Origin of the sequence: Gottfriedia sp. NPDC057991, from assembly GCF_042886615.1 — a bacterium.
Classification (GTDB): domain Bacteria; phylum Bacillota; class Bacilli; order Bacillales; family Bacillaceae_G; genus Gottfriedia.
In genome coordinates this window covers 1-57,671 of the sequence record NZ_JBHVQN010000003.1, presented here as the reverse complement: position 1 = coordinate 57,671, position 57,671 = coordinate 1, and the positions used below count along the sequence as shown (strand labels likewise).

The window sequence follows — 57,671 nt, the reverse complement described above, 5'->3', positions numbered from 1 at the left end:
CCCATTAGTAAAAATAAAGTAGTGTAACTGATATAAGATATATTTCTTCTATTTTTTATCACTTTTTTCTTAGTCAGTAAGAATACCATTCTCATATATACATAGTCACGAAACCAAAATGATAAGCTCATATGCCAGCGATTCCAAAAGTCTTTTATATTCCGACTAATGAATGGCATATTAAAGTTTTCAGGTGTTTTAATACCTACTAAATAACTAACGCCGATTGCAAATGCACTATAACCAGCAAAATCAAAAAATAAGTACAGACTATATGCATACATATACGTTAGATTTGAGACGAAAGTATGCCCTACTACAAGTTGTGTTTCAAGTATATGAACGTTAATTAAATAACCAATTATATATTTATAGAGAAAACCAATAAAAATTTTATGAACACCAATTTGAAAATACTCCTGGTATTCAATAGCCGTTAGCTTTTTTTGACAATCCTGTTGAAATCTTCTAAAACGATCAATTGGTCCAGAAGAGATCGTTGGAAAAAATAATAAAAACTTCAAGAAATCAACAATGTTTATTTCCTTTATACTGTGGTCGCGAATTTCAATAATGACTTGTGTTGCTTTAAATGTTAAGTACGAAATTCCTAAAAACCCTACAAGTGTTGTGCTTTCAAAAATAGGTGAAACCTTTACAAATATTAAAGGTAAAATTGATAGAAAAACACTTAAGTAATAAACAGTTGAATGGTTCGCATTCTTCCGATAAACACTATAACCTTTTATTAAAATAACTACCCATATTATAAAAGCAACTAGATAGAAGGTTTGTATTTTAGAAGAGGAAAAGACTAATAATAAAAACACAAATGAAAGAAATGTTGTGTAGTTAGTTGATCTTTTTCCTAAAAAGCCTAAAATGACTGCTGGGATTAATAGAACAAATAAAATACCGAAAAACGTAAAACTTCCATATGGAATCATTGGTAAGTTTGCTCCAATAATTTTTTTCGATCAACTTTACCGTTCGTAGTCATTGGTAAACTTCGTAAATAACTAAATTTTCTTGGAATCATATAAGTTGGCATATATTTATTTAATTCTTGTTTTAAAAAACGTGTTAGATGATATTCCTTTTCGAAATCGTGTTCTTTAACGACTACTAAGCAATGTAAATCTATACACTTACCATCCTTCATCTCTGGTAATATAACTGCAGAATGGACTAATGGTAATCTTCTAATGTTATTTTCAATGTCCTCAATTTCAATCCGATACCCGTGTAGCTTTACTTGAAAATCGATCCTACCTTTATAGAACAATAGTCCGTGATCAAAGTAACCAGAATCACCTGTTTTATAGGCGCGCATACCATTTATTTGATAGTAGGCTGCAACAGTTTTTAATTGATTATTAAGATAACCTTTACCAACGCTTGGACCAGCTATAATAATTTCCCCTGTTTCTCCTTCTGGAAGTGGGTTCCCCAATTCATCCATAATGTAAATGATTGTATCGTCTTTCGGAGTTCCAATCGGTAATGGAGAATATTTGTTTATGACTTTCTCAGTAATCTGGACGAATGTTACAGCAACTGTTCCTTCTGTTGGACCGTAAGTATTATAAATCTCGGCATTAGGAAATCTAGATAAAAGCTGTTTAGCACTATTATTCGATAGTACTTCACCACAGAAAAGAAAAGTCTTTAAGTTTGGTAGTAAGAATTCGCTGAAATTTGGATTCATCATACACATCTCTATAAATGAAGGTGTAGAAGTCCAAACCTCAATATCACTTTCCTTTAAATAATCGAATAATGCTTTTGGTCGCTCAATCAAAGATTTTTCAACAGCAATGAGTGTGCCACCCGATAATAACGATGGATATAAATCCATTACTGATAAATCAAAAGAGAAAGGAGCTTGATTCAAATATCGTTGTCCATTGTGTATATTAAAATCCTTCAATATCCAATCGGTAAAACTACGTAAGTTTTTTTCAGTAATTTGCACACCTTTCGGATCTCCAGTGCTACCGGAAGTATAGATAATATAAAATGTATCATCGTCTTTAACATAAAAATCAGTTAAAGATTTGACTAGATTAGTAGAATCAATAATCTCCTTTAGTTCTCCGGAATTTATGATTTTAACGGATTCAACCTCTAAAGTAATTTCTTTTGGTGTAATTAGTAAAGTTGCTCCAGAATTTGCAATCATTTTTTTGAGTCTTTCAAAAGGAATAGACTCATCAACGGGAATATATGCACAACCTGCTTTTACACTTCCTAAGAAAATGGAAATCATTTCTGTCTGCATATGTCCATAAACAATAATGGGCTTATTCGTAAAATTATTTTTAATCATCCAGCTAGCAATCGCATCTGATTGTTGCTTTAAAGTTTTATATGTTAAAGAGTAATCACTATTTTGAAATGCGATAGTGTTTGGGGTATTAATTGCCCAGTAATCTATTTGCTCAATAATTGATTTCATCAGCTCACGTCCTAAAAATCGTTATATATAAAGGTCCCTGTAAATGAATCTTTAAATCCATATAAGTAGAGTAGTGCAAGTAAAATAGATAAATAAAACGCAGTATAAAATAAAAATCTTAAAGTCTTTGAACGGAAAATATGGATTTTACCCATTTTTTTTCACCTTTCTTAATTTTTAGCTAGACGTATTATAACACCGAAAAAAAGATGAAAAATTAACAAAACACCTTTTAAAATTAAAGACAGATAATAAATTATTAAAGGTTAAGTAAATTTTTTCTAATTCAATTTTAAAGATTAATGGACAAAATTGTTAATACAATTAGGATAAGTTATTTAAGTGAATCTTTTCTTAATCACGATCTAAAAGTTTTCGATACAGTAGCTATTAGATAGAAGGTGATTGGGACTAAAAGATTGCACAGCAAAAATAAGGGTAAGGTAAAAATAATGGGGAAAAGGGAATATGGGAAAATCCTCTTAGCCCTGCACAATGGGAGATCGGTATATGATAAAAAAAATTTATTTGTTCTTGATTCCTAGTTTCTTAACTGTTTTAATTATGTCTCCTTTTTGTAGTTTTATCTGGAATAAAAACTCTTCGAAAGTGACAGTTTCGAATCACTCTACGATAAATAAAGTTGATTTTACTAATGATCAAAATAAGAATACTGGAGAGATTGATCGCTATTTACAGCAAATTCATTTTAACGGAGTTGTTCTTGTAAGGAAGAATGAAGAAAATATCCTTAATAAAGGATACGGTTATCGAGATATCCCAAATCAGTTACCGAACACACCAAGTACCTATTACCCAGTTGGCTCAATTTCTAAATTTTTTGTTTCAACGTTGTTAATGCAATTAAAAGAAGAAGGCAAAATATCTTTTAACGATCCGATTTCAAAATATATACCCGACTTTCCAAATGGATCAAAATTAACATTATTTCATTTAATTTCACATACTTCAGGGATTAAAAGACAAAAAGAGTTATTTAATCCAATTTCATCATCAAATCTGATAAAGAAAGTAGTTAAATCAAATGTACATTATAAACCGTTAAACAAATGGGATTACAATGACACAAATTATATTTTACTTGGTTACGTTATTGAAAAAGTAACTGGAATTCCTTATGGAGAATATGTAAAAACACATATTTTCGATAAAGCGAATATGACTGAAATTGGACAAGGTAATGATTTTTATAAAAAAAGCAATCATGCCCTAGGTTATTTATTAATTCAATCAAAAAATGATCCGAAGCAATTAAGAATCCCAAATTTTAATTATTTATTAGGCTGCGGAGATATTTATTCAACGGTTTCAGGATTACAAAAAATGGACGAGGCACTTATTTCAAATAAACTTATTTTAAGTAAAAGTTTTACTCAATTTATTAAGCCGTATCAAAATCATTATGCATTCGGAATTTATAATAAAGGAAAGTATTTATACAATCATGGGGTAGTTCCAGGTATTAATTGTATGAATGTCTTCGATCCTGTTTCAAAAACATATGTTATTGTGTTTTCTAATAGTCAAAAGGTGAAACCAAACACTTTTGAAATAGCAATGAACTTATTTAAACTAGTTAACAAAATGACTTGAGAACAATCTGTTAATTGATTGTAAGAATCTAGACCCTCATAAAATATTTCATAAATAATTTAAAAGATACTCATACTATTTTTTGATAAAGAAAATAGGAGGAGTCTAGTGAAAAAGTTTCTATATTATTTCTTATTAATCATAATGACTAGCAGTATTAATTTGGGCTCTATTAAATTTGTTAATGCGGAAACTAAAGCTCGAATCAATGAAAACTCATTACCGCGACATATTAAAATTACTGAACAAAAACTAAATGATGCACCGATTAAGTATCCACAAATAAGTGGAGCATCGAATTCAACCGCACAAGAAAAGATCAATAGTATGTTAAAACAAGGTGCTGATTTAGCGAATAGTAATCGTTTGAAGCTATTAGAAGAAGAGAAAGAAGCAAAGTCAAAATGGGATGCTAGCCAAGGGCCGTGGAGACCTTATGAATATGTTTTTACTTATAAAATACTATACAATAATCTTGATAAATTAAGTGTTATTTATAATGAGTATTCATATACAGGTGGAGCACATGGAATGACAATGGGAACTACATTTAATTTTGACGTGAAAACAGGTGAAGTAGTTCCGCTATCTAAGTTAATAAACGAAAATACAAAATCCGTCCAAGAATATGCTTATCAGCAATTACAAAAGAAATATAAGGGGTATGTATTAATAAAATCTCCTAACGAGATTGATTTAAGTGACAAAAATAGATTATGGGCATTTGACCATGCGGGCATTAAATTAATCTTTAAAGAATATGAAGTAGCTGCATATGCTGCTGGTATGCCTGAAGCCTTTATACCAGTGCAGGTTTATCAATAAAAAATTCGTTTTTCTTCTGTTTAAATTTATACTTGAGCAAATATTTGAAAGATGAATAAATTCCTTTTACAAAAGCAGAAAGAACCTACAATATATAAAAGGTACTAGGAGTGTAGAGAAACCTCTAAAAATTTCTCTACACTCTTTTTTATGTCCAATTGAACTATTCATATTGGAAAATCCTATTGTTTTTCTATATAAATAATACAACTATACTGTACGTGCTAGATGCATTGTGATCTTTTTATATTTATTGAACTAAGGCTGTTTGAGAAAATTTTTTTCAGGAATTAATTCCTAAAGCATACAATTTCAACTTCATTTTGGTGTTCTATCGAATTCGTTAACAACAGATTTCCTCAGCTATTTAATGATTTAAAAATATCAAGAGATTTAATCGTTTGAAATGTGATATTAAAGTAGTCAATTTTTAAAAATATTGTTGGTTTAATAAGATTTAACAGTAATCTTTCGGTAATGATTGGAACGGAAGGTGCGAGACTCCTGTGGGAAAAGAGGGAAGGGTGAGACCTTAGCAGGCGCGCCGAGGAGGCTCACCTCTCTCCCCACGGAAAGGGAGCATCCTGAAGTGGAAATCGACGATGTACTTATTTTAGTAGAACAATGTTTACGGAAATAGACAAAATAAAATGCTGTCGACTTTTCGACAGCATTAGAATCTTCATTATTATAAAAAGTTCTTTTCTTTTTTATTTGATAATTTATTTAATGAAATTAAACATTTTCGTAAATAATGGTAAAGTCTGCATGAAAATATTTATTTGTTTTAACAAAATAAGAATAAGTTGAACAACTATATAAATATTGAATAATCTAAAATGAGTATGTACGAGTAATAAAGTGTGCGCTAAAGGTCGTTAAAAACTAAAAGCAAAGAAGTTTACTAAAACAACCTAATCTTCAATCTGTTCTTTTAATAATAAAGCGTAAAGATCTTCAACTCGTTCAGACATAAATCTTTGTGAGTCTTCAACTCCCTTATTGTAAAACATAGGTCCAAGTTTTTGTGAAATAAAGTCTAATAGCAACATTGAACTTAATTCACTTAATTCTTCATCTCTTTCTTGTAAGAAATATGTTTGTAGTTGATTAATCGCAAATTTTTGTTGATCTGGCGAAAGCTTAGTTGTTTTAGACATTAAATTCCCCTCTTTTTTAGTTGTGATATTAGATTTTTTATTTCCTATATATATAGTATCTCTATTTATTCTTTTTTTGTGAAAAAAAAGTTATACGTAATAAAACTTTTTTAGTAAAATAGTGCACGGCTTGAAAATACTTTTTAATTGCTTTAAGATTAGAATGAGAATAAAATGAGAATGAACTTAAAATAGCCATTTTCTATTTTATAGAATTTTTATGTAATATTATGGAGGGTGTAAAATGGGAGCTTCTACATTAAAAATAAAAGACCTTCAAGTAGCAATTGAAGGAAAGCAAATTTTAAAAGGTGTAAACCTTGAAGTAAAAGGTGGAGAAATTCACGCAATCATGGGACCGAATGGTACAGGTAAATCAACTTTATCTTCTGCTATTATGGGTCATCCTAAATATGAGGTAATTGGTGGTAGCATCGAGCTTGATGGCAACGATGTTTTAGAAATGGAAGTTGATGAGCGCGCTCAAGCTGGTCTTTTCCTTGCTATGCAATACCCAAGTGAAATTAGCGGTGTAACAAACGCAGATTTCTTACGTTCTGCAGTGAATGCACGTCGTGAAGAAGGCGATGAAATTTCATTAATGAAATTTATCCGTACATTAGATAAAAGCATGGAATTCTTAGAAATGGATCCAGAAATGGCTCAACGTTACTTAAATGAAGGCTTCTCAGGTGGAGAGAAAAAACGTAATGAGATTCTTCAAATGATGATGATCCAACCTAAAATTGCTATTCTTGACGAAATTGACTCAGGTTTAGATATCGATGCATTAAAAGTAGTTTCTAAAGGTGTTAACGAAATGCGTGGAGAAGAGTTTGGTTGCTTAATCATCACTCACTACCAACGCTTATTAAACTACATTACTCCTGACTTCGTTCACGTAATGATGCAAGGTCGTATTGTAAAATCAGGTGGTCCTGAATTAGCTGCACGTTTAGAAGCTGAAGGATATGACTGGATTAAACAAGAGTTAGGTATCGAAGACGAGACTGTTGGGCAAGAAGCTTAATCGGATAGGAGGGATTCTCATGACAACTGGTACTACAATTCCATTTAGTCAAGAAACAGTTAAGCAGCTTTCTGCACTGCTAAATGAACCTGCATATTTCACAGAGTTCCGTTTAAATGCACTAGCAAAAGCTGAATCACTTTCTCTTCCAAAGCCAGATAAAACAAATATCTCTAAATGGGATTTCTTTGGAAAAGAATTTAATGTTACAGCTGGAAATGTTCCTACAAAAGATCAATTACCAGAGTCAGTAACATCTTTAATGAATGAAGACACTGATCAATCAGTTTATGTACAATATAATGGATCTGCTGTATATCACTCTCTTTCTTCTGAAGCAAAAGAAAAAGGTGTAGTATTCGTAGATTTACACACGGCGATTAAAGATCACGAAGATCTTGTGAAAAAATATTTTATGACAGAGGCTGTAAAAGTCGATGAAAATAAATTAATCGCTTTGCATGCAGCATTAGTAAATGGTGGAGCTTTCTTATACATTCCTAAAAATGTAGTATTAGAAAAACCAATCCAATCAATTTTTGTTGTAGATGGCGAAAACGTACCTGCATATAACCACGTACTTGTTGTTGCAGATGCAAACAGTGAAGTTACTTATGTTGAAAACTATGTTTCTACATCTGCTGATTTAGATGCGGCTGTTGTTAACGTTATTACAGAAGTAATTACATTAGATAATGCAAAAGTTCGTTATGGTGCTGTTGATACTTTAGCAAAAGGTGTTACTGCTTATGTTGTTCGTCGTGGTCATGCTGGTCGCGATAGCAAAATCGAGTGGGCACTTGGCCTTATGAACGATGGAAACTCAGTATTCGAAAATGTTACAAACCTAGTTGGAGACGGTTCTTTCGGCGACTTGAAAATGGTTACTGTAGGCCGTGGTGAGCAAACTCAAAACTTTACAACAAGCATTATTCACTATGGTAAAGGATCTGAAGGTTGGATCTTGAAACATGGTGTATCTAAAGATTCTGCTACTTCAATCTTTAATGGTATTGGGAAAATTGAACACGGCGCTTCTAAGTCTAATGCACAACAAACTTCACGTGTATTAATGCTTAGTGAAAAAGCTCGTGGAGATGCCAACCCAATTCTATTAATCGATGAAAACGATGTTATGGCAGGTCACGCTGCTTCAGTTGGTAAAGTAGATCCAACTCAACTTTACTACTTAATGAGTCGCGGTATTCCGAAGAAAGAAGCAGAGCGCTTAGTTATTCACGGATTCTTAGCACCTGTAGTTTCGGAATTACCAATTGAAGAAGTTAAAAAAATGCTTGTTGATGTAATTGAGAGGAAGGTTAAGTAATGGATGTTAAAGCAATCCGTGAAGCCTTTCCGATATTAAATCAAGAAGTAAATGGGCATCCTTTAGTATATCTGGATAGTGCTGCAACTTCACAAAAACCTGTTCAAGTAATAGAAGCTGTTGCTAACTATTATAAAGAATATAATTCTAACGTTCATAGAGGTGTACACACTCTAGGAACAAAAGCTACTGATGCATACGAGGGAGCTCGTGATAAAGTTCGTAAATTTATTAATGCATCATCAATTGAAGAAATTATTTTTACTAGAGGTACAACTACTGCAATTAATACAGTTGCTGCTAGCTACGGAAGAACGAACTTAAAAGCTGGAGATGAAATTGTGATTTCTTATATGGAACATCACAGTAACATTATTCCTTGGCAACAGGTTGCTAAAGCTACTGGCGCAACATTAAAATATATACCATTAGAAGAAGATGGTTCAATCAGCGTTGAGCAAGCAAAAGCTACAATTAATTCAAATACAAAAATAGTTGCGATTATGTACGTTTCAAATGTACTTGGTTCAATTAACCCTGTTAAAGAGATTGCAGCAATTGCTCATCAAAATGGAGCAATCATGCTTGTTGATGGTGCACAAAGTACTCCACATATGAAGGTCGACGTTCAAGACTTAGATTGCGATTTTTACGCATTTTCAGGTCATAAAATGTGTGCTCCTACGGGTATTGGTGTACTTTATGGTAAAAAGCATCTTCTTGAAAACATGGAACCTATTGAATTTGGTGGGGAAATGATTGATTTCGTTGACTTACAAGATTCTACTTGGAAAGAACTACCATGGAAATTTGAAGGTGGAACTCCTATCATTGCTGGTGCAGTTGGTTTAGGCGCTGCTATTGATTTCTTAACTGAAATCGGTATGGATAATATCGAAAAGCATGAACATGAGATTGCGAATTATGCACTTGAACAGTTATCTACTGTAAAAGGAGTAACAATCTATGGTCCGAAGCATCGTGCAGGGCTAGTAACGTTTAATGTGGAAGATGTGCATCCACATGATGTTGCAACTGTGTTAGATGTAGAAGGAATTGCTGTTCGAGCTGGCCATCACTGTGCTCAGCCATTAATGAGATGGTTAAAGGTATCTGCTACTGCTCGTGCAAGTTTTTATCTTTATAATACAAAAGAAGATGTAGATGCTTTTGTAAGAGGATTAGTTAAAACGAAGGAGTATTTCAGCGATGTCTATTAATCGAAACATTGATTTAGATGCTTTATATCGTCGCGTGATAATGGACCATTATAAAAACCCTCGTAATAAAGGGGTAGGGGCAATATCAGAAAACGATTTAACTGTAAACATGAATAACCCTACTTGTGGTGACCGCATTGAACTTCGTTTAAAGGTTGATGATGGAATTGTATCGGACGCTCGTTTTGACGGTGAAGGCTGTTCAATTTCAATGGCATCAGCTTCAATGATGACTCACGCAATTAAAGGTAAAAAAATAGAGGAAGCCCTACAGCTTGCTCAAATATTTTCAGATATGATGCTTGGAAAAGATTATGATGAATCAATTGATTTAGATGATATTGAAGCACTACAAGGTGTTTCAAAGTTTCCGGCACGAATTAAATGTGCAACACTTGCATGGAAAGCGATGGAGAAGGGGTTAAAATCAGAATAACTTCTGAGCTTTAATCCTCCTCTTCTATTAGAAGGGAGCAAGATAAATGTCTACTAATTTGCCAGATATTAGTGATTATAAATATGGTTTTCATGATCGTGACGTATCGATTTTCCGTTCTGAACGTGGATTAACAAAAGAAATCGTTGAAGAAATTTCACGCATGAAAAATGAACCACAATGGATGTTAGATTTCCGTTTAAAATCTTTACAACATTTTTATGATATGCCAATGCCTCAATGGGGTGGAGACATGTCTGATTTACGCTTTGATGAAATTACTTATTATGTAAAGCCGTCAGAGAAAACAGAAAAGTCTTGGGATGAAGTACCTGAAGAAATCAAAAATACTTTTGATAAATTAGGTATTCCTGAAGCTGAACAAAAGTATTTAGCGGGTGTATCTGCACAGTATGAATCTGAGGTAGTTTACCACAGTATGAAACAAGATTTAACTGATCTTGGAATTTTATTTACTGATACAGATACTGCATTACGTGAACACGAAGACATCTTCAAAGAACACTTTGGTAAAGTAATTCCACCAACAGATAACAAATTCTCTGCATTAAACTCTGCAGTTTGGTCTGGTGGATCATTCATTTACGTACCAAAAGGTGTTAAAGTTGACACGCCATTACAAGCATATTTCCGTATTAACTCAGAAAATATGGGTCAATTTGAGCGTACATTAATTATTGCTGATGAAGGTGCACACGTACATTATGTTGAAGGATGTACAGCTCCTGTTTATACAACAAACTCTCTTCACTCTGCAGTAGTAGAAATCATCATTAAGAAAGATGCATACTGCCGCTATACAACTATTCAAAACTGGGCGAATAACGTATTCAACCTAGTTACGAAACGTGCTGTTTGTGAAGCGAATGCAACAATGGAATGGATCGATGGAAACATTGGTTCAAAATTAACAATGAAATACCCAGCAGTAATCCTTAAAGGTGAAGGCGCTCGTGGCCTTACACTTTCTATTGCAATTGCTGGTAAAGGACAACACCAAGATGCTGGTGCTAAAATGATTCACTTAGCTCCAAATACTTCTTCTACAATCGTTTCGAAATCAATTTCGAAACATGGTGGTAAAGTAACGTACCGTGGTATTGTACACTTCGGACGTAAAGCAGCTGGATCACGTTCAAATATCGAGTGTGATACGTTAATTATGGATAATGCATCAACTTCTGATACAATTCCATACAACGAAATCTTAAACGACAACGTTTCTCTTGAGCACGAAGCAAAAGTTTCAAAAGTGTCTGAAGAGCAATTATTCTACTTAATGAGCCGTGGTATTTCTGAGCAAGAAGCTACAGAAATGATCGTAATGGGCTTCATTGAGCCATTTACAAAAGAATTACCAATGGAATACGCAGTTGAAATGAACCGTCTGATTAAATTCGAGATGGAAGGTTCAATTGGTTAATTGAGTTTTTAGTGAAGGCGAACTTTTGAAGTTCGCCTTCTTTTTACTTTGTCGACTAAAATCAATTTAAGTATTTACGATAGTTATTTTTCCATGAATATTTCAAATAGAAATGTATTCGTAAGGATTAAGAGAGTAAGGCTTAATCTAAATTCTTTTTATTTTTTACTAAATGGCATCTTGACAATGTGGCGGAATTATCAGAATATATAGTTATGAATACGTTTGCAAACAATAAGTAAATATAGGTTATCATTAAATTCAATTATTAAAAAGAATTTAAGAATATTTTTTTGGTATTGTTTGCATACGTATTCAAATTGGAAAGGAAAACAAATTTACTTTTATTCCAATCCTATAAGACTATTAACACGGGTGGAGGCTATTTATGGAACTAATCATTATTTTATTAGCCCTAGGTATGCTAATGTTTATTGCTTATCGAGGATTTTCAGTTATCTTGTTTGCTCCGATATGTGCACTTTTTGCTGTCTTTTTAACAGATCCAGGGCATGTATTGCCTTTCTTTTCTAACATATTTATGGAAAAAATGGTTGGTTTTATAAAAAACTATTTTCCAGTCTTTTTGCTAGGTGCTATTTTTGGAAAATTAGTTGAGATGTCTGGTATTGCTGATTCAATTGCAAAGACGATCGTAAATTTAGTTGGTGCAAAACGCTCAATGTTGGCAATTGTACTCTTATGCGCCATTTTAACATATAGTGGCGTGAGTCTATTCGTTGTTGCTTTTGCTGCATATCCTTTTGCTGCAAAGTTGTTTCAAGAGTCAAATATTCCAAAAAGATTAATTCCGGGTACTATTGCATTAGGCGCATTATCTTTTACAATGGACGCACTTCCTGGGTCACCACAAATTCAAAATGTTATTCCAACAACTTTTTTCAAAACAGATATTTATGCAGCTCCTATTTTAGGGATTGTGGGTGCCTTATTTGTACTTGGTTTTGGTATGATTTACTTAGAATCACGCCGTATTAAAGCAAAAAAAGCTGGAGAGGGATATTTCGGCTTTGGCAATACAAAAGAAGAAATGGCAGCTACTGCAGAAGCAACTCAATTATCTACCAAGCAAATAACGATTGATGAACCAACTAGCAAACTACGCCAAGTCATGGCATTTGTTCCACTTACACTAGTAGGAGTGATGAACAAATTTTTTACCGTAAATATTCCAAAATGGTATCCGGACGGATTTGATTTTTCAAAAATCGGTTTGGACGCTTTTGGAAAAGTTGAGATCGCTAATGTTGTGGGAATTTGGTCTGTTGAACTTGCGTTAGTTATTGGAATCTTAGCAACACTGGCTTTTAACTTTAAGGCAGTGACTATTGATTTTAAAACTGGAATTAATGCAAGTATTGGAGGCGCATTGTTAGCTGCGATGAATACTGGTTCTGAATACGGCTTTGGTGGTGTTATTTCTTCATTACCTGGATTTGGTGTTGTCCGAGATGGTATTTCACATACATTTTCAAACCCACTTATGAACGGGGCTGTAACGACGAATATTCTGGCTGGAATTACCGGGTCCTCTTCAGGTGGGATGGGAATCGCGTTAAGTGCAATGGGAGAAAAGTATGTTCAAGCAGCAGTGGAACATGGTATACCCCTTGAAGTTATGCACAGGGTTGTTGCAATGGCATCTGGTGGGATGGATTCCTTACCTCATAATGGTGCGGTTATTACCTTGCTTGCTGTTTGTGGTTTAACTCATAAACAATCTTATCGTGATATTTTTGCTGTAACAATCTTTAAAACACTAGCAGTTTTCTTTGTTATTGGAGTTTACCAACTTACTGGACTTATTTAATCGATTCATGCAGGGCTATTAGTGTCCTACTTTTGTGGGAAAAGAGGGGAAGTTATGGCATATTTTGAAGATCTTAATGGAAAAAATATATTAATCACCGGTGGTAGTAAAGGACTTGGATATGATATTGCAAAAGCCTTTGCCATTCATGGAGCACGTGTAACTATTACAGGTAGGCAGGAAACGTTTCTGGAAGAGTCAGTTGCGAGACTAAAGGAAATTCAAAAGGAATGCTCTTATATTGTTGCGGATATGCAAGATGTGAATAGTGTGTATGCAATGGTTGACGAGGCTGTTAAAAGAATGGGTGGGCTCGACATACTGATCAATAACGCAGGAGTCAATTTTCCAAAATCAGCTCTTGAGGTGACAGAAGAAGATTGGGATCAAATTATTGATACGAATCTAAAAGGATTATTTTTTTGTTCACAACGAGCAGGAAAACATATGATTCCACAAAGAAAAGGTAAAGTAATCAATATTGTATCCCAAATGGCGTTTGTAGGTTATTTTAAACGAGCTGCTTATTGTTCAAGTAAAGGAGGAGCGGTTCAGTTAACAAAAGCACTTGCAATTGAATGGGCAGAACATCAGATTAATGTGAACGCGGTTGCCCCTACTTTTGTTGAGACAGATATGACAAAAAAGATGTTTGACGACCACCATTTTTATGAAGATGTCTTGAGTAGAATTCCACTTGGTCAACTCGCTCGTCCAGCTGATGTAACCGGAGCTGTATTATTTCTTGCGTCGGACCTCGCAAATTTTATCACAGGGGAAACCATAAAAGTGGACGGTGGATGGACTGCAATTTAAGTAAGAGGAGAGTGAGGGGCTTTATGCAGATCAATGAGAAAATATCGATAATTGGATCGGGAACGATGGGACATTCCGTTGCACTGTCAGCCGGGCTTGCCGGACACCATGTAAAGGTATGGGGAAATAATTCCGAGGATATTGCACGGGGGAAGAAAGGGTTATCCGAAAAGCTTCAAGTACTTGAACGGTATGAGGTCATTAGCCGAGAGGAATCTGACCAGATTTATCAACGTATCACATTTACTGACGCTCTTGAAGATTGTCTATTGGAAGCAACTTTCATTATTGAAGCAATCCCAGAAAACTTGTCATTGAAACAAGAATGGTTTCACAAACTTGATCAACTTTGTGGTCCTAATACAATCCTTGCAAGTAATACTTCTGGATTAAGTCCTTCAGAAATTGCTTTAAATACAAAATACCCAGAGCGTACGGTTGTGACTCATTTTTGGAATCCTGGCCATCTCATTCCACTTGTGGAAATCGTTAAAGGAAAATATACTTCTGATGAAACAGTAAATAGGGCTTTAACTTTGTTGGAGTCTATGAATAAAAAACCAATAGTCGTTCAAAAGGAGATTCTTGGTTCGATTGGGAATCGTCTTCAATATGCTTTATTTCGTGAGGCACAATACATACTCGAACAAGGTGTAGCGTCTATTGAAGATATTGATACAGCGGTACGTTATAGTATCGGGCGCCGCCTTTCTATAACAGGTCCATTTATGAGTGCTGATATGGGAGGATTGGACGTATTTGACGATATTTCAAGCTATCTATTTAAAGATTTGTCAATTGAACCAGCTTCCCTTCCGCTTATGAGAAGTTTGGTTGATGAAGGAAAATACGGACAAAAAAATGGCAGTGGGTTTTATCAATGGTCGACTGAATTCTCTAAAGATATGAATGAAGCACGTGAAAAAGAATTGATTAGATGGTTAAAACAGGACAATCTAGACCATAAGAAAGATCCTGTGATATAATCAAAAAAAAATCTGCATGGAGGAAAATTTTCGTGCAAAAAAATATTACCGCTTCAGATGTGGCAAAGTCTCTAGGTATGTCGCAGTCAACAGTGTCTCGAGTATTTACACCGGGAGCAAGCGTGTCTGAAGAAACAAGAAAAAAGGTGCTCCAAGCTGCAAGTGAATTGGGCTATCGACCTAATGCTTTGGCAAGGAGTTTAATCACAAGAAAAAGCAATATTATTGGGATCGTAATGGGTGATATAAGAAACCCGTTTTATCCTGATGTTCTTAGTAAGTTTTCAAAAGAATTAAGCAAAAAAGGTTATCATGTTTTATTTGTAAATGCTGAAAATGAAAAGTTAAGCAGTGATGAGGTCAATCAGTTTTTAGAATACAATGTGGATGGTGCTATTGTCACGGATGCGAGTTTACCTTCAGCTGTTGCATCTTACCTAAAGGAAAATCAGATCCCAATCGTAATGTTTAACCGTTACACCCAAGATTCTCTATTTCATGCGGTTTCTTGTGATAATGTTGATGGTGGTTACCAGATTGGTAGATACTTGATTGAAAAGGGACACCGTAAGTTTGCATTTATTTCGGGGACACAAAATACGTCCACGAGTAAGGACCGAGAAAAAGGCTTTCGTAATGCTTTGGTGGAAAGTGGCTATAACCTCATTACGGATGATGGAGATTACACTTATGAGGGAGCAAACGCAGCTGCTTTACGACTTCTAGGTAGTAATCATCCCCCAGACGCGATTTTTTGTGCAAATGATATAATGGCACTTGGGGTAATTGATGCTGCCAAGAAACTAGGCGTGCGCATTCCAGAAGATGTTTCAATTGTTGGGTTTGATGATATTAGTCTAGCAGAATGGACAGCTTATTCACTAACTACATGGAAGCAACCTGTAAATGAAATGATTGAAGAAACGATTAATCTTTTGTTAAATGATATCAATCAGAAGGAATCAAATAATAAGCCACAGAATAAATCCATTCAAGGTAAATTAGTTGAAAGAAGTACGGTTTGTGATCGGACAAAAAAGTAATAAAACGAGAAAAGACGGGGCGATCCTAATGGCACCCGTTTTTTTTTTTTTTGTTTTTGTTCTAACGTAACACTCTTCTCTAAGTATTTTAATTTTTTTGAATTTTTATTTTGAAAGCGCTTGACAATAGAGTTTAAGAATTTTAACATTAAAGAGTGATGAATACCTATGCAAAACTTTTGAAGTTAGGTATTAATATATTTTTTATTTATTTTTGCATACGTATTCAAAAATAAGAATTTACGGGGAGGCGCCATCATGGCAAAAATTTTAAAAAGCGGTAAAAGCAAAGCAGAAATTGCACAAGCAGAAGCACAAGTACGTGAAACTGTGCAAAAGATTCTCGAAGATGTTGAAAAACGCGGAGATGAGGCAGTACGTGAACTTTCCGCAAAATTTGATAAATGGTCTCCAGAAAGTTTCCGCTTAACACAAGAGCAAATTGATGAAATCATCGCAAGTGTTCCTGAGCGTGATATTGAAGATATTAAATTTGCACAAGCCAATATTCGCCGATTTGCGGAAGCACAAAAATCAACATTATTAGACCTTGAAGTGGAAACATTGCCAGGGGTTATTTTAGGGCATAAAAATATTCCAGTTAATAGCGTAGGTTGCTATATTCCTGGAGGTCTTTACCCGATGCTTGCATCAGCACATATGAGTGTACTAACTGCAAAGGTTGCTGGTGTTAAACGAGTGATCGCATGTACACCACCAATTAACGGAGAAATTCCAGCGCATACGATTACAGCTATGGCATTAGCTGGTGCAGATGAGATTTATCTATTAGGAGGCGTTCAAGCAATGGCTGCTATGGCTATTGGAACTGAGTCGATTGCACCAGTTGATATGTTAGTAGGACCAGGAAATGCATTTGTAGCCGAAGCAAAACGACAATTATTTGGTCGAGTTGGGATTGACCTTTTAGCAGGTCCAACTGAAACACTAATTATTGCAGATGAAACAGCTGATGCTGAGATGGTTGCAACAGATATTTTAGGACAAGCGGAGCACGGACCTACTTCACCTTGTGCTTTAATTACGACTTCTGAAAAACTAGCACAAGAAACTTTAGTAGAAATAGAACGTCAGTTAAAACTACTTCCTACTAGTGAAATAGCACGTGTTGCGTGGGAGGACAATGGAATCATTATTTTAGTTGATAGTTTAGAAGAAGCAGTTGTTGAAGGAGATAAACTAGCATACGAGCACGTTGAAATCCTAACAGAAGATCCTGAATACTTCCGTCAAAATCTAACTAACTTTGGTGCTTTATTCCTTGGAAAGGAAACAAACGTAGCATACGGAGATAAAGTAATAGGTACAAACCATACACTTCCAACAAAGGGCGCGGCTCGTTATACTGGTGGACTATGGGTTGGTAAATTTATCAAAACTTGTACATACCAAAAAGTTGCACCAGAAGCAACTGCCATGATTGGTGAATATTGCTCACGTCTATGCAATCTTGAAAATTTTGCTGGCCATGCAGAACAGGCTAACTTGCGTGTTCGTCGATACAGTAAAGTCGCGGTAAAACAATGAGTAAATGAGCACTACAAAAAACCATTCCTCAAAAATAATGAGGAATGGTTTTTATATGAATCAGTAGTTTTGGTAAAAATCCATCTACTTTACACGACCTTAATTGTTCAGATAAATAAAGGTTTTTATAAAATATGATAGATCTATTTGTGGTAAAATTTAACTTGAAAGCAAACGAGATGTAAGTGGAAATTATATCTAAGTGGGAGGGTTTTTTATGAATTTTAACCTTAAAGAAGCGATTGAAGTTTTAGAGAGAACACCCAAATCATTAGAGTCCCTTTTGTCAGGTTTATCTGAATCTTGGCTAAGTAGCAATGAAGGTGAAGGAACTTGGAATGTTTCTGAAGTAATCGACCATCTTATTGAGTGTGAAAAAACAAATTGGATACCAAGGTTGAACTGCATGTTAAATAAAGAAGGAAACAACCATTTCCCGCCATTCGATCGTTTTTCACATTTAAAAGAAAAACAAGAGAAATCAATAGAAGAAAGACTGCTTGATTTTAAGAATTTCAGAACAGAAAATATTAAAAAACTACAATTATTAGTGGACCCTACTAACGATCTGGAATTAGAAGGGGTTCACCCTGACTTTGGATCCGTTAAGTTAAGAGAATTATTATCCACTTGGGTCGTACATGATCTAACCCATGTAACTCAAATTACGAGAGTGATGGCAATAAGATATAAAATTGACGTAAGACCTTGGATTGCAAATTTAAGTATATTGAAACAATAACCAGTGTTTATAAAAGGTATTATTCATACTCGGGGAATTCCGAGTTTTTTTATGTTAAACTGTTATTTAAAATATAGAGAAGTTAGATTTTTAGTGTATTTAAAAAGGAGAGTAATTTAGGTTGGATATCATTCTACAAATTCTTATACTCATCAGTATAGGACTTGCTGCAGGAACAGTCGGATCATTGATTGGTTTAGGCGGAGGAATTATTATTGTTCCAATGCTACTTAATATTGATCACTTTTTATCCGCTTTTTCGACTGTGCCAATTCATGTTGCAGTTGGAACTTCACTGATTACAATTGTGTTTTCTTCGCTTTCATCCACCCTTTCGTATCATAAGCAAAAACGAATTGATTATAAGAGTGGTATTTTATTTTTAATAGGTAGTGTTCCTGGTAGCTTTCTAGGTACATACATCAATTCGCTTTTAAATACAGAGCGATTTACTTTATTTTTTGGTATATTTTTAATCTGTATATCAGTCTTTCTATTTGTTTCTTCAAAATTAAATAGAAAATCAAAGGAATTACATAAAGGTATTATACGAACATTTACAAATGATGAAGGCGAGGCATATACATATAGCTATAGTCTTCCATTGGCGATTTCATTGTCTATTTTTATCGGGATCATCTCAGGTTTATTTGGAATTGGTGGAGGAATATTGTTAGTACCAATGATGGCGTTTTTATTCGGTTTTCCACCTCAGTTAGCTGTTGCGACTTCAATGTTTGTCGTTATGTTTACGACACTTGGAAGCTCAATTTCATACATCACATTAGGAGAAGTAAATTTCTATTACATTCTTTTACTTATTCCTGGCGCATGGTTTGGTGGGAAAATTGGAGCGTATATAAATCAAAAATTAAAAACTGAAACAATCGCATTAATTTTAAGGTTAGTCGTGTTATTTTATGGCATAAAATTAATTATAGAAAATATTTAATAAAAGGATGGTGGAACAATGGAACCAAATCAAACTATAAATATTCGGTTGTTCCATACAAATGACATTCACAGCCACTTTGAAACGTGGCCAACAATTGTCGGTTTGTTGAAGTCTAAAAGAGAATTAGCCAAAGGAAAAGGTGAGGCCACACTTACTTTTGATATTGGAGATTTCGTTGATCGATTTCATCCAATCTCGGAGGCCACTTTAGGAAAGGGGAATGTGGAACTTCTAAATGATGCAAAGTTTGATGCAATTACAATAGGAAATAATGAAGGAATTACCTTATCAAAAGGTGAGTTGTTAAACCTGTACGAAGATGCAAAGTTTGATGTATTAGTTGGTAATTTAACCATTACAGATGAAGGTACCGATCGTTTCAGCAAGCCTTTTCAAATATATGAAATAAATGGAGTAAAGCTAGGAGTAATTGGATTAACTGTCGCATATCCTGTGTTTTATGAAACTTTAGGATGGAGTATTAAAGATCCGTTTGAAATGTTAAATATCATCCTCCCAATTGTCAAAGCAAAATCAGACATTGTCATTATACTTTCTCATTTGGGTATGAGAGACGATCAGAGAATCGCTGAACAATTTTCAGGAGTCGATATTATCTTAGGCGCACATACTCACCATCTATTTCCAAATGGAGAGTATGCTGGGGAAACTTTACTTTGTGGAACAGGTAAACACGGTAACTATTTAGGTGAGGTTCTAATTACTGTAAATAAAGAGACGAAAAGTATAATAAATACTGAAGCTTCAGTTACTGAAGTTCATACAGTCCCTATGTATTACCAAGATGAAGTGACGAAACTCATGCTGGCTAATTTAATGAGATTAAGTGAAGAAATTTTAAGTGAACCAGTGACACATCTACCGAGTGACATGCATGTGAATTGGTTTAAAGATAGTCCATTGCTGAAATTATTAGCAAATGCACTTCGCCAATGGACAAAATCAGATATCAGTATACTAAATTCGGGTATTTTACTTGATGGCTTAACGAATGGACTTGTTACAAAGGGTGACATTCATCGAATATGCCCACATCCTATTAATCCTTGTGTTGTTAATTTATCTGGTAGGGAATTACTAGTTGTTTTAAATCGTTGTGAAGATAAAGAGTTGACTCATTTGAAGATGAAAGGTTTTGGATTTAGAGGAAAAGTAATCGGAAAAATGGTTTACGATGGAATCACTATTGTTAGTAGGGATAAGAAAAGGCATTTTTATCAAGAAGAATTATTTATTAATGGAGAAATGTTAGATTTAAATCGAATGTATACGATCGGAACTTTGGATTTATTTACGTTTGGACATTTAATTCCTACAATTCGTGATGCTAGTCATAAAAGATTTTTTATGCCTGAATTTATTCGTGACGTGTTATTTTGGGCTTTAAAAGGTGTATAAAATTTATCAAGATTAGACAGGTTTCACTTTTGTTTTTTTCTCATATTTTAGAATGAGAAAGGAGCGTTGAACTTGATCAATTTAAGCCCAATTAAAATAGATAATCATACATTTAATGCTGTTACGGTTTTACTTCCAAAAACTACATTATTGGTCGTTATGAATGATAATGGATATATTATGTGCGGAGCATTAGATGTAGCTTTATTAAATGAAAGATTGCGCGACCGTCAAATTATTGCAGGCCGAGCAGTTGGTGTAAAAACAATAGAAGAATTATTAAATGCGCCTTTAGAATCCATTACTGTTGAAGCAGAAAAGTTAGGTATTCATAAAGGAATGATTGGAAGAGACGCATTATTAAAGATGATATAAAAAAAGCCACTAAATTTTTTTAGTGGCTTCATTTGTAAACGAATGCCCTAAAAAATTGATTATTACAATGTATTAACTGTTATGCAGAACCATATATTTAATTAATAAATTGTTCAAGGAGAAAACAATGAGAGTAGTTGAAGCATCAACACTTGTTCCAGGTACGATTTTAGGAATACCGGTTTATAATGAACATGGAAAAATGAACGTAAATGCAAATATTCCTTTAACAGTAGAGATGATTCAGCGAATACATAAATTAGCTGTTCCATTTGTTTTAGTACATGCTCAATTATCAGAACGCTTAACTGAAGAGAAAGTTTCAGACGACCTTCGCATTGAAATCAGCCAAAAAATAGATGATGCTTTTGTTAAATTAATTAGCGAAGATTTTTATTTAAGATGTCTATCTTTAGAAAAAAACGCATCTAGGCTTAAAGAAATTATAAAATCACTGCAAAATACATTATGGCAAAAGAAAGATGTTTTATCTTTATTAATTGACTTAATACAATATGATGAGTGTATCTTTAGACATTCACTGAATGTAGCTATGTATTCTTTAGGAATTGGAACGACTTTAGATTTAAGTAAAATCCAGCTTAATTTACTTGGATTAGGTGCACTTTTACATGATATTGGGAAGATGTTCATACCAAAAAAGATTTTAAATAAACGGGACCGTTTAACTGAAGAAGAATATGCGTTCATTAAACAACATACAATTGCTGGATACGATCTACTACGACAAGTACCTACAATTCATCCGGTTGTTGCAGACTGTGCATTACAGCATCATGAAAGGATCAATGGGAGCGGGTATCCAAAAGGAATATTTGGTGAGGAAATGCATCTTTTTTCAAAGATAATTGGGATTGCTGACTTTTTTGATGCTGTAACTTCTAATCGAGTATATCGACAAGCAATGCTTCCGCATGAAGGATTAACATTATTAATTAGTGGAAGTGATAAATTATTTGATGCTAAATTAGTCAGCGTATTTAGCGATCTTCTAACTATTTATCCAACGGGTTTACACGTAAAATTGAGTGATGGTAGCCGTGGAATTGTTTTCAGGCAAAATGACGCTTCTACAGATCGTCCAGTTGTGCGGATAATTGAAGAAAACGGAAGAAAGTTAGGTATTCCTTATGAAGTGAATCTTTATAATGATTTAAAATTAGAGATTATCGAGTGTGATCAAACAATAAAACAAAGCATTTATTAATAAATGGGATGTTTTTAGAGAAATTACTGGTGCATCTTTTTTTGTATAAATCCATTAAGAATGAACAAGCAATGACATGCATACCCATTAGTAAGGGGGCATGGATACGATGAAAAGATTTAAGTACAGACGTGTTCCAAAAAATAAATTTTTTGTTTCAAAAAGAAAGTTTTTTGGCGGATATAAAACTGATACAACTCAAATAACACAATCAATTCGTAATATATTTCCAAATAAATATTTAGTTATTAGTATTGTTTTACTATTTTTTTGCGTTTATGCTTTTTGGCAAATTGATAAAATTTTCTCCCCAACCATCTTGAAATATTCTGAGAAACAAACAAGACGAATTGCATCTATAGTCATAAACGAAGCATATGAATCAGCTTCTAAGGAATTACAGGGGCAGGATATTATCATTCGGGATGTTGATGAAAATGGGAAAGCAGTAATAAGTACGAATACATATTTAATTAATAAAATAATTGGTTCTACTACTCAGCATGTTGAAGAAAATATACGTAGAGTTGAAAATGGAGACATATCATTTTTATCTTTATCAAAATCAGAAATGAACAAAATGAAAGCAGATCACGATGGACTTTATTTAAAAGTACCGATTGGGGTCGTTACAAATACAGTACTTTTAGGTAAATTAGGACCTACTATACCAGTTCGTTTTTCTGTAGTCGGTGATGCAGTGGCTAATGTTACACAGGAAGTTAAGCCATTTGGATTTGATAATTCTGTAGTCGAAATTATTATGAATGTAGAAGTAAATATGAATGTAATTATCCCGTTTAGTACAAAATCAACAAAGGTGAAAGTACAAGTCCCAATTGCTACTGAAATTATCGATGGAGAAGTTCCTAGTTATATTCCATTTACTCCAAATACTCAGCAAACCACACCACAAACTCCTTCAACAACAAAAGGAAAAAAATAAATTTAAAAATAGAGCAGACTAACTTAGTTCACCATTATAAATTAGTCTGCTTTTTCATTTCACATTAGTCAACTACGCCCTTGCCTTCGCCTAAAAGCTCGCCAATCGACGAGTTTTTTTATTTGCTTCGATCTTGACGCTCCCAAAGACGTAATTTTGGATAAGGATCAAAAGACCACTCTGCGTAACCATTGTCTTTGTATATACCATAGTGTAAATGCGGAGGGAATTTTCCAGATGTCCCTGGAGGTCCATAACCAGTACTTCCAACATAGCCGATGAGTGTTCCTGGCTCTACTACTTGCCCTCTTTGAATGTCTTTGTTAAAGCCACCTAGATGAGCGTAGTAATGATAATTATTATATAAGTCTCGAATTCCGATTCTCCATCCACCAATTCGATTCCAGCCCTTTGTCTCAATAACTCCATAGCATGTTGACCTTACAGGAGTACCATAATTTGCAAATATATCAGTACCTTCATGAACTCTTCGTCCACCAAAGCTTCGAGGGGCACCCCATGTACTTCGATAACTATGTGTACTGCGAATTGGTAATGGGAACGCATTACCTTCTATATTTAACTTTCCGTAATATTGATACAAACTAGCATATTCATCGATAATATCAACAGTTATTGCTCTTTGGTAGTAATCCCATAGCATCATTCGAATATATTGCCTGGAAGGCCCATAGAAATGTAATCGATGAATGAGAGTGTACAGAATATCCTCATCATCTTCTAATGAAGCTTTTCCATCATTATTTCCATCTAAACCAATTCCGCTAAATAAATGGATCGTAGGGGCGTATGTGTCTTTCTTAACCGGATTTGAAAGCCCGCTCCAATCCTCTGGCTTGATATAAATTGAGAGGACACCATTTTCTCGCTTTGGTATATCGTTTCTTACACTGCGTACATTGCGTTCATAAGTATCAATAGCAGCAAAGTAATACCAAGGAATAAAGGTTAGTGTTTCACCTTTTTTATATAAGGCCATTCGTTCTTTATTAAGCTGAGCTTGATCAATTTCTTCTGCATTTGTAAATGATGGCACAATGAACATAACCACCATACAAAAGAGTACAATTATTTTTTTCAAAACCATCATCCTTTAAATTGATTTACATCTATAGTTTGGTTAAAGAAGCAACTTTCATAAATGGAAATTATAGGGATAATCAAACGAAAGTTTTTCATATCCGTGAAAAATGTAGTAATATATAAACTATTGGAAGAAAAAAATGAAATATGTCGTAAACGAATAAACGTTGGAGGAATTTCAAATGGCATCAAAAAAGGAAGAATATTTAAGAAAGCCAGAGTGGCTAAAAATAAAATTAAATACAAATGAATCTTACACAGAATTAAAAAAAATGATGCGTTCAAAAAATCTTCACACTGTTTGTGAAGAAGCTCGTTGTCCAAATATCCATGAATGTTGGGCAGTAAGAAAAACAGCTACATTTATGATTTTAGGTGCGGTTTGTACTCGTGCATGTCGTTTTTGTGCAGTTAAAACTGGATTACCAACTGAGCTTGATCTACAAGAACCAGTTCGTGTTGCTGAATCAGTAACACAAATGAACTTAAAGCATGTAGTAATTACGGCGGTTGCTCGTGATGACTTAAGAGACGGTGGAGCAGCTGTATTTGCAGAAACTGTTAGAGAAGTTAGAAAAGCAAATCCATTTACTACAATTGAAGTTTTACCATCTGATATGGGTGGGAAATTTGAAAACCTTAAAATGCTAATGGATGCAAAACCAGATATTATGAACCATAATATTGAAACAGTTAGAGAGTTAACTCCACGTGTTCGTGCAAGAGCTACGTATGAAAGATCACTTGAATTTTTACGTAGAGCAAAAGAAATTAACCCTAGTATCCCTACAAAATCAAGCATCATGCTTGGTTTAGGTGAAACAAATGAACAAATTTACGAAGCAATGGATGATTTACGTGCTGCAGGTGTAAATATCATTACATTAGGTCAATATTTACAACCAACGAAAACGCATTTATCTGTAAAAAAATACTATACTCCTGACGAGTTTGCAGCCCTAAAAGAAATTGCTTTAGGAAAAGGATTCTCACACTGTGAGGCTGGTCCTCTAGTTCGTTCATCATACCATGCTGACGAACAAGTAGAAGCTGCTAAGCAAGCATAATAAAAAAGCACTAGCCCATGCTAGTGCTTTCAGACTGTTGACAAACGCGCGCTTTCTTCGTTGCTTCGTCTGTCTGCGGTGCTCATTACTGTCTAAAGTAACTCCGCTCCTCACCAGACTTCGCGCCTCGAAAGACAAGCGCTTGCAATCAGTCTGAAAATCAAATTATTTGGACATTGTAAAAAGCACTAGCCCATGCTAGTGCTTTTATTTTTTATTTTGAAATCTGATCAAAATGCATGCTTTGTTTATCTACATCAAAACCTTCAGCTAAATCTTTTATTTGTTGCTCTAATTGTCCATCATTAAGCTGACCATATTTATTTAGGTCCTCAATATTATTAATATTTTTTATTGAATTTGAAGTAAAGATATGATAATAGCTAGGAAGCGCTGACTGAGCAGTTTTTTCAACTTGCTTTCTAGCTAGTTTTTTATCACCATCAGATCGATAAGCAATCAATACCTCTTGGTCTGTAACTAGTGTAGCAGCATCGTCTATTTCAGGAAGCTTAACAACTAAATAAGAAATGAATTTTGATACTTCTTGTTTATCAATTGTTAATGTATATTCACCATCTTTACCTAAAACATCTTGCTTTTGTAGTCTAGAAAAGCCATAATCTTTGTAAGAGTTATTTGACATTTTAGCATTTACATCGCCTAAATCCATCGGCTTTGTATTCAATTGTTTAGGTGTTGGATTTGTTCGATGTTCATTTTTATATGTTACGTCCTCATAATCGAACTGTCTCGAATGACTTGGACCGAATGAACATCCTGTTAATAAAAATAAGGTTAATAAACAAACTAAATATTTACGCATATTAAATACCACCTTTTAATAATCAATGTAAAATTAGTATGCCAAAATATTGGTTACATATTTATGGGAGTAAAAGGAAGGAGAATACAAATTGGTTTGCATACAGAATATTTGCTATGAAGTAGTTGAAGATTACCGTGAAGGATTCAATGAAGAAGCCTTTAAAGCGAGATATGCAGAGATCCTTTCAAAGTATGATTACATTGTTGGGGATTGGGGCTATGAGCAACTAAGACTTAGAGGATTTTTTGATGATTCTCAAAAAAATGTTCCATATGATTCAAAAATAAGTACAGTACGTGAATATATTTATGAGTATTGTAATTTTGGGTGTAAATATTTTGTAGTTAAGAAAGTAAAAAATTAAATGATGGGGAAACCCATCAAATTCAATTATATAGAACTTTGTCTATACACTGAAATGATGGGGGAAACCTCATTTTTTTTGTTTATAAAAGGGGAGCACGGAGAAATTTATGGAAAGATGATTGATCTTACATAAACAAATTTTGTGGATAAAATATTTTTTGATTTTTTGAAACAATAAAAACCTTGTGGATAAGTTTGAATCTTTCAACAAAAATGTGAATAACTGAAGACTTAATCACAAAAATAGTGGACAACTTTTTAGTTATCCACTATTTTTCAGATTATTTAGTTAAAATAAATTATTTATCCACAGGAACGAAAAATTAGAAAATAATTTCACTAAGGAAATCTAATAATTCAGCAGCCTTTTCTTCAGAAATTCCGAAAGCAAATTCTAAGTAACCTTCTTCTTTTAAATCATCCGAACCAATAATTGCAAATCGATTACTTTGCACATCCATAATCATAACTTTGCCATAATGACGATCAGAGTATACTAAAGCAAGATCATGTCTTTGCTCTTCTCCCATAAAGCTTACAAAGCGAGTCTTTGCTTGAATAGTGTCATCATATAAGAAAAAACGTTCTGACATTTTTTTATTCCTCCATTATACTAAAATAAGATTTGGCTTGTATCCTAAATGGTGATGAGCTTTAATATGTCGCACAGTTTTTGTTTTACTTCGCATTACAATTGAATGAGTTTCGACTAAGTCTCCACCTAAGAAAGTAACCCCTTCAAGTAATTCCCCTGAAGTAACGCCTGTAGCTGCAAAAATTGCATCGTCACCTTTTACTAAATCATTTAATGTTAATAATTGTCTTGGGTTATTAAGACCCATATCCATACAACGTAGTTCTTCTTCTTTATTCATAGGTACTAATCGAGCTTGCATGTCACCGCCAAGGGCTTTTATTGCCGCTGCGGCAATAACACCTTCAGGTGCGCCTCCAGTACCTACAAAGAGATCGATTCCGGTTTGAGGTAATGCTGTAGCTATAACAGCACCAACATCTCCATCACCGAATAATTTAACCCGAGCACCTTTTTCACGAATTCGTTCAATGATTTCCTCATGACGAGGACGTTCTTGGACAATTACCGTTAAATCTTGTACACGTTTATTGTTTGCTTCAGCAATAATATCTATTGTTTTTTCAATCGGATCATCTAATGATATTTTACCAGCAGCACGAGGACCTACAGCTATTTTTTCCATATACATGTCAGGTGCATGTAATAAGTTACCTTTATCAGAAATTGCGATTACTGCCATTGCATTTGCATGGCCTTTTGCAAGGATATTTGTTCCCTCAAGAGGATCGACTGCAATATCTACCTCTGGTCCATTGCCAGTTCCCAATTTCTCACCTATATAAAGCATTGGTGCCTCATCGAGTTCACCTTCACCTATTACTACAGTACCTGCCATATTCACTGAATCAAACATCGAACGCATTGCAGAAGTAGCAGCGTCATCAGCTTCATTTTTCTTACCGCGTCCCATCCAATGCGCAGAGGCAAGGGCAGCTGCTTCAGTAACTCTTACAATCTCAAGTGCTAATTCACGCTCCAAAAGTCCAACCCCCAGAAAAATATTCACCTATATAATATAACAAAAATCGTTAAGAAACGCTTTCATTTGTCGATTTTTTTCGAATTTAGCTATAAAATAAATATAAGTCCATAAAATGTAGAAGATAGAATTGAGAAGGAAGTGTACATATGTACTTTGTAAATCGTCAAGACATATTAGATCGAATTGAAATATTAAATTCAATGCTTGAATTTTATGCGTCAAACAGCCATCCAAAAAATAAAATAGAAGGACTAGCTTTGGAAAGAATGACACATCTTTTGATTGACAGTATGTTAGATATTGGAAATACAATGATTGATGGCTTTATAATGAGGGACCCAGGAAGTTATGATGACATAGTTGATATTCTAATGGATGAAAAAGTTATTACTGCATCAATTGGGGAATCAATAAAAAAATTAATTCCAATTCGAAAACATTTATTACAGGATTACACATCTTCAATTACAGACAAAATAGTGACGACATTAAGTGAAAATATAGAAGCATATAAGGAATTCCCGATTTCGGTTCAAGCCTTTCTTGATAAGGAACTAGGAGTAATTAATGCTTTTAGTAGTGATGAGGAAAAATAAACTTAATTTTTCTATGTAAAAATTGATAATAATGCTGTTTTCATGTCTTACCGAGTGAACAGCCTGACTAGTAAGGAGTGGCAATATGAAACAATATAAAGGATACTTAATCGATCTAGATGGAACTATGTATCGTGGTGAGGAGCAAATTGAGGAAGCTAGTCTTTTTATAAAGGCTCTGAAGGAAAAAAATATTCCGTATCTTTTTGTAACGAATAATTCTACACGTAGACCAGAACAAGTTGCTGATAAACTTAATTCCTTTAATATACCAACTACAAAAGAACAGGTCTTTACAACAAGTAATGCCACAGCAAATTACATAAAAGAACAAAAGGCTGATGCTACTGTTTATATGATAGGTGAAGAGGGCTTACAATATGCCTTAGAGGAAGTTGGCTTAACAATTACAGATGAAAATCCTGATTTTGTAATTAGTGGTTTAGACCGTAGTATTAATTATGAGAAATTAGCAAAGGCTTGTATAGCTGTAAGAAATGGCGCGACATTTATTTCTACTAATGGCGATATAGCGATTCCGACTGAAAGAGGTTTATTACCTGGAAATGGTTCACTAACATCTGTTATTGCAGTATCCACTACAGTAAAACCAATTTTTATTGGAAAACCCGAATCAATTATTATGGAACAAGCATTAAAAGTTCTTGGTGTTGCAAAAGAGGATACATTAATGATTGGTGATTATTATGATACAGACATTATGGCTGGGATTAATACTGGTGTTGACACATTAATTGTTCATACAGGTGTAACGACAAGGGATATGTTGTCAAATTACGAAACGCAGCCAACTTATTCAGTTGACTCATTAGAAGAGTGGATTAAATATATTTAAGGAACAAAATAGAATTGAAATAACCCACTAGTAATTAATTTACTAGTGGGATTTTTTGTGTTATTCAACTGAAAAAGTGGTCTCAAATGTAGAATTACTTAAGAGACCACTCTTTTTTATTCATTTTCAGCTTTAATTTGATCAGCCTTTTTATGTGCGGCACGATGAGCAAGTCGGCTAGATGCAGCAGCTGCAATCGCTCCAACAATATCATCTAAAAATGTATTTACTAAGCCTGTTGATTTATCATTTAATCTTTCTAAAATTCCAGGTTTTAATTTATCGATGTAACCGTAATTCGTGAATCCAATTGAACCATATACATTTACAATCGATAAGGCAATTATTTCATCAATTCCATAAAGCCCTTCATCTTTTTTGATAATAGCTAACAAAGGCTCCTGTAGTTTATCTTGCTCTGCCAAAATATCTAATTCAATACCAGTAATGATGGCGTTTTGTATCTCACGCTTTGTCAAGACTCTCTGTACATTGTGTTTACACTCATCCAAAGATAAATTTTCATGATATTTTTTCTGTAAAAAGTAAACTAAATCAGCAATGTCATCGAGCGTAACACCTCTTTTTTCTAATAACGATAATGCAGTCTTTTCTAAATCGTGATTTAAATATTCCATTTCATCACCTTTTCCTTATCGATTGATTTAATTACTATAAAAATAACTAAAATGGAGATTTCATAAAATAAGTAAAACTTTTACTATAAATTATTTTTAAGAAATAAGAGGATTAATTATATATGATTCGATATCGAACATAATTCCCCTTTATAAAAAAAGTTAAAACAAAGTAAAAAAATTTTATTACTTATGTCTTATCTGTTGTTCCACTTGCCTTCATACCGCTTAGGAGATTAGCCCCTTCTTCTTATGCTTGTCGGGGCTGACCAACTCGCTTCCACTTTTCATGATGTCTAGTTCCAGCGAGTAGCCCCTCGAGGTCATAAGCCAAAGTCCAATAAAGGTAAAAGGCAACCTTTCTTGGCCTTTATCTTATGCTTGTCGGGGCTGACCAACTCGCTTCCACTTTTCATATATACTACGTCATTCTCTCCCTTTTTGTGTATGGCCATTCGGGTTTAAATATGGAAAGTGAAAAAGTAGGGTACAGGTTTTTGGATTTGTGACATATATATTAATAAGTAGTTATAAGAAGGATGTGAGTGATGATGTTTATTCGCAACCAAAACATCATTCAAGACATGTTTACTCAATATCAAATTCAACCAGCTGAATTACTTCAAGTACAGTCATATTACATGTTTTGGCAGCGGAATAGGGTGTATTTTCTTGCTCCTATTGGAAATTTAAAAGAAGATGATTTACAAGAAATGAAGAGTTTAAGTGATTTTATGAGTTCAACTGGAGACCAATCAGTCGCAACCTTTGTTCAAAATGTTCAAGGGTACTATGTGAGTAAGATTGATGGAAATAATTATTCCTTATTTAAGAGTAACAGACAAAATGAACGCAGTAATAATAACGGTGAAGAACTAGCGATTTTTCATTTAAGAGGCAAAAAATATTCAGATGAATTGAAAAGATTAAATAGGATTGGGAAATGGAAGAATTTATGGGAAAAACGTTTAGAGCAGTTAGAAAGATTTTGGCAAAGTAAAGTGAATAGTCATCCTGAAAATCTTTTCGAACAAATATTTATTGAATCTTTTCCCTATTATCTCGGAATGACTGAAAATGCGATTCAATATGTTGTAGACACTGAATTGGATGATACTCCTCAAGTTGTTGATGCAGCAACAATTTGTCATCAAAAAATGACTGAACGAAGACAGAAGGAAATTCATTTTGCGAAAGTACCGATTGAATGGATTTATGATCATCCAAGTCGAGACCTTGCTGAATGGGTTCGAGATGAATATTTAGAGAATCATGATAATTATCAAAAAAAAATACTCTCATTTTTTTATGGTTATGAAAAGAAAAGTCCATTATCAACTTTTGCGTGGCGTTTGTTATTTGCAAGACTTCTTTTTCCTGTACACTATTTTGAAACAATTGAAGGATATTATTTGGCAAGGAGTGATGCGGATCGGAAAAGGTATGAGCGTAAGTTAGTTAATTATCTTGAAAATACTAGTGAGTTTGAATCTTTTTTAGGCGGGTTTTATGATTTAATCGGACTACCAACTGCTAAGTTAGGGATTCGAGAAATTAAATGGCTAAAATAAAAGAGAGGGTTTTAAACCCTCTCTTTTAGTATTGAAAATATATTAGAATACTTGCTCTACCTCAATTACACCAGGTACTTCTTCTAATAAAGCTCGCTCAATACCAGCTTTTAATGTAATAGTTGAACTTGGGCAGCTACCACATGCACCTAAAAGGCGAAGTTTAACAATACCATCCTCAATATCAACTAAATCAACGTCTCCACCATCACGTAGTAAAAACGGTCTTAATTTATCTAAAACTTCTTGTACTTGTTCTTTCATGTCCATTCATATCGACTCCTTTCACTAATTTTATTATAATCAGTTAAGAGGAAAAAATCTATTACAGAGTACTTTGTGTGTTTGAAATTATTTTTGGACACACACTTATTGTATGCTAGGAGGAGAAAATGAGTAATAAAATTTTAGTGGAAGTTTTTGGAGCTGAAGTAATATGTGCAAGTTGTGTAGGAATGCCATCATCAATTGAAACTTTTGAATGGCTTCAAGCTGCACTTCAAAGAAAATATCCTGACTTAGCCTTTGATTTTCAATACATTGATATATTTAATGTAGAGAATAATGAAAAAGAAGATTTCGCTGAACGAGTTAGAAATGATGAATATTTCTATCCGGTAGTATTAGTAAATGGAAATGTTGTTGGTGAAGGTAATCCAAAATTAAAAGATGTTTATAACGCTATTGAACTATAATGAATGAAAACCCCTTACAAAAATGTAAGGGGTTTTTAATTCATTATAAATTGTTTTTTGTTGGGGGCTTATTGTAATTGATTCTTTTCCGAAAAAATTAAAATGTTTTAATAAAATTCACTATTTTATGTAAAATGCTGAAGATTTACATGATAGAATAGAAGTGTAAAACAAATAAATTACAATTTTTGGCATATATATAGAATTGGGAGGAGGGGTGGAATGGTTGCGATTAGTTTATTTGTAATTGGAGTTTTATTGATTATCATCGAAATGTTTTCATTAACCTTTGTATTCTTATGGATTGGTATTGCGAGCATTCTAGCATCAGTTGTAAATTATTTAACAGGATCCAACACCTTTACTTTTATCGTTTTTGTTATAAGTGCACTAATTTTATGGCTTAGTACAAAGAAATTTGCAAAAAGAATCCACCAGCATAAAACGATTGAAAATGGAGTATATGCATTAATTGGTAAAGAGGTTGTTGTAGCTTCTGTTGAATTAGATGATGATACAGTAGGTACGACTAAAGTTTATGGTGATGAATGGACAATCCGTTCTACAGAACCGTTATTTTTAAATGAAAAGGTCATTGTAAAAAAAATAGAAGGTGCAACTTTATACGTGACAAATAACTAATTGAGGAGAAGTGCTATGTCTGATGTAAGTTCTATGGTTGGTCCAATTATTATTGGTATTATTGTTTTATTTGTTGTGGTACTTTTGTTATCAAGTATTCGCATTGTTAGGCAATCTGAAGTATATCTAGTAGAACGATTAGGGAAATTCCACCGTAAATTAGAGAGTGGAATCCATGTTGTAATACCATTTGTTGAACGCGTAGCTAGTAAAAAAACATTGCGTGAGACTGTGGTAGATTTTCCACCACAATCAATGATTACAAAAGATAATGTTAGTATCCAAGTAGACTCAGTTGTCTTTTATCAAGTAACTGATGTTGTGCGTCATGAATACGAAATTGCTAATCCACTGTCTGCGATTTCAAATTTGACTGCTACTACTTTACGTAACTTAATAGGGGAATTAGATTTAGATGAAACTTTAACAAGTCGTGATACAGTTAATAATAAACTCCGAGCAATTCTTGACCAAGCAACCGATAAATGGGGAATGAAGGTTAATCGTGTAGAAATCCGAAATATTATTCCACCTATGGATATACAAAATGCGATGGAGAGACAAATGCAAGCAGAACGTACACGTCGTGAAAAAGTATTAAATGCACAAGGTGAAAAAGAATCAAAAATCCTGAAAGCAGAAGGAGAAAAGCAATCAAAAATTCTTGAAGCAGAAGGGGAACGTTTAAGCCAAGTTGAAAAAGCTCGAGGAGATAAAGATTCTCAAGTTTTACGCGCTGAAGGGGAAGCGGAAGCAATCATTAAACTTGCTGAAGCGAAAGCTAGAGGGGAACAACTTGTGTTAGATGTTTGGAGAAATGCAGAGCCAACTAAAGAAATGGTTCAATTGCGCTCAATGGAAGCTTTAGAAAAAGTAGCTTACGGTCATGCATCAAAACTTGTTATTCCAACAGACGCTACAAAACTTTTAGGAATGGTTGAAAGTGTAAAAGAAGTTATTAAATCTGACAAAACAGAATAAATAAAAGCCCCTTAGCAATTATGTTAAGGGGCTTTTTAGCATGTAAGCATAACTAAAAAGATGATTTGTTAATCAACCATTGTGGTATTTATACATCCATAAGATTCCAGATTTAATTAATCTTGGAACACGTCCGATTAGTGGGCGTTCATTGAATAGTCCAAAACCATGTTTTTTACCTAATGAGCCCATAATCCCTTTTAATTTTATTTTAGGCATTTCTTCTGGAAGGTCTTCACCTTGCCATTTTTTTTGTAAAACCATAACGATTTGTTCTGCTTGAGCTTCCGCCAGCTGTGCAGAAGGTGCATATGGTAATGATGCACAATCGCCTACTACATAAACATGTTCATCGTTTGGCATGTGATGATATTTTGTTACAACGATTCTTCCTGTATTGTCTTTTTCTACGTCTAAATTGCGGACAACTTCAACTGGTTGAATTCCCGCTGTCCAAATAACAGCGTCACAATGAATTTCATCATCATGGTTAAATAGAGTATTTTTCTCAACTTTTGTAATGTTTGAATTGCTAACAATTTTTACATCGTGCTCAATAAACCAGTTTTGTACATAATAACTAAGTTTTTCTGGAAACATTGATAAAATTCGGCTTCCACGATCAAAAAGTAAAATTTGTAAATCGCTTCTACTTTCTCTTAATTCACTAGCTACTTCTACACCACTTAAACCAGCACCTACAACACCGATTACTGAATTAGGAGGTAGACTGTTTACATTTTCATAAGCGTTTCTTGTTTTTTCAATTGTTTGAATACTGTAAGTATGTTCCGGTGCACCAGGTACATTATGGTACTTATCCTCACAACCTAATCCGATAATTAAATCATCGTAAGAAACTGATTTTCCATTGCTTAATTCTACTTTCTTGTTTGCCGTATCAATTGTAGTTATATCTCCATATACCACTTTTAATTTCTCATGAGTTGGTATTGGTATTCTAATATGTTGCTCTGGAACAGTACCTGCAACTAATGCATAATACTCAGTTTTAAAGCAATGAAAAGAATTTCGATCAATCAATGTGATATGAACATCCTCAGGTAAATCAGATGTTAATAGACGTGACAAAGCACGAATATTTCCATATCCGGCACCTAGTAATACGAGGTTTTTCATAGTTGATGTTCCCCTTTTGTTTTATTAGCGTTGAATGAAAAAATTTTTCTATTTTTCGACAATTATATTATATATATTTTATGTTAAAATAACAACGCCTAACTCGGTAAAATAAAGCTCATCCCATTTATTCTCAAAAGGATTGACGTTTTTTAAAAAAAAGAGTAACTTTATGAGGAGCAAGGAGTGAAAAATAGTGAGACCATTAGTCGAATTTTGTATAAAAAACCTAGCAGACGGTGCACAAAAAGCTTTAGAACAGCTTGAACGTGATCCAAATCTAGACATACTAGAATATGGCTGCCTTGGATATTGTGGAAAATGTAGTCTATCACTTTTTGCACTAGTTGAAGGGGAAGTAGTAACTGGAGAAACGGCAACCGAGCTAGTAGATAATATTTATATTTTCTTAGAAGAAAATATGTTGATATAAGAAGCACTGTTAATAATTAACAGTGCTTTTTCTATTTTTCGAGCTATTTCAACAATATTTTAGTCTTCCTCATAATCCGTTTTACATCCCTCAATCATTCACTAATTTAAACATTTCAGTAGTAGGAAAAAATTACTATTCTTTAGATTAATTACATTAATCAATATTATTTTTATTACGTACACTATTTTTAATTATCTAGCAAAATTAGTGCAAAAAAAAAATGAGCATTCACCTAAGTGAAGCTCTTAAAATGTTTCTATATCGAGAAACGGGGGATGTTCTTATTGTGCTCAATTCATTTAAATTTTATACTTGTATTAATAAAAAAAGTAAGGAGTCATGAAAATGAATTCTTTTCGTTATACAAAAATGCATGGACTAGGAAATAATTATATTTATGTAAATATGTTTGAAGAAAATTTAAGAGAAGAAGAGCTGTCTAAAATTGCAGTTGAAGTTTCAAATATTAATATAGGTATTGGTAGTGACGGAATGATCTTAATCTGTCCATCAGAAGTTGCAGATGTAAAAATGCGAGTATTTAATAATGATGGATCAGAAGCGAAAAATTGTGGTAATGGTCTAAGATGTGTAGCTAAATATGCATTTGAACATGGAATTGCAAATAATACTTCATTTAAGATTGAAACGATAAGTACAATTGTTAATGCAACAGTACATGTAGAAAATAATATTGTTAATCAAGTAACAATAAATATGGGTAAACCAATATTCCAAAGATCACAAATCCCAATGATTGGTGATGACCAGGATTTTGCTAGGGACAGAATTTTATTTGAAGAAAAAAGCTATGAATTTACAGCTGTTTCGATGGGAAATCCACATGCTGTTTTTGAAGTAAGTGATATAAAAAAGGCACCATTAACAACTTTAGGTCCAATTGTTGAAAAACATGATTTATTTCCGGAAAGCGTAAATGTTGAATTTATCGAATGTTTGCCGCATAATGAGATAAATTTCGTTGTATGGGAGCGAGGTTCCGGTGTAACTCAAGCTTGTGGAACAGGAGCTTGTGCTGCAGCAGTCGCTATGATACAAGAAGGTAAATATAAACGAGATGAACCGATAACTATTCACCTGCAAGGTGGAGATTTACAAATTACTTGGTCTACTGATGGGGATGTATGGATGAAAGGCCCAGCAGTTACAATAACAGAAGGCATATACTATACTCAAAGAGGAGTGAAATAAATGATTACAGTTACTGAACAAGCAGGATTGAAAATTAAAGAAATGATTGAAAATGAAGAAGACCAAAGTACTTTTGTTCGCTTAGGTGTAAAAGGTGGAGGTTGTTCTGGACTTTCATATGGACTTGGTTTCGATCCACAAAAAAATGATGATGACACAGAATTAGAATATCATGGCATTAAGTTTTTAATTGATAATGAAAGTGCTCCTATTTTAAAAGGAGTTGTTATTGATTTTAAAGAGTCATTACTAGGCGGAGGATTTACGATCGAGAATCCTAATGCTATTGCATCATGTGGATGTGGCTCAAGCTTTAGAACAGCAACGAATGCTGGTACACCTGAAGATTGCTAATAAGAATTTCTAATTGAAGAATTTTTTAATCAAAAATAGGATACTTTTGTATCCTATTTTTTCAATCAATCAAACTAGGCCAAATTCTCATTTGTTAATATTTTTACAAATTCAGGGTAAATTATTGAATCTTTTTTGAAATTGTGTACTATTATATAGTGTAGATATAAATTTGAATTGATTTTTTAAGAAGTTGGTTGTGAAATGGTTCACGAATTGTGTTGTATATTGTTCAATATATCACAAATGATATGGGAAAAAAGACTGCCTATAAAAAGACAGTTCGTATGATTAAAATCGATATTTTAGAACATTGAAGAACTATGTCCTGGTTGTACTTTCGCAGTTGGATCAATATATGTTTTAGCATGGTTGATTGCTGTTGGTGCTTCACCAAACCCAGAAGCAATTAGTTTAACTTTTCCATCATAAGTACAAATATCTCCAGCAGCATAAATACCTGGAATATTTGTTTCCATGCGTGAGTTAACAACAATGTTATTTTTTTCAATGTTTAGACCCCAGTTTTTAATTGGGCCTAGAGAAGAAACAAAACCATAGTTAACGATTACATCATCAACTTCGATTTTAATACGATCTTCAGATTTTGCATTTTGAAGAACAACTTTTTCAATACGTTCTTCACCAATAATTGCAACAGGGACCCAAGGAGTTGTTACTTCTACTTTAGACTTCATTAAGTTTTCAACGCTATGCTCATGAGCTCTAAATTTATCACGACGGTGAATTAGTGTTACTCTTTCAGCGATTGGTTCAAGCATTAATGACCAGTCTACAGCAGAATCTCCGCCACCGAAAACAACAACTCGTTTACCAGCAAATTTATTCATGTCATCTACAAAGTAATGTAAGTTTGATTTTTCGAATTTTTCAGAACCTTCGATTTCAAGTTTACGTGGTTGGAATGCACCGTTTCCTGCAGTGATGATAATAGCTTTTGTATAATGCTCAAAACCATCATTACAAACTAAATGGAATACTCCATCTTCACCTTTAGTAATTGTTTGAACCGATTGTTCTAAACATACGGTAGGATTAAATTTTTTCATTTGCTCTTTTAAGTTATTAATTAACTCTTGAGCTCGCACTTTTGGGAAGCCAGCAACATCATAAATGTATTTTTCAGGGTAAAGTGCAGATAATTGACCGCCAAGCTGTGGTAAACTTTCAATGATTTTTACACTAGCTTGTCTCATTCCACCATAAAAAGCAGTGAATAAACCAACGGGTCCTCCACCAATAATCGTTATATCATATACTTTTTCGTCTTTCATAAACGGAATGTCCCCCTTATGTATAAATGCATGTCTTCTACAATAGAATAATATCATATTTTATGCCGATAAAATTAAAAAAGGCCATTAAACTATTGTAGAAATCTTTAATAAAACTGGGGTGTGGATCAAAAAATACTCAATTTAGTTTAATATTTTGAGAATTCTACCGATTAGATTTATGCTTGAAATCTTACACAAAAAACTTTAATATTGTTATAGGCTAATTGTTAACATTTTGTGACAATTATTACGAAATATTTAGACAAATATCCCTATATAATCGTTTGCTCACTTATGTACTAATTTATAATGATTTAGATTGCTCACTATTGAGCTTAGTTATAAATTTAGAGATATTACAGCAAATTGTAGGTACTTAATATAATTTAAAAGGATGGTATGTATATCATGAATAAGCCTAAGATTGTAATCCTTGGAGCTGGGTATGGTGGAATTATTACTGCAACCCGACTTCAAAAAACATTATCTGCAAATGAAGCGGACATTACACTAGTAAATAAAAACAGCTACCACTACCAAGCAACATGGTTACATGAAAATGCAGCAGGTACATTACACCATGACCGTACACGTCTTGATATTAAAGACGTGATTAATCAAGATAAAATTAACTTTATTCAAGATACTGTTACTCAAATCAAACCTGAAGAGAAGAAAGTATTTCTTTCTAACGGCGAATTAGACTATGATTATTTAGTAGTTGGACTTGGTTTTGAGTCAGAAACTTTTGGAATTAAAGGATTAAAAGAACATGCATTCTCAATTGCTAACATCAATGCTGCTCGTCAAATTCGTGAGCATATTGATTACAGCTTCTCTAAATACTACAACACTCCAGTTGAAAAGCGCGAAGAGTTATTAACGATTATCGTTGGTGGTGCTGGATTTACTGGTATTGAATTTGTTGGTGAACTTGCAAACCGTGTGCCAGAATTATGTAAAGAATATGATATCGATCGTGATTTAGTTCGTATTATTTGCGTAGAGGCTGCACCTATGGTATTACCAGGTTTTGATCCTGAATTAGTTGACTATGCAGTTTCTCAATTAGAGAAAAAAGGTGTAGAATTCAAAATTGGTACAGCTATTAAAGAATGTACTGAAGAAGGAATCATCGTTGCTAAAGGTGATGTAGAAGAGAAAATCAACTCTGCAACAGTTGTTTGGGCTGCAGGTGTACGTGGAAATGCATTAGTAGAGCAAGCTGGCTTCGAAGCAATGCGTGGACGTGTAAAAGTTACAAAAGATATGCGTGTTCCTGGAAATGACGATGTATTTATCGTTGGTGACTCTGCTTTATTAATTGACGAAGCAAGTAACCGTCCATACCCACCAACAGCACAAATTGCAATTCAACAAGGATTTAATGTTGCACACAACTTAGCAGTACTAGTTCGTGGAAAAGGTGAATTAGAAGAATTCACACCAGACATTAAAGGTACAGTATGTTCATTAGGACATGATGATGCAATTGGCGTAGTTTACGGTAAAAAATTAACTGGTTGGAAAGCTTCATTTATGAAAAAAGTAATTGATAACCGTTATTTATTCGTACTTGGTGGACCAATGTTAGTTCTTAAAAAAGGTAAATTAAACTTACTATAAGCATATTAGCTCGACTTAAGTCGAGCTTTTTCTTTGTACATTATTCAAATGTGAATTGGCAGCAGGGAGTTGACATAGTTTTCAATTTTAAGTATTAGGTATAAGTGCAACTACGTCTCTGTCTTCGCCTAAAGGCTCGCCAATCGACGCGTTTTCTTTATCGTAAAGGTGGTCATAATAGATGAGTAAAAGAAGCAATGTATGGCTAGGAGTAGCTGGTTTAGTGAAAGACTCTGATGGAAGATGGTTAGTTGTAAAGAAAAAATATAGTGGCTTAAAAGGTTTATGGTCTTTACCAGCAGGTTTTGTAAAACAAGATGAAACTGTTGACCAAGCAGTATTAAGAGAGATTAAAGAGGAAACAGGCATAAATGCGAACTTAATCGGCTTAATAGGTGTTAGAACTGGTGTTATTCGCGAAGAAATTAGTGATAATATGTTAATTTTCTTATTACAGGCAAATGATACAATGATTTCGATTCAAGAAGAAGAGTTATCAGATGCACGTTTTATTTCTGAAAAAGAGCTACTAAAAGATCCAACATCTTCATTACTAATTAAATACTTAATCGAAAATCCTCCGAATAAACCAATGGATGTGGTTAAAGGTTTAAACCCAGGAGATCAATTCCAATATACTACATATCACTTTATTAAGTAATTTTTAAATAGTTTGAATTTTTTTAAAATTGACGATAGGACAAGAAGGTTTTACACTGTATATAGAAAAAATGTGGGGTGTTTTTTATATGGTGATGAGTATTCCAGTTTTACTAATTTCAATATTGTTATTTTTCGTATTAGCCTTTGGAATCGGTTTCCTAGCAAATATGCTTTTTCGAACAACTTGGTTTATGGTAGTAATCTATCCGCTATTGATTGTTATGATTGTGGACAAGATTAGTACGGTAAAATATTTTACTAATACTACTGTAGCTTTTGATACACTAAAAACAAACCTAATGGCAGTAGGAACCGGTGATATTGTTATTTTAACAGCTGGTCTAGTAGGAGCAATTATGTCAGGAGTAGTAATCCTTTCATTAAGAAAAAATGGATATCAAATGTTCTAACTTTCTCATATATGAGAAAGTTTTTTTTATAATTTTTTTGTTTTAGGGAAAGATGAAAAGATGAAAAGGAGTGAAATGATTCATTGGGTATAAATAAAAAATTATTTAGACGAGTTATTTTATCTATTTTATTCATTATTGCTTTGTTTTCTTCTTTAAAAATTCTTGCAAATATTCAAGTCGCTACTATAAAAGGCTGGTTTAGTGATTCAATCGCAATAAATAAAGTATTTGCTGAAGAAAATAAAACGATCACAAATGAGAGCATAATGATTACAATGGCAAAAAACATCGAACATAATACGAAGTGGGATAATTATAAAAAGGTAACAGTTACAGCAACTGGATATACAGCTGGAAGGGAATCGACAGGAAAAAGTCCTAAAGACCATTCATATGGAATTACTTATTCAGGTGTGGAAGTAAAGAGAGATTTATTTTCAACTATTGCAGCTGACTTGAACGTATTTCCAATAGGAACGGTATTATTTATTCCTGGGTATGGATATGGAGTAGTAGCAGATAAAGGCGCAGCAGTAAAAGGAAATCATTTGGACTTATATTATCAAACTGTTGGAGATGTATTTGAGCATTGGGGAAAGAAGAAATTAGCTGTTTATATAATAAAACAGGGATCAGGAAGATTTACTGAATCAGATCTAAAAGAATTGAATGAACAAAACTCGTTACAAGTATTTAGGCAACAATCAAAGAATCAAATTGGAGAATAGATTATGGAAAAAATAAATTATAGCTTAATCATTAATGCACCAATTGAAGCTGTTTTTGAAGTTGTTGATTCAGATGAGCATTTAAAAAAGTGGATGGAAGGTTTTATAGAGAATAAGTATGATGAAAATTTTAACAGACAAAATCCAGTTGGTCATAAGTTTAAGCAAAAGTTAGAAGAAGATGGGGAAATTCAAGAATATGATGGCGAAATCATTTCCTATAGTCCGCCAAAAGAATTGGGTATTCGATTAAAGCATACTAATTTTACAGCAGATGCGGTCTATCGCTTTTTTTCTGTTGAATCAAATCAGACCCGGTTAGATTATGAATGTAGCTTGGAAATGTCTTCAGTAGTAGCTAAAATGACGGGCTTCATACTCAGTTGGTTCACAAAACGAAATTTAGTAAAACAAATGGATCGTTTAAAAAATTACGCAGAAAAACGATTTGATGGTGTACTATAAAAACATGCCCCTTGCATTTGCAAGGGGTTTACAACGTTATAGGATATTTATTTCGAATAAAAGGAAAATCATTTCATTACCTCGAATTTAAAATATGTAAAATTTTATAATAAAATAGAATTTGTTAAACATAATCTTTTGTTCAAACAAGTATGACGAAAACAGATTTTGTTTAAAGCACGTAAGCTTTAATCGAGAGGCGGAGGAGTAATGGAAGAGAAAATGACCTTAATGCATGCTTTAGGCATGACGATAGAGTCTGTTGAAGAAGGCAAAGTAGTGATGAAAATGGAGGTAACGGAAAAAGTACATCAACCGTTTGGTTATTTACACGGTGGTGCTTCAGTTGCTCTAGCTGAAACAGTTGCGAGTGTAGGGACATTTTCGATGATTGATCAAGAAAATCAACTCGCTTTTGGCCTTGAAATAAACGCAAATCATTTACGTTCTGTTCGTGACGGTGTCGTAACAGCAATCGGAACTGCAGTACATACAGGTAAAACGACAATGGTTTGGGATATAAAAATTTATTCCGAGGATGAGCAGTTAGTTTGTATCTCGAGATGTACAGTTGCGATTAAAGATAAAAGAAATTAACATAAAGAACTGCTAAATTAGAATTGTAATTTAGTAGTTTTTTTTATGACCGTAGATATCAAACCAATGTCACTTGGATAATAGATGAGTCGAGTTTCTTAAATATTAAAATGTAATTTAAAATAATTATTTCTAAAAAGAAAAAATAGAAACTCATCAATTTTATCTTAAACTTATGGTAAAATAATTAAGTTGTGTATATAAAATTTCGAAGATAAATAGACATCCTCTATTTAAGGATTTTTGAATGAATTAGAAATTTCTTGAGATAGAGAAGAAAGGAGACATTCGATGAAAAATATATATTACACAGGCTTTAATGCACTTTTATCAATTATTATGTTTACGGTCGCCATTACATTAAACTTCTTTCAAATGACTATAAACTTTTTATCAGTATCTGGTATTCTACAACCACTTACAGATCTACTTCCAGAGAAGGAAATTAGAATCCTAACATTTCTAGGTATAGCATTTCTTTTCTATTTAGTTTTGAGTGGATTCAAATTAATTTCTGATATGATCTGGCAATTTGCTCTACTTCTATTTTCAAAGGATAATGAAGGAGTAGACTTATTAGCAACCAAGAAATATTCTTTTGTCTTTTTAATAGGTGGATTAATTGCTATCTTTTTAAATAAATCTTTAGTGTATATTGCTATTATTTTACTAGTATCAGTAATTGCATTTTTTATTTTATTTTTGATTAAGCAAAAATCTAACTATACAATTATAGGGGTCATTGGTTTTATCATGATCCAATTAATCATTTGGGGATTAGTAGGAAGCGGAGTAGTATATGGCGCATTTACAGTTTTAGCTAAATTTAAAACTTCAATGCCATTTTAAAAAAAGTAGCACTTTTGATTATCTCAAAAGTGCTACTTTTTTGTTTATAGATTAATATAATTGACCATTCACAACGATATTTTGCCAAATTCGTTGAGTAGGTGGATAAGAATAGTTTTTTGGAATTGGAATTCTTTGTTTATCATTACCAATCCACGTACCAATTGTATAATTTGAAGTTAATCCCATGAACCATAGATTCGTATTATCGTTAGTTGTACCTGTTTTACCGCCTATATAGTTAAGAGGCATATAAATATGTTTAGCAGTACCATCTTTTACTACAGAGTTTAACATGCTTCTCATGGTTTCGTTCGTTGATGGATTGTATACTCGAACTGCTTTTGGTTCATTATCGTATAGTACAGTACCATCTCTTAACGTGATTTTTTTAATGGCGGTATTTTCATAGAATACTCCATTGTTTCCAAATGTAGAATATGCATCTGTCATTTCTAATGGCGACATACCAACATTGAAGCCACCAAGTGCACGGCCAAGCTCTATACGGTCTTCATTTGTAATCGTTCTAAAACCAAACTTATCTAAGTATGAATAACCTATACGTGGTGTAAGTTGCTCATATAAACGAACTGCAGCCGTATTAAATGAGTTCTGCATAGCAGTACGTAAAGTTACATCACCGTATTCTTTCTTACTATCATTTTTAGGACAATATGTGCCTTTACAGTAGTTATCTGCGTTTACTTTTGTATCTGGAGTAGCACCAAAGGTTTCGATATATGGCGCATAAACTAGTAATGGTTTAATCGTTGAACCTGGCTGTCTATATGATTGGAACGCTCGATTTAGATTGTGAGGTTCATAGTTTCTTCCCCCAGAAATTGCAATAATTTCATGTGTATCATTTTTTACTACAACTGCAGCTCCCTGCGTACTTGTTGAGAGTGTTCCTCGATTAACTGCGCTGACAGTCACTTGTTGAACCGATGGACTTAAGCTTGTATAGACTTTTAAGCCTTGATTTTGTAAATATAATGCTCTTTCTTGAACAGTTTTTAATTTTTTTAATTCAGTTTGTTGTGCTGCTGAAAGTTTGCTAGTATTAAATTTTCCTCTTTTACCAGCTAAAATACTTTTCAGTTCAGAATCAACGTAAGAATAGTAATCAGGATATTCCTGTGTTTTACTATCTTTCTTTAGCGTGATTTTTTCTTTCATTGCAGCAGTATACTGTTGTTCAGTGATTTTCCCCTGATCTCTAAGAATACCTAAAATTCTTTCTTGACGCTTTTTAGCATTATTAAAGTTTTTCAAAGGATCATATAAAGTTGGGTTATTCGGAATTGTACATACGAAAGCGGTTTGAGCAATACTCAAATCTTTTGCCGATTTGCTAAAATATGCTTTACTTGCAGCTTCAATTCCATAGTTTCGATTTGCAAAATAAATTGTATTAATGTACATTTCTAAAATTTCATCTTTAGAATATTGCTTTTCAAGTTGTAAAGAGATTTGAATCTCTTTTATTTTGCGTTCGACTGTACGCGCTTGAGTTAAATATAAATTTCTTGCAAGTTGCTGTGTAATTGTACTAGCTCCCTGTTCTATTCCACTATTCGAAACATTCACCATAAATGCCCTAGCAACTCCAAATAAATCAATACCCTTATGTGAATAAAAATATCGATCTTCGGTAGAAATAAAGATATCTTTTACTAGTTGCGGAATATCTCCGCTTTTTAAATTAATTCTATTATCACCAGAAGCAGGAATATAAAAAGGATTATTATTTCGATCATAAAAAACACTGTTCTGTGATAAAGAAACAACAGGTAGTTCTTCTACCTTCTTTTTGGGAATATGTTTTGAGGTCTCATATGCCATCATAGCTTGCTGAGATGTGAAATAAAAGACAAGAAAGCTTATTATAATAATAATAAATCCAATAATTTTTTTCATAAAAGCCCTCTATATACTTTCTATTTATTAATTCGTTTAAAGAAATAATTAAACGAACGATATTATTTTAACACGATTTTTCATCTTGATGGGTATCTTATGTTATTTTTTACACAAATTGGTTGTATTAATAAAATAAGGAATAAAGTTGAAAATAGGAAATTTGTCTTACTTGAATATTCATTAATCATATAAGACAATAAGTAAAAATCAGAAAATTTATTTTTCTGGAGGTGAGGAAATGAAAGAGCAGTTACTGTTTATTGATTTTGAATTTACAATGCCCGATGGAAAATCAAAAGGAATTAAATTTTTTCCGGAAATCATTGAAGTTGGTTTTGTAAGTGTCATTAATGATGAGATTAATCAAACATATTCTTCATTTGTTAAACCGCTGCAGTTTCCAACGTTATCCTCAAGATGCAAAAGGTTTCTAAATATTTCTCAAGAGAATGTTGATCATGGGATACAGTTAAAAGAACTTGGAGAAATATTAAATGAAGCGACGAAAAACTATCGAACTACGGTAATTACTTGGGGCAATATGGATATGAGAGTACTAAAACATAATTGCGAGGCTGCGAATATTTCATTCCCAATTAATGGGGAAGTAAGAGATTTATGTCTTGAGTATAAAACCTTCTTCGGTAACCAAAACCAAACTGGCCTTTGGAACGCAATGAAAGAGTATGGAAAAGATGGAACTGGAAATCACCACAAAGCACTAGATGATGCATTAACGACATATCATATTTATAAATTAGTAGAAAAAGATAAGCAATATATGAAAAAACCTGCTCCAGCGACTTTAGGAGACTTAATTGATTTTTCATTATTAAAGAAAAGAATATCTTCATACTAAAAACCAATTGATTTTAAATCAGTTGGTTTTTATTTTGTTGAAAGAGGAATTTGTTAATTAAATTGTTGGATGTATCATTGATAAGTAAGTTGTGCCTATTGATTTCCACTACAGGGTGCTTCAGCTCATGCCCCATGGAAAGCGAGCATCCCGAAGTGGAAATCAACAACAGAATACTTAATTATCAGTGGAAAATCTTTTGACCATTACCTCATTTTACTTTGATTATTTTAGAATACTTTGTATAATTGGCAGTGGGAGTGATGGGACTATGATGGAGTTTTTATATTTTCCTGAAGATAAAACAGAGTATATACCTGCCGTTATTTCATTAATTATTTTTATGATTGGTGCATTTATTACTTTTTATTTAATTAAAAAGGCATCGCTGAAAGAAGAAAAGCGTATAACAGAATTAATGGAATCAAAAGAAAAAAAATCATTACGTGAATAAAATAATTCAAAATGGGGACTTACTAAGGAAGGTCTCTTTTTTTTGGAGTTACATCACATTTTCATCACATTTTTGTGATAGATTGTTTTTGTGAATTTATTAGCTACATTAGACTAATTCAGATCTGTTTAACAAAGCGCGTTTAAAACATTAATCTTATCGATCTAAAATGTAAGATCTGTTTACTTTAGCAGAATCTTAGGAGGAAATACATATGAAAAAATTTTTAAGTCTATTAATTGTAAGCATTATGATTACTGCAGGATGTTCTAATGAGAAGAAGAAGGAACCCGTAGTTGAAAAACCTGTTGATGTAAATATACTTCTGCCGACATCTGATATTAATTTAAATAAAGAAATTACAATTCGTGCTGAAGTTAGTCAAAATAATAAAGCGGTTTCTGACGCAGACGAAGTTCAATTTGAAATTGGTAAAAATGGTGAGGATAGTATCGCCATGCTTGATGCAAAAAATGGTGCAGATGGTATTTATTCAGCTACATACAAATTTATTGATCCGGGTGATTATTATGTCATTGCCCATGTTACTGCTAGGGATCAACATTCAATGCCTAAAAAGGATTTTAAAGTTCAAACTACTACCTCAACTAGTAATAGTAATGGCGAAAAGAGTGAACATGAAACTCACAGTGGAGATGAACATCATGGCGATGTAATGATTCATTTAATGGGCACTGAAAATATTGATGCAAATAAAGAAAATCTTTTTACGATTCATCTTATGACGAATGATGGTAAACCACTTGAAAAAGCGAACGTGCGAATTGAAACATGGAAAGATGAGCAAGGAAAGCATGACTATACTGATGCAAAAGAAGTTGCACCGGGTGAATATGAAGTTAAGTATACATTTAAAGAAAAAGGAACAAATACAGTAAAGGTTCATGTTGAAAAAGAGGAATTACATGACCATACTGAAAAAGAGGTTACAGTAAATTAAATAATAACGAAGGCTATCCTATCTTTGATGAATAGAAGGATAGCCTCTTTTATATAAAGCTAGAAGTCAAGAGCTACAGACTGATCTCGCTTTTATGGGGGTGAATATTTTGAGAAAGATTTCGATCTTCAGCACGATTTTATTTTTCTTATTTTGTACTGGCTGTGTGTCAAATAATATGTCACATATTCAGGATTCGGAAAATGTCCTTATTTCAGTAAATAAAAAAGTGGGAAGTTTAACGTTCCTAAATTTAGATGACTTACATAAAGTAACAGATTGGAATTTAAATAGAGATGTAAGTGGAGCAGTATTTTTACAAAACGGAGAGGATATTGCGGTATATCATCCAACAAATCCAAAAATAGATATTTATCATCTATCAACAGGGGACCATGTCGATAGTTGGAATGCTGGTACTGGTATTACTAATATAATTTCTTTAAAAAGTAATCGGGTGATTGCTGTAACGAATGGAAAAAAGAATAACATTACATTTTTTAATCGTAAGGGTAAGATTCTTAAAACAATTAAAATAGGTAGAAATCCAATTTCTATGGTTGAAGATACGATTCATCATAAATTATATGTTAGCTTGTTTAACGAGAGAAAAGTGATTGGTATTAACTTAAGTAGTTTTAAAATCGAACAAACAATTGAAGTGCCGAACACATCAGTAGGCTTAATTTTAAACAAAGATTCATCTGAACTATTTGTTGGGGGACATGGAAATGGTGAAGAGGAAAATGAGTACGTAAAGGTATATTCTACTAATACTGGTAAGCAAAAAAAGTCTCTTCATACTCCTTTAATGCCTATTTCGTTTTTTCAAAATGAAGATGGATTGTTTACAATCGCCCATGGTACAAATCAAATTTATAAGCTAAATCCGAATGTAGTTAATCAGACTAAGTTTATAGAAGTTGGATCGAATCCATATACAGCTATTGGCTTTAAACATACTGCTTATGCAGCTAGCTATGATTTAAACAAGTTGTACCAAATAAATACGACAACGATGAAAATTGAAAAAGAAGTTGCAGTAGGAAGAGGACCTTTTCAATTATTGTTAAGAGAGGGCATTCGACATGATTGAAAGAAAGATATTGATTGTTGATGATGAACAAGAAATTTGCCAATTGGTTGGAATGTATTTAGAAAATAGTGGATATAGTTGGGACGAAGCAAACAATGGTGAGATCGCATTATCAAAAATAAGTCAATCAAACTATGATTTATTAATTTTAGATATAATGATGCCCATAATGGATGGATGGACCCTTTGTAAAAAGATTAGAGAAACATCAAATGTGCCTGTGATTTTCTTAACAGCAAAAGGTGAAGAGTGGGATAAGGTAAATGGATTGAAAATGGGAGCGGATGATTATATCGTAAAGCCTTTCAGTCCAGGGGAATTAATTGCAAGAGTAGATGCGGTTTTAAGAAGAACAAAAAATACGGATGCTTCCGTTTTACAGATTGGGCAAATCAAAATAAATGAAAAGTCTAGGAATGCTTTTGTATCGGACAAACCTTTATCACTTACTTTAAAAGAATATGATTTGCTTCTCTTCTTTTGTAAGAACCAAGACCACGTTTTTAGCCGTGAGCAAATTTTAGAAAAAGTTTGGGGTTTTGATTATTTCGGTACGGCTAGAACAGTCGATACACATATAAAAACTTTAAGAATTAAATTAGGACAGGATGCAGATTATATTTCTACCGTTTGGGGTGTAGGGTATAAATTTGGGATAAACGGATGTGGAAATTGATCTATTCGTTATCGTTTTTACAAAAGCTTTGGTTAACGATTTGTTTAATCGTACTCTGTACTACAATCTTTTTCTTTTTAATGTTTCAGTTTGCATATAAGCAATTATATGTTTCATATGTTCGCTCCACGTTAATCCAAGAAGGTAAAAGTTTAGTAAATCATTATCATAAAACGAATAATGTAAATGATTTTTCAGAATTTGTTTCAAAATTTGATGCTGTTTCAAATGCTAATGTTTTATTTATTAGTAATCCAAGAGATTTAAGTGCATGTATCCCCTATAATGTAAGCCATGAATCTTTCATTACTGAAGATGACCGTGAAACATTATTAAAAGGAAAAGTGATTACGAAGACAGGATTTGAAAAAAGGTTTAAGCATCAAATAATCGGTGTTGTTGTTCCGGTTGTAAAAAAAGAAAAACTTGAAGGGATTATTTATTTACACTTACCTTTAAGGAGTGTTACTGAATTAATCCAACAATCAAAATGGATCTTTACGATTAGTACATTGCTATTTGCTTTCATTATTCTTTTGATTGGCAGAAGTATAATAAAACAAATGATTAAGCCTTTATCAAGAATGGAGCAAATATCTTATAAAATGGCAAATGGTGATTATACTGAACGTATAAACTACATTAGTGGGGATGAAATAGGAAAACTAGCTACTGCGTTTAACTCAATGTCTGATTCTTTACAAAAAGAAGATGAAAATAGAAAAGAGTTTTTAGCCAATGTTTCTCATGAATTAAGAACGCCGTTAAGTTATGTTAAAGGATATAGTGAAGCAATTTTAGATGGCGTAATAAAGCAAGAGCAACAACTAAAATATGTTGGTATCATTCAAAAAGAGGCTAGTCGGATGCAAAGATTAGTTAGAGATTTACTTGACTTGGCCACACTAGATGGTCAGCAATTTCCACTTAATCAAGAACCTAACGTAATTGCCCAGCTAATTGAAGATACAATCGAGACATATTCCCAGATACTCATTGAACGTAATATTAAAATTCAAAAAAATTTAGATGAGACGATTATCGCAAATGTTGACCCAGATCGTTTTCAACAGGTAATCCACAATTTACTTGATAACTCAATCCGTTACACGCCTTCAGGTAAAACAATTTATATTTCATTATTTCAAGATAAACAAGTCACATTGGAAGTTTTAGACGAAGGAAAGGGGATCCCGTCTGAAGAGATTCCACATTTAGGAGAAAGATTTTATCGTGTTGATAAAGCAAGATCTAGAAACGAAGGTGGAACCGGATTAGGACTTGCCATCGTAAAGCATATTATTGACCAACACAATGGTAAGATAAAATTTATGAATATTGATGGCAAAGGTTTGAAGATTATTATTACTTTACCGATATTTGAAATATAAAAAATGTGAAAAAGAGTCCCAATTCGAGACTCTTTTTCTTATACAAAATTTGATATACGTTCATAAATATGTTCAGGAATTTCTTCCGGAATTAAGTGTCCTGCTTCTGGATAAGTATATAAAGTTGAGTACCTTAAATCACGATGCAATCTTTCGCCTACTTCTAATGGAACTACTTTATCTTTTTCGCCCCAAATTAAAAGAGTAGGTACAGATATATTCTGTAAATCTGAAGGACTTAAATCACCTTCTCGATCACGAATCATCTTTGTTAATGCTCTGAAAATTTCATCTTGCAAAAAAGGTTCCTTGTATCCGTTTATCATCTCATCATCGATTAACTTCTGATCATGAACAACTGAAATTAGGGAATTCATAATACCTTGTTTAGCTAAATGCCTTTTTATATATAGATAGAAAAAAGGAAAATAAGATGAAATTATTAAATGTGGATTGGCCCTTCCTAAATACCCCGAACTACATAATAAAATCACTTTTTTAACAAGTTCCGGTTCTTTTTTCGTTACATATAAAGCAATTTGCCCACCCATAGAATGTCCGACTAAATAAATGTTTTTCAAATTTAAATGATTTACAAGAGAGATAACGACATTCGCAAAGTTATCATACGAATATTTAAAATTTAAATGTTTTCCACTTTTACCAAACGGGGGCAGGTCAATTACGACAACTACATGATCTTTTGAGATAAAAGGGATTAGTCTTCGGAAACTGAAGCAAGATGATAAAAAACCGTGAATTAATACAAATACTTTTGAATCTTGCTTATTGCTATTATGGTATCCGTAAAGTTCATAATAAACATCAAGTCCAGAAACCTTATATGTCGACTGCATTGTTCCAGAATGATTCATCATCCAAACTCTCCTTTAAGTTTTTGGATTATTATGTCCAAACGGAAGGAATACATTCTTTATCTAAGTAATACTCTGTATGTCACCATATGATATGCAAAAGGCTAAAATACTTTTAAATTATAAGTTTTTCGTCAATTCTAATAGAGACAAGTATTTATTTAAAATAATTGAAATAGCCCAACCTTTAAAGTGACTATAATAAGTAAAGGGATTTTAGAGAAGTGCCATTTATGAGTAGTAAGCAAACTTTAAAAGTTGGTCTGTGTGTGCTAAAATTTAGTTAGTGGAATTGAACGAAAATTAGGAGTGTTTTGAATGGCACAAAACTACAATATTGGAAAAGTTTACACTGGTAAAGTAACAGGGATTCAAACGTATGGTGCCTTTATTTCACTTGATCACCAAACACAAGGACTAGTACATATTTCCGAAATTATTAATGGATATGTTCGAGATATTCGAGACTATATTTCTGTTGGGCAATTAGTAAATGTACGTGTACTGTCTATTGATGAGATGACAGGAAAAATAAGTTTGTCTTTAAAAGGAGCAAGTATCGATCAAGGATTTAATGGTGAAGAGAACTTAAAACATGCAGCTAGACTATTAAGAGAGCTTAAACCAGATGGATTTAGCACCCTGCATAAAAAATTAAATGAATGGCTTCGCGTTGAGATGAAGAAAGAAAATATGACGAATTAAAAAGGAAGGGGATTACCCTTCCTTTTTAATGTTAGAAAAGTAAAGATACTAAGGAGACTAATTACGTCTGCAATTTATCTTACTTCATTTGTTTCAGGATGTGTCCCTAGCTCTTCTGAAGGTTTAAATAATAAGCCAAGGTTAATTAATCCTGAAATACCAACGATACCATAAATAATTCGAGCAAAAGCAGAATCTGCACCACCAAAAATTGCTGCAACTAAATCAAATTGAAAAAATCCAATTAATCCCCAGTTTATAGCTCCAATAATTGTAAAAATAAGTGCAATACGTTGTAATGTACTCATATAGGTTAACCTCCTTTTTATGACCTTCTATCATAGCTTTCCTCATTTATTTTTGTTTATGTACCTAAAAATAATTATTAGAAGAATTGTCTTTTTAATTTTTGTTAAAAATTTCACATAAATATAATTCCATTTACTTGCTTTCAATTATTTAATTAGGTACATTGTAAAGGTATTACAACTATTTAAGGAGGTTTGATGTATGACTTCTCATATTAAATTTGACTATTCAAAAGCAAATATGTTTTTTCAAGATCATGAAATATCTTATTTAAGGGATGCAGTGAAATTATTTCACCATACAATTCATGAAAAAACAGGCGCAGGTAGCGACTTTCTAGGATGGGTAGAGTTACCTAATGACTATGACAAAGAAGAATTTTCTCGAATTCAAAAAGCAACAGAGAAAATTAAATCAGATTCAGACGTTCTTTTAGTAATTGGTATCGGTGGATCTTATTTAGGTGCACGTGCTGCAATTGAAATGTTACAACACTCATTTTTTAATATTGCTTCTAAAGAAGAAAGAAAAGCACCTCAAGTTTTCTTCGTAGGAAATAATATTAGTTCTACATATATGCATGATTTAACTCAAGTTTTAAAGGATAAGGATTTTTCAATTAATGTTATCTCAAAATCTGGGACAACTACTGAACCAGCTATTGCATTCCGTATATTTAGAAAGCTGTTAGAAGAAAAATATGGTGTTGAAGAAGCGAAACATCGTATTTATGCTACTACTGATAAAGCACGTGGAGCATTAAAAACTGTTGCTGATGAAAAAGGATATGAAACATTTGTTATTCCTGACGATGTAGGTGGACGTTATTCAGTATTAACTGCAGTAGGTTTATTACCGATTGCTGCAGCGGGTATTGATATTGAACAAATGATGAAGGGTGCACAAGATGCATATAAAGAATATAACTCTTCAGAATTAGAAGATAATCAAGCATATCAATATGCAGTTGTTCGAAACGTTTTATACAACAAAGGTAAAACAATAGAGATGCTTGTTAACTACGAACCATCATTACAATATTTTGGAGAATGGTGGAAGCAATTATTTGGAGAAAGTGAAGGGAAAGACCAAAAAGGTATCTATCCATCTTCGGCAAACTTCTCAACGGATTTACATTCTCTTGGACAATATGTACAAGAAGGTCGACGTGATTTATTTGAAACAGTTTTATTTGTTGAAAATCCTCGCCATGAATTAACAATTGAACTTGAGGATAACGACTCTGACGGATTAAATTATCTTGCTGGTAAAACAGTAGATTTTGTTAATAAAAAAGCTTTTGAAGGTACGATATTAGCTCATGCTGATGGTGGAGTACCAAATCTAATTGTTTCATTACCAAAATTAGATGAGTATACTTTCGGTTATACAGTATACTTCTTTGAACTAGCTTGTGCGATGAGCGGATATTTACTTGGAGTAAATCCTTTTGATCAACCAGGTGTTGAAGCATACAAGAAAAACATGTTTGCATTATTAGGAAAACCAGGATTTGAAGAACTAAAAATGCAATTAGAAGAACGTTTAAAATAATATTAGACATAAGGACCGTTGTTAAATTGACTTTAACAACGGTTTTTTTATTGAAATTAAAATTAATATTCATGTTTTTACTTAATAAGAAAATACTATTGAAAAAGGAGGAGGAAAGCATGTATCCTTTAAAATCAAAATTAGAAAATGCAATATTTCCGCTTAATGACATTGAGGGGAAATTAAAAAATCATGGATTTGTAATTGGAGCAAACTGGGAATATGATCATGGGAGTTTTGATTTATTAATGCGAGATGATGACGGGTACCAATATTTAAGATTACCCTTTAATGTTACTTCAGGTTCGTTAGATATGAACGGAGCAGTTATACAATTTGAGACTCCCTTTTTATTGACGCATATTTATAATGAGGGGCTTGATGATAATATTGGTTATGAGGGAAATTTAACTGGATCATTAAACCAGTTCCAAGAACCAATTGAAAAAGATGGAAAAGTTCCTAGAAAATATCAAATAAAAGGGTTTGAAATTCTTAAGAGTATTGAAGATGAACTTTTATAAAAAAATGAGCAGGTTTTAGAACTTTGTCTATCAAAAAAGAGCCAAATCCTTTAGATTGGCTCTTTTTTAATAGAAACAATTATTAAGTAAGTAAGATAAGAAAATCTTCTTTTGCAATCTTAATACTTTTATCGGGTCTGATGATTGTTTGTTTATCACGAATGATTCCAATAATCATTTTATCGTTGTTTAATTCTTCAACTACAATATCGAAATAAAATTTTCCAATCATTTTTTGTTCAACTTCCAATATTTTTACTGTAAAGGTTTCTAATTGATTTGTTAACTTAAGAACTACATCTGAATATCCTCTATGCATAATCGAACCTGACATTACAAAGGAAGTCAACAAATGCGCCTCAATTATTTCATTGGCGCCAGCTCGATTTGCATTAATTACTTGATTTTTGGTTAAGATTTCTGCGATACAGTTAATTGATTGGTTAAGACCCTTCGTTGCGATGATTGTTAAAATTGTTTGCATATCGGCATCTTGCTCATTTTTATTTTGATCAGCTGTAATTAAGATTGTATTGGCAAACTTTATATTTGCTTTTTCTAAAACTGAGTCATTAGCGGCAGAGCCTTTTACAAAGTGCACCTTTTCTAAATCAGGAGGTAATAACTCTAAACTTTCATCAATTAATACAATATAGACTTGGTTTGAAGATGCACGTAGTTGTTTAATAACATTTTTAACTCGTTCATTCCAACCTACTATTATAATATGGTTCCTTTTTGTAAACGAAAGTGCACCTCTAAAATCCGCGTCCTGGTTCCTAAAAGTCTGTGCCGTGAATGAAATCATATAATAAGAACCAAATCCAGTACCAAGTAAAATTAAGATAACTGCAAAAAAACGTCCAACTGGAGATAGAGGTACGTAATCACCGTAACCTACTGTAAATGTAGTTACTATTGACCACCACATACCGTCCCAAATGGTTGGAAAAGTAAATGGCTCAGCGAAATGGATGATTGATCCGAAAATAGCAATCAATGATAATAAAATTAAAGTAATTTTAAATAGTGTATAGGATTTAAAATAGATAGGTTGGTTACGAAATACTTTCAAGCTTATACCTCCATCGCAATTTCGTAACACTTATTTTTACCAATAAGTAATAACTTATCACTACTATATACTTTCTATTTCAATTCCACGGATGTTTTCTATTTGTTCAATATCATAATAAATTTCTGTCGTTCTTCGTTTGTTAAACACTAATAATTTCATTTGGACATAATGTTCATCATTATTTAATCCTTTTATTTTAATGTTTTTAACTGTAATATCCTGAGCTGTTATCTGATCAATGACAATATTTATATTTTCGCTTCCTAATACTGTTAGCTTCAAACTTATATCTCTTTCTTTTAATCTTTTAGGACCGAGCTTGTTAATTAAATAGGGAATTAATTCTACGCTTATTATTAATAACCCTACGCCTGCAAAAGCTTCGACATAAAAGCCAGCCCCAACAATTATTCCGATACCCGATGCACCCCAAATCATAGCAGCTGTTGTTAACCCCGCAATTGTATCATTACCTCTTCGGAGAATTACACCAGCCCCAACGAAACCGATTCCTGATACTATTTGAGCCGGTAAACGTAAAGGATCCATTGTTATATTTAAATAATCACTTCCATGAAATGAAAAAGCTGAACTAATAGAAACAATTGTTAATAGGCAACTCATTATTGAAATAACAAGGCATGTCTTTAATCCAAGAGGTTTTCGTTTTAACTCTCTTTCTAACCCGATAACGGAACCTAACATTGCTGATATTAGTAATTTTATGAGGATATCTGGTTGTAGATCCATTTTCTAAACCCCTTTTCTATATAGTTTATGGCTAATTCGACATTGCGTATTACACTTCCTTCGTACTATATATAATTTTTTTTATCTTTTTTTAAAAAAAGTGAAAAAAGGGCTTGTCATAATCTAGATGGGGTGTTATATTTATATACGTCGCCAAGATGGTTCGACAAAAACGAAATGAAGTAATAAAAAAATAAAAAAAATGTTGACTCGCTGACAAAGAGATGTTAATATGAAAAAGTCGCAAATGACGCGATAAAGTGAACTTTGAAAACTAAACAAAACATGAAGTAAACGTCAATTATTAGTTTTTTTGAGCAATACAAGATTTAAACTTAACTTTTATGGAGAGTTTGATCCTGGCTCAGGACGAACGCTGGCGGCGTGCCTAATACATGCAAGTC

The 57,671-nt window shown here is 33.1% G+C and carries 62 protein-coding genes and 1 rRNA gene (1 of these 63 running past the window's edge); 46 read left to right on the top strand and 17 right to left on the bottom strand.

All coding sequences use genetic code 11. The features are described 5' to 3' along the window. The 3 genes in view from dltB to dltX are tightly spaced (at most 11 nt apart) and all read right to left on the bottom strand, a layout consistent with a single transcriptional unit that may run on beyond the window. Positions 1–947, bottom strand: the 5' portion of a protein-coding gene (dltB, locus tag ACFVR2_RS11825; protein WP_387361889.1) for a D-alanyl-lipoteichoic acid biosynthesis protein DltB. The gene continues 205 nt to the left of window position 1, outside the view; only the first 947 of its 1,152 coding nucleotides appear in the window; its start codon is at positions 945–947; the stop codon falls past the left edge of the window. Then, positions 944–2,458 (bottom strand): D-alanine--poly(phosphoribitol) ligase subunit DltA, encoded by a 1,515-nt coding sequence (gene dltA / locus ACFVR2_RS11820; protein ID WP_387361887.1) that lies wholly within the window; start codon positions 2,456–2,458, stop codon positions 944–946. Before dltA ends, dltB begins: the two co-directional genes overlap by 4 nt. Positions 2,459–2,469: 11 nt before the next feature. Next, on the bottom strand, positions 2,470–2,613 hold the full coding sequence (gene dltX / locus ACFVR2_RS11815; RefSeq protein WP_082459405.1) for a teichoic acid D-Ala incorporation-associated protein DltX: 144 nt from the start codon (positions 2,611–2,613) through the stop codon (positions 2,470–2,472). Between the two features lie 355 nt (positions 2,614–2,968). Here dltX and ACFVR2_RS11810 point away from each other — a divergent pair, with 355 nt between their 5' ends. Both ACFVR2_RS11810 and ACFVR2_RS11805 read left to right on the top strand, forming a co-directional pair. Continuing rightward, positions 2,969–4,072 carry a serine hydrolase domain-containing protein gene (locus tag ACFVR2_RS11810; RefSeq protein ID WP_387361885.1) on the top strand — a complete coding sequence of 368 codons (1,104 nt, stop codon included), beginning with the start codon at positions 2,969–2,971 and terminating at the stop codon, positions 4,070–4,072. Positions 4,073–4,180: 108 nt separating this feature from the next. Beyond that, entirely contained in the window at positions 4,181–4,897 is a 717-nt protein-coding gene (locus ACFVR2_RS11805; protein ID WP_387361883.1) for a DUF3298 and DUF4163 domain-containing protein, read from the top strand. A gap of 914 nt (positions 4,898–5,811) precedes the next feature. Here ACFVR2_RS11805 and ACFVR2_RS11800 read toward each other — a convergent pair. After that, entirely contained in the window at positions 5,812–6,057 is a 246-nt protein-coding gene (locus ACFVR2_RS11800) for a DUF2164 family protein (protein WP_098861063.1), read from the bottom strand. Between the two features lie 244 nt (positions 6,058–6,301). On the opposite strand from ACFVR2_RS11800, the gene sufC reads away from it, so the two are divergent. The 16 genes from sufC to yunB all read left to right on the top strand — a co-directional run bounded on the left by sufC (position 6,302) and on the right by yunB (position 23,403). Then, on the top strand, positions 6,302–7,087 hold the full coding sequence (sufC, locus tag ACFVR2_RS11795) for a Fe-S cluster assembly ATPase SufC (RefSeq protein WP_387361881.1): 786 nt from the start codon (positions 6,302–6,304) through the stop codon (positions 7,085–7,087). 19 nt (positions 7,088–7,106) lie between these two features. Beyond that, a complete protein-coding gene (gene sufD, locus ACFVR2_RS11790; RefSeq protein ID WP_387361879.1) occupies positions 7,107–8,414 on the top strand; it encodes a Fe-S cluster assembly protein SufD in 1,308 nt (435 codons plus the stop codon). Further along, on the top strand, positions 8,414–9,634 hold the full coding sequence (locus ACFVR2_RS11785; protein ID WP_098861061.1) for a cysteine desulfurase: 1,221 nt from the start codon (positions 8,414–8,416) through the stop codon (positions 9,632–9,634). The genes sufD and ACFVR2_RS11785 overlap by 1 nt, the downstream gene beginning before the upstream one ends. Beyond that, the gene (sufU, locus tag ACFVR2_RS11780) at positions 9,624–10,070 is read left to right on the top strand and encodes a Fe-S cluster assembly sulfur transfer protein SufU (RefSeq protein WP_387361876.1); all 447 of its coding nucleotides are present in this window, start codon (positions 9,624–9,626) and stop codon (positions 10,068–10,070) included. Before ACFVR2_RS11785 ends, sufU begins: the two co-directional genes overlap by 11 nt. Before the next feature lie 46 nt (positions 10,071–10,116). Further along, the gene (gene sufB / locus ACFVR2_RS11775) at positions 10,117–11,514 is read left to right on the top strand and encodes a Fe-S cluster assembly protein SufB (RefSeq protein WP_387327929.1); all 1,398 of its coding nucleotides are present in this window, start codon (positions 10,117–10,119) and stop codon (positions 11,512–11,514) included. A 388-nt stretch (positions 11,515–11,902) separates the two neighbouring features. Further along, positions 11,903–13,345, top strand: coding sequence for a GntP family permease (locus tag ACFVR2_RS11770; protein ID WP_387361874.1), 1,443 nt, complete (start codon positions 11,903–11,905; stop codon positions 13,343–13,345). 54 nt (positions 13,346–13,399) lie between these two features. After that, complete coding sequence (locus ACFVR2_RS11765; protein ID WP_387361872.1) at positions 13,400–14,161, top strand: SDR family NAD(P)-dependent oxidoreductase; 762 nt, start codon at positions 13,400–13,402, stop codon at positions 14,159–14,161. A 23-nt stretch (positions 14,162–14,184) separates the two neighbouring features. Continuing rightward, positions 14,185–15,147: a 3-hydroxyacyl-CoA dehydrogenase family protein gene (locus ACFVR2_RS11760; protein ID WP_387361870.1), complete on the top strand. Its 963-nt coding sequence runs from the start codon at positions 14,185–14,187 to the stop codon at positions 15,145–15,147. Between the two features lie 32 nt (positions 15,148–15,179). After that, positions 15,180–16,190: a LacI family DNA-binding transcriptional regulator gene (locus ACFVR2_RS11755; protein ID WP_387361868.1), complete on the top strand. Its 1,011-nt coding sequence runs from the start codon at positions 15,180–15,182 to the stop codon at positions 16,188–16,190. Between the two features lie 258 nt (positions 16,191–16,448). Further along, on the top strand, positions 16,449–17,738 hold the full coding sequence (gene hisD, locus ACFVR2_RS11750) for a histidinol dehydrogenase (RefSeq protein WP_387361866.1): 1,290 nt from the start codon (positions 16,449–16,451) through the stop codon (positions 17,736–17,738). A 217-nt stretch (positions 17,739–17,955) separates the two neighbouring features. Then, positions 17,956–18,480, top strand: coding sequence for a DinB family protein (locus ACFVR2_RS11745; RefSeq protein ID WP_387361864.1), 525 nt, complete (start codon positions 17,956–17,958; stop codon positions 18,478–18,480). Positions 18,481–18,610: 130 nt separating this feature from the next. Then, the gene (locus tag ACFVR2_RS11740) at positions 18,611–19,432 is read left to right on the top strand and encodes a sulfite exporter TauE/SafE family protein (protein WP_387362773.1); all 822 of its coding nucleotides are present in this window, start codon (positions 18,611–18,613) and stop codon (positions 19,430–19,432) included. Between the two features lie 18 nt (positions 19,433–19,450). Further along, on the top strand, positions 19,451–20,854 hold the full coding sequence (locus tag ACFVR2_RS11735) for a bifunctional metallophosphatase/5'-nucleotidase (RefSeq protein ID WP_387361862.1): 1,404 nt from the start codon (positions 19,451–19,453) through the stop codon (positions 20,852–20,854). 72 nt (positions 20,855–20,926) lie between these two features. After that, positions 20,927–21,229: a YunC family protein gene (locus ACFVR2_RS11730; RefSeq protein WP_387361860.1), complete on the top strand. Its 303-nt coding sequence runs from the start codon at positions 20,927–20,929 to the stop codon at positions 21,227–21,229. Positions 21,230–21,356: 127 nt separating this feature from the next. Beyond that, a complete protein-coding gene (locus ACFVR2_RS11725; protein ID WP_387361858.1) occupies positions 21,357–22,457 on the top strand; it encodes an HD-GYP domain-containing protein in 1,101 nt (366 codons plus the stop codon). Between the two features lie 109 nt (positions 22,458–22,566). Next, the gene (yunB, locus tag ACFVR2_RS11720) at positions 22,567–23,403 is read left to right on the top strand and encodes a sporulation protein YunB (protein WP_387361856.1); all 837 of its coding nucleotides are present in this window, start codon (positions 22,567–22,569) and stop codon (positions 23,401–23,403) included. A gap of 118 nt (positions 23,404–23,521) precedes the next feature. Here yunB and ACFVR2_RS11715 read toward each other — a convergent pair whose 3' ends face one another. Beyond that, positions 23,522–24,511, bottom strand: coding sequence for a M23 family metallopeptidase (locus ACFVR2_RS11715; protein WP_387361854.1), 990 nt, complete (start codon positions 24,509–24,511; stop codon positions 23,522–23,524). Positions 24,512–24,689: 178 nt separating this feature from the next. Between ACFVR2_RS11715 and lipA the strand changes: the two genes are divergently transcribed. Then, entirely contained in the window at positions 24,690–25,574 is an 885-nt protein-coding gene (gene lipA, locus ACFVR2_RS11710; RefSeq protein WP_088014947.1) for a lipoyl synthase, read from the top strand. A gap of 214 nt (positions 25,575–25,788) precedes the next feature. Here lipA and ACFVR2_RS11705 read toward each other — a convergent pair whose 3' ends face one another. Then, entirely contained in the window at positions 25,789–26,400 is a 612-nt protein-coding gene (locus ACFVR2_RS11705; protein WP_387361852.1) for a YhcN/YlaJ family sporulation lipoprotein, read from the bottom strand. A gap of 91 nt (positions 26,401–26,491) precedes the next feature. Between ACFVR2_RS11705 and ACFVR2_RS11700 the strand changes: the two genes are divergently transcribed. After that, the gene (locus tag ACFVR2_RS11700; protein WP_387361850.1) at positions 26,492–26,767 is read left to right on the top strand and encodes a YutD family protein; all 276 of its coding nucleotides are present in this window, start codon (positions 26,492–26,494) and stop codon (positions 26,765–26,767) included. A 325-nt stretch (positions 26,768–27,092) separates the two neighbouring features. Here the strand turns inward: ACFVR2_RS11700 and ACFVR2_RS11695 are convergent, their stop codons facing one another. Continuing rightward, positions 27,093–27,362 (bottom strand): DUF3055 domain-containing protein, encoded by a 270-nt coding sequence (locus ACFVR2_RS11695; protein ID WP_387361848.1) that lies wholly within the window; start codon positions 27,360–27,362, stop codon positions 27,093–27,095. Between the two features lie 15 nt (positions 27,363–27,377). Further along, entirely contained in the window at positions 27,378–28,346 is a 969-nt protein-coding gene (gene glpX, locus ACFVR2_RS11690) for a class II fructose-bisphosphatase (RefSeq protein ID WP_387361846.1), read from the bottom strand. Positions 28,347–28,495: 149 nt separating this feature from the next. Here glpX and ACFVR2_RS11685 point away from each other — a divergent pair, with 149 nt between their 5' ends. Continuing rightward, entirely contained in the window at positions 28,496–28,945 is a 450-nt protein-coding gene (locus ACFVR2_RS11685) for a DUF86 domain-containing protein (protein ID WP_387361844.1), read from the top strand. Positions 28,946–29,030: 85 nt separating this feature from the next. Beyond that, complete coding sequence (locus ACFVR2_RS11680) at positions 29,031–29,801, top strand: TIGR01457 family HAD-type hydrolase (RefSeq protein ID WP_098861050.1); 771 nt, start codon at positions 29,031–29,033, stop codon at positions 29,799–29,801. Between the two features lie 116 nt (positions 29,802–29,917). Here ACFVR2_RS11680 and ACFVR2_RS11675 read toward each other — a convergent pair whose 3' ends face one another. Beyond that, positions 29,918–30,439 (bottom strand): phosphatidylglycerophosphatase A family protein, encoded by a 522-nt coding sequence (locus tag ACFVR2_RS11675; RefSeq protein ID WP_387361842.1) that lies wholly within the window; start codon positions 30,437–30,439, stop codon positions 29,918–29,920. Between the two features lie 572 nt (positions 30,440–31,011). Here ACFVR2_RS11675 and yutH point away from each other — a divergent pair. After that, positions 31,012–32,010, top strand: coding sequence for a spore coat putative kinase YutH (yutH, locus tag ACFVR2_RS11670; protein ID WP_387362771.1), 999 nt, complete (start codon positions 31,012–31,014; stop codon positions 32,008–32,010). A gap of 42 nt (positions 32,011–32,052) precedes the next feature. Here the strand turns inward: yutH and ACFVR2_RS11665 are convergent, their stop codons facing one another. Next, entirely contained in the window at positions 32,053–32,280 is a 228-nt protein-coding gene (locus tag ACFVR2_RS11665) for a NifU family protein (protein ID WP_025671774.1), read from the bottom strand. Positions 32,281–32,402: 122 nt separating this feature from the next. Here ACFVR2_RS11665 and ACFVR2_RS11660 point away from each other — a divergent pair, with 122 nt between their 5' ends. The 3 genes from ACFVR2_RS11660 (at position 32,403) to ACFVR2_RS11650 (ending at position 34,328) form a co-directional block, all read left to right on the top strand. Further along, positions 32,403–32,705 (top strand): DUF1462 family protein, encoded by a 303-nt coding sequence (locus tag ACFVR2_RS11660; RefSeq protein ID WP_387361840.1) that lies wholly within the window; start codon positions 32,403–32,405, stop codon positions 32,703–32,705. 222 nt (positions 32,706–32,927) lie between these two features. Further along, positions 32,928–33,347, top strand: a complete 420-nt coding sequence (locus ACFVR2_RS11655; RefSeq protein ID WP_387361838.1) for an NfeD family protein — start codon at positions 32,928–32,930, stop codon at positions 33,345–33,347. Between the two features lie 15 nt (positions 33,348–33,362). After that, the gene (locus tag ACFVR2_RS11650; protein ID WP_387361836.1) at positions 33,363–34,328 is read left to right on the top strand and encodes an SPFH domain-containing protein; all 966 of its coding nucleotides are present in this window, start codon (positions 33,363–33,365) and stop codon (positions 34,326–34,328) included. 72 nt (positions 34,329–34,400) lie between these two features. Here the strand turns inward: ACFVR2_RS11650 and ACFVR2_RS11645 are convergent, their stop codons facing one another. After that, on the bottom strand, positions 34,401–35,468 hold the full coding sequence (locus tag ACFVR2_RS11645) for an NAD(P)/FAD-dependent oxidoreductase (protein ID WP_387361834.1): 1,068 nt from the start codon (positions 35,466–35,468) through the stop codon (positions 34,401–34,403). Positions 35,469–35,664: 196 nt separating this feature from the next. Between ACFVR2_RS11645 and ACFVR2_RS11640 the strand changes: the two genes are divergently transcribed. From ACFVR2_RS11640 to ACFVR2_RS11630, 3 genes are all read left to right on the top strand, one after another. Then, on the top strand, positions 35,665–35,901 hold the full coding sequence (locus ACFVR2_RS11640; RefSeq protein ID WP_056468696.1) for a YuzB family protein: 237 nt from the start codon (positions 35,665–35,667) through the stop codon (positions 35,899–35,901). Positions 35,902–36,249: 348 nt separating this feature from the next. Continuing rightward, a complete protein-coding gene (gene dapF, locus ACFVR2_RS11635; protein ID WP_387361832.1) occupies positions 36,250–37,116 on the top strand; it encodes a diaminopimelate epimerase in 867 nt (288 codons plus the stop codon). After that, positions 37,117–37,470, top strand: a complete 354-nt coding sequence (locus ACFVR2_RS11630; protein WP_387361830.1) for a HesB/IscA family protein — start codon at positions 37,117–37,119, stop codon at positions 37,468–37,470. Between the two features lie 305 nt (positions 37,471–37,775). On the opposite strand, the gene ACFVR2_RS11625 is transcribed toward ACFVR2_RS11630, so the two are convergent. Further along, positions 37,776–38,765 (bottom strand): NAD(P)/FAD-dependent oxidoreductase, encoded by a 990-nt coding sequence (locus ACFVR2_RS11625; protein WP_387361828.1) that lies wholly within the window; start codon positions 38,763–38,765, stop codon positions 37,776–37,778. A 411-nt stretch (positions 38,766–39,176) separates the two neighbouring features. Between ACFVR2_RS11625 and ACFVR2_RS11620 the strand changes: the two genes are divergently transcribed. The 7 genes from ACFVR2_RS11620 to ACFVR2_RS11590 all read left to right on the top strand — a co-directional run bounded on the left by ACFVR2_RS11620 (position 39,177) and on the right by ACFVR2_RS11590 (position 44,109). Continuing rightward, a complete protein-coding gene (locus tag ACFVR2_RS11620; protein WP_387361826.1) occupies positions 39,177–40,394 on the top strand; it encodes an NAD(P)/FAD-dependent oxidoreductase in 1,218 nt (405 codons plus the stop codon). Positions 40,395–40,575: 181 nt separating this feature from the next. Further along, positions 40,576–41,055 carry an NUDIX domain-containing protein gene (locus tag ACFVR2_RS11615; RefSeq protein WP_387361824.1) on the top strand — a complete coding sequence of 160 codons (480 nt, stop codon included), beginning with the start codon at positions 40,576–40,578 and terminating at the stop codon, positions 41,053–41,055. Between the two features lie 94 nt (positions 41,056–41,149). Then, positions 41,150–41,467 (top strand): YuiB family protein, encoded by a 318-nt coding sequence (locus ACFVR2_RS11610; RefSeq protein WP_387362769.1) that lies wholly within the window; start codon positions 41,150–41,152, stop codon positions 41,465–41,467. An 83-nt stretch (positions 41,468–41,550) separates the two neighbouring features. Then, on the top strand, positions 41,551–42,198 hold the full coding sequence (locus tag ACFVR2_RS11605; RefSeq protein WP_387361822.1) for a 3D domain-containing protein: 648 nt from the start codon (positions 41,551–41,553) through the stop codon (positions 42,196–42,198). Positions 42,199–42,201: 3 nt separating this feature from the next. Further along, positions 42,202–42,663 carry an SRPBCC family protein gene (locus ACFVR2_RS11600; RefSeq protein ID WP_387361820.1) on the top strand — a complete coding sequence of 154 codons (462 nt, stop codon included), beginning with the start codon at positions 42,202–42,204 and terminating at the stop codon, positions 42,661–42,663. Between the two features lie 210 nt (positions 42,664–42,873). Then, a complete protein-coding gene (locus ACFVR2_RS11595; RefSeq protein WP_025671788.1) occupies positions 42,874–43,260 on the top strand; it encodes a PaaI family thioesterase in 387 nt (128 codons plus the stop codon). 291 nt (positions 43,261–43,551) lie between these two features. Continuing rightward, positions 43,552–44,109, top strand: coding sequence for a DUF5366 family protein (locus ACFVR2_RS11590; RefSeq protein WP_387361817.1), 558 nt, complete (start codon positions 43,552–43,554; stop codon positions 44,107–44,109). A 51-nt stretch (positions 44,110–44,160) separates the two neighbouring features. Here the strand turns inward: ACFVR2_RS11590 and ACFVR2_RS11585 are convergent, their stop codons facing one another. Further along, positions 44,161–46,032, bottom strand: coding sequence for a transglycosylase domain-containing protein (locus ACFVR2_RS11585; protein WP_387361815.1), 1,872 nt, complete (start codon positions 46,030–46,032; stop codon positions 44,161–44,163). A 241-nt stretch (positions 46,033–46,273) separates the two neighbouring features. Here ACFVR2_RS11585 and kapD point away from each other — a divergent pair, with 241 nt between their 5' ends. The 6 genes from kapD (at position 46,274) to ACFVR2_RS11555 (ending at position 51,472) form a co-directional block, all read left to right on the top strand. After that, the gene (kapD, locus tag ACFVR2_RS11580) at positions 46,274–46,894 is read left to right on the top strand and encodes a 3'-5' exonuclease KapD (RefSeq protein WP_387361813.1); all 621 of its coding nucleotides are present in this window, start codon (positions 46,274–46,276) and stop codon (positions 46,892–46,894) included. A 271-nt stretch (positions 46,895–47,165) separates the two neighbouring features. Beyond that, entirely contained in the window at positions 47,166–47,348 is a 183-nt protein-coding gene (locus tag ACFVR2_RS11575) for a hypothetical protein (RefSeq protein ID WP_069034802.1), read from the top strand. A 214-nt stretch (positions 47,349–47,562) separates the two neighbouring features. Continuing rightward, positions 47,563–48,309, top strand: a complete 747-nt coding sequence (locus ACFVR2_RS11570; protein ID WP_387361811.1) for a FixH family protein — start codon at positions 47,563–47,565, stop codon at positions 48,307–48,309. Between the two features lie 109 nt (positions 48,310–48,418). After that, positions 48,419–49,405 carry a YncE family protein gene (locus ACFVR2_RS11565; RefSeq protein ID WP_387361809.1) on the top strand — a complete coding sequence of 329 codons (987 nt, stop codon included), beginning with the start codon at positions 48,419–48,421 and terminating at the stop codon, positions 49,403–49,405. Next, the gene (locus ACFVR2_RS11560) at positions 49,398–50,081 is read left to right on the top strand and encodes a response regulator transcription factor (protein WP_387361807.1); all 684 of its coding nucleotides are present in this window, start codon (positions 49,398–49,400) and stop codon (positions 50,079–50,081) included. The genes ACFVR2_RS11565 and ACFVR2_RS11560 overlap by 8 nt, the downstream gene beginning before the upstream one ends. After that, complete coding sequence (locus ACFVR2_RS11555) at positions 50,069–51,472, top strand: sensor histidine kinase (protein ID WP_387361805.1); 1,404 nt, start codon at positions 50,069–50,071, stop codon at positions 51,470–51,472. Before ACFVR2_RS11560 ends, ACFVR2_RS11555 begins: the two co-directional genes overlap by 13 nt. 38 nt (positions 51,473–51,510) lie before the next feature. On the opposite strand, the gene ACFVR2_RS11550 is transcribed toward ACFVR2_RS11555, so the two are convergent. Further along, complete coding sequence (locus ACFVR2_RS11550; protein WP_387362767.1) at positions 51,511–52,347, bottom strand: alpha/beta fold hydrolase; 837 nt, start codon at positions 52,345–52,347, stop codon at positions 51,511–51,513. 318 nt (positions 52,348–52,665) lie between these two features. On the opposite strand from ACFVR2_RS11550, the gene ACFVR2_RS11545 reads away from it, so the two are divergent. After that, the gene (locus tag ACFVR2_RS11545) at positions 52,666–53,052 is read left to right on the top strand and encodes a CvfD/Ygs/GSP13 family RNA-binding post-transcriptional regulator (protein WP_335413601.1); all 387 of its coding nucleotides are present in this window, start codon (positions 52,666–52,668) and stop codon (positions 53,050–53,052) included. Positions 53,053–53,126: 74 nt separating this feature from the next. On the opposite strand, the gene ACFVR2_RS11540 is transcribed toward ACFVR2_RS11545, so the two are convergent. Then, positions 53,127–53,360: a DUF378 domain-containing protein gene (locus ACFVR2_RS11540; RefSeq protein WP_056468643.1), complete on the bottom strand. Its 234-nt coding sequence runs from the start codon at positions 53,358–53,360 to the stop codon at positions 53,127–53,129. Between the two features lie 202 nt (positions 53,361–53,562). Between ACFVR2_RS11540 and ACFVR2_RS11535 the strand changes: the two genes are divergently transcribed. After that, positions 53,563–54,915, top strand: coding sequence for a glucose-6-phosphate isomerase (locus tag ACFVR2_RS11535; protein WP_387361802.1), 1,353 nt, complete (start codon positions 53,563–53,565; stop codon positions 54,913–54,915). Positions 54,916–55,034: 119 nt separating this feature from the next. After that, positions 55,035–55,439 carry a YugN family protein gene (locus tag ACFVR2_RS11530; protein ID WP_387361800.1) on the top strand — a complete coding sequence of 135 codons (405 nt, stop codon included), beginning with the start codon at positions 55,035–55,037 and terminating at the stop codon, positions 55,437–55,439. 82 nt (positions 55,440–55,521) lie between these two features. Here the strand turns inward: ACFVR2_RS11530 and ACFVR2_RS11525 are convergent, their stop codons facing one another. Both ACFVR2_RS11525 and ACFVR2_RS11520 read right to left on the bottom strand, forming a co-directional pair. Beyond that, positions 55,522–56,514 (bottom strand): potassium channel family protein, encoded by a 993-nt coding sequence (locus tag ACFVR2_RS11525; RefSeq protein ID WP_387361798.1) that lies wholly within the window; start codon positions 56,512–56,514, stop codon positions 55,522–55,524. Between the two features lie 63 nt (positions 56,515–56,577). Continuing rightward, positions 56,578–57,267 carry an MgtC/SapB family protein gene (locus ACFVR2_RS11520; protein ID WP_387361796.1) on the bottom strand — a complete coding sequence of 230 codons (690 nt, stop codon included), beginning with the start codon at positions 57,265–57,267 and terminating at the stop codon, positions 56,578–56,580. 341 nt (positions 57,268–57,608) lie between these two features. Between ACFVR2_RS11520 and ACFVR2_RS11515 the strand changes: the two genes are divergently transcribed. Further along, positions 57,609–57,671, top strand: a 16S ribosomal RNA gene (locus ACFVR2_RS11515); the annotation flags it as partial.

Bases quoted from the DNA above. Each gene is read 5' to 3' on its own strand.
- ACFVR2_RS11530 (WP_387361800.1), top strand. From the start codon at position 55,035: ATGTATCCTTTAAAATCAAAATTAGAAAATGCAATATTTCCGCTTAAT.
- ACFVR2_RS11765 (WP_387361872.1), top strand. From the start codon at position 13,400: ATGGCATATTTTGAAGATCTTAATGGAAAAAATATATTAATCACCGGT.
- ACFVR2_RS11660 (WP_387361840.1), top strand. From the start codon at position 32,403: ATGAGTAATAAAATTTTAGTGGAAGTTTTTGGAGCTGAAGTAATATGT.
- kapD (WP_387361813.1), top strand. From the start codon at position 46,274: ATGAAAGAGCAGTTACTGTTTATTGATTTTGAATTTACAATGCCCGAT.
- ACFVR2_RS11675 (WP_387361842.1), bottom strand. From the start codon at position 30,439: ATGGAATATTTAAATCACGATTTAGAAAAGACTGCATTATCGTTATTA.
- ACFVR2_RS11800 (WP_098861063.1), bottom strand. From the start codon at position 6,057: ATGTCTAAAACAACTAAGCTTTCGCCAGATCAACAAAAATTTGCGATT.
- sufB (WP_387327929.1), top strand. From the start codon at position 10,117: ATGTCTACTAATTTGCCAGATATTAGTGATTATAAATATGGTTTTCAT.
- dltA (WP_387361887.1), bottom strand. From the start codon at position 2,458: ATGAAATCAATTATTGAGCAAATAGATTACTGGGCAATTAATACCCCA.
- ACFVR2_RS11575 (WP_069034802.1), top strand. From the start codon at position 47,166: ATGATGGAGTTTTTATATTTTCCTGAAGATAAAACAGAGTATATACCT.
- ACFVR2_RS11735 (WP_387361862.1), top strand. From the start codon at position 19,451: ATGGAACCAAATCAAACTATAAATATTCGGTTGTTCCATACAAATGAC.
- ACFVR2_RS11615 (WP_387361824.1), top strand. From the start codon at position 40,576: ATGAGTAAAAGAAGCAATGTATGGCTAGGAGTAGCTGGTTTAGTGAAA.
- ACFVR2_RS11630 (WP_387361830.1), top strand. From the start codon at position 37,117: ATGATTACAGTTACTGAACAAGCAGGATTGAAAATTAAAGAAATGATT.
- sufD (WP_387361879.1), top strand. From the start codon at position 7,107: ATGACAACTGGTACTACAATTCCATTTAGTCAAGAAACAGTTAAGCAG.
- ACFVR2_RS11645 (WP_387361834.1), bottom strand. From the start codon at position 35,468: ATGAAAAACCTCGTATTACTAGGTGCCGGATATGGAAATATTCGTGCT.
- ACFVR2_RS11570 (WP_387361811.1), top strand. From the start codon at position 47,563: ATGAAAAAATTTTTAAGTCTATTAATTGTAAGCATTATGATTACTGCA.
- ACFVR2_RS11665 (WP_025671774.1), bottom strand. From the start codon at position 32,280: ATGGACATGAAAGAACAAGTACAAGAAGTTTTAGATAAATTAAGACCG.
- ACFVR2_RS11520 (WP_387361796.1), bottom strand. From the start codon at position 57,267: ATGGATCTACAACCAGATATCCTCATAAAATTACTAATATCAGCAATG.
- ACFVR2_RS11555 (WP_387361805.1), top strand. From the start codon at position 50,069: ATGTGGAAATTGATCTATTCGTTATCGTTTTTACAAAAGCTTTGGTTA.
- ACFVR2_RS11585 (WP_387361815.1), bottom strand. From the start codon at position 46,032: ATGAAAAAAATTATTGGATTTATTATTATTATAATAAGCTTTCTTGTC.
- lipA (WP_088014947.1), top strand. From the start codon at position 24,690: ATGGCATCAAAAAAGGAAGAATATTTAAGAAAGCCAGAGTGGCTAAAA.
- ACFVR2_RS11705 (WP_387361852.1), bottom strand. From the start codon at position 26,400: ATGCGTAAATATTTAGTTTGTTTATTAACCTTATTTTTATTAACAGGA.
- ACFVR2_RS11620 (WP_387361826.1), top strand. From the start codon at position 39,177: ATGAATAAGCCTAAGATTGTAATCCTTGGAGCTGGGTATGGTGGAATT.
- ACFVR2_RS11610 (WP_387362769.1), top strand. From the start codon at position 41,150: ATGAGTATTCCAGTTTTACTAATTTCAATATTGTTATTTTTCGTATTA.
- ACFVR2_RS11550 (WP_387362767.1), bottom strand. From the start codon at position 52,347: ATGAATCATTCTGGAACAATGCAGTCGACATATAAGGTTTCTGGACTT.
- ACFVR2_RS11760 (WP_387361870.1), top strand. From the start codon at position 14,185: ATGCAGATCAATGAGAAAATATCGATAATTGGATCGGGAACGATGGGA.
- ACFVR2_RS11625 (WP_387361828.1), bottom strand. From the start codon at position 38,765: ATGAAAGACGAAAAAGTATATGATATAACGATTATTGGTGGAGGACCC.
- ACFVR2_RS11535 (WP_387361802.1), top strand. From the start codon at position 53,563: ATGACTTCTCATATTAAATTTGACTATTCAAAAGCAAATATGTTTTTT.
- ACFVR2_RS11770 (WP_387361874.1), top strand. From the start codon at position 11,903: ATGGAACTAATCATTATTTTATTAGCCCTAGGTATGCTAATGTTTATT.
- ACFVR2_RS11685 (WP_387361844.1), top strand. From the start codon at position 28,496: ATGTACTTTGTAAATCGTCAAGACATATTAGATCGAATTGAAATATTA.
- dapF (WP_387361832.1), top strand. From the start codon at position 36,250: ATGAATTCTTTTCGTTATACAAAAATGCATGGACTAGGAAATAATTAT.
- ACFVR2_RS11590 (WP_387361817.1), top strand. From the start codon at position 43,552: ATGAAAAATATATATTACACAGGCTTTAATGCACTTTTATCAATTATT.
- ACFVR2_RS11595 (WP_025671788.1), top strand. From the start codon at position 42,874: ATGGAAGAGAAAATGACCTTAATGCATGCTTTAGGCATGACGATAGAG.
- ACFVR2_RS11655 (WP_387361838.1), top strand. From the start codon at position 32,928: ATGGTTGCGATTAGTTTATTTGTAATTGGAGTTTTATTGATTATCATC.
- ACFVR2_RS11540 (WP_056468643.1), bottom strand. From the start codon at position 53,360: ATGAGTACATTACAACGTATTGCACTTATTTTTACAATTATTGGAGCT.
- ACFVR2_RS11600 (WP_387361820.1), top strand. From the start codon at position 42,202: ATGGAAAAAATAAATTATAGCTTAATCATTAATGCACCAATTGAAGCT.
- ACFVR2_RS11715 (WP_387361854.1), bottom strand. From the start codon at position 24,511: ATGGTTTTGAAAAAAATAATTGTACTCTTTTGTATGGTGGTTATGTTC.
- ACFVR2_RS11695 (WP_387361848.1), bottom strand. From the start codon at position 27,362: ATGTCAGAACGTTTTTTCTTATATGATGACACTATTCAAGCAAAGACT.
- ACFVR2_RS11680 (WP_098861050.1), top strand. From the start codon at position 29,031: ATGAAACAATATAAAGGATACTTAATCGATCTAGATGGAACTATGTAT.
- ACFVR2_RS11725 (WP_387361858.1), top strand. From the start codon at position 21,357: ATGAGAGTAGTTGAAGCATCAACACTTGTTCCAGGTACGATTTTAGGA.
- ACFVR2_RS11745 (WP_387361864.1), top strand. From the start codon at position 17,956: ATGAATTTTAACCTTAAAGAAGCGATTGAAGTTTTAGAGAGAACACCC.
- ACFVR2_RS11545 (WP_335413601.1), top strand. From the start codon at position 52,666: ATGGCACAAAACTACAATATTGGAAAAGTTTACACTGGTAAAGTAACA.
- ACFVR2_RS11560 (WP_387361807.1), top strand. From the start codon at position 49,398: ATGATTGAAAGAAAGATATTGATTGTTGATGATGAACAAGAAATTTGC.
- ACFVR2_RS11650 (WP_387361836.1), top strand. From the start codon at position 33,363: ATGTCTGATGTAAGTTCTATGGTTGGTCCAATTATTATTGGTATTATT.
- hisD (WP_387361866.1), top strand. From the start codon at position 16,449: ATGGCAAAAATTTTAAAAAGCGGTAAAAGCAAAGCAGAAATTGCACAA.
- sufC (WP_387361881.1), top strand. From the start codon at position 6,302: ATGGGAGCTTCTACATTAAAAATAAAAGACCTTCAAGTAGCAATTGAA.
- dltX (WP_082459405.1), bottom strand. From the start codon at position 2,613: ATGGGTAAAATCCATATTTTCCGTTCAAAGACTTTAAGATTTTTATTT.
- sufU (WP_387361876.1), top strand. From the start codon at position 9,624: ATGTCTATTAATCGAAACATTGATTTAGATGCTTTATATCGTCGCGTG.
- ACFVR2_RS11810 (WP_387361885.1), top strand. From the start codon at position 2,969: ATGATAAAAAAAATTTATTTGTTCTTGATTCCTAGTTTCTTAACTGTT.
- ACFVR2_RS11785 (WP_098861061.1), top strand. From the start codon at position 8,414: ATGGATGTTAAAGCAATCCGTGAAGCCTTTCCGATATTAAATCAAGAA.
- yunB (WP_387361856.1), top strand. From the start codon at position 22,567: ATGAAAAGATTTAAGTACAGACGTGTTCCAAAAAATAAATTTTTTGTT.